The organism is Chromobacterium sp. CCUG 30098 (genome assembly GCF_059916605.1).
This window is the reverse complement of record NZ_JAUCGS010000003.1, coordinates 111,073-167,846: the sequence shown is the minus strand read 5'-3', so window position 1 is coordinate 167,846 and position 56,774 is coordinate 111,073. Positions and strand designations below refer to the sequence as shown.

Annotated in this window: 53 protein-coding genes (2 of these 53 only partly in view); 27 read left to right on the top strand and 26 right to left on the bottom strand. The window is 63.4% G+C overall.

The window, feature by feature from the left end:
• Positions 1-958 carry the 3' portion of an SgrR family transcriptional regulator gene (locus tag QUG03_RS08945; protein ID WP_500819861.1) on the top strand. It extends 713 nt beyond the left edge of the window, so only the last 958 of its 1,671 coding nucleotides appear in the window; its start codon lies beyond the left edge, outside the window; its stop codon occupies positions 956-958.
• A 117-nt stretch (positions 959-1,075) separates the two neighbouring features.
• Positions 1,076-1,507 carry an Hsp20/alpha crystallin family protein gene (locus QUG03_RS08940; protein WP_235084336.1) on the top strand — a complete coding sequence of 144 codons (432 nt, stop codon included), beginning with the start codon at positions 1,076-1,078 and terminating at the stop codon, positions 1,505-1,507.
• 80 nt (positions 1,508-1,587) lie between these two features.
• On the opposite strand, the gene pepN is transcribed toward QUG03_RS08940, so the two are convergent.
• Both pepN and QUG03_RS08930 read right to left on the bottom strand, forming a co-directional pair.
• The gene (pepN, locus tag QUG03_RS08935) at positions 1,588-4,212 is read right to left on the bottom strand and encodes an aminopeptidase N (protein ID WP_500819860.1); all 2,625 of its coding nucleotides are present in this window, start codon (positions 4,210-4,212) and stop codon (positions 1,588-1,590) included.
• An 82-nt stretch (positions 4,213-4,294) separates the two neighbouring features.
• Positions 4,295-6,073, bottom strand: coding sequence for a M61 family metallopeptidase (locus tag QUG03_RS08930; RefSeq protein ID WP_227106996.1), 1,779 nt, complete (start codon positions 6,071-6,073; stop codon positions 4,295-4,297).
• 472 nt (positions 6,074-6,545) lie between these two features.
• Between QUG03_RS08930 and ccoN the strand changes: the two genes are divergently transcribed.
• The 12 genes from ccoN (at position 6,546) to QUG03_RS08870 (ending at position 18,053) form a co-directional block, all read left to right on the top strand.
• Positions 6,546-7,970 (top strand): cytochrome-c oxidase, cbb3-type subunit I, encoded by a 1,425-nt coding sequence (ccoN, locus tag QUG03_RS08925; protein ID WP_107798190.1) that lies wholly within the window; start codon positions 6,546-6,548, stop codon positions 7,968-7,970.
• 16 nt (positions 7,971-7,986) lie between these two features.
• Positions 7,987-8,601, top strand: coding sequence for a cytochrome-c oxidase, cbb3-type subunit II (ccoO, locus tag QUG03_RS08920; protein ID WP_019102681.1), 615 nt, complete (start codon positions 7,987-7,989; stop codon positions 8,599-8,601).
• 3 nt (positions 8,602-8,604) lie between these two features.
• Positions 8,605-8,796: a cbb3-type cytochrome oxidase subunit 3 gene (locus QUG03_RS08915; protein WP_048410958.1), complete on the top strand. Its 192-nt coding sequence runs from the start codon at positions 8,605-8,607 to the stop codon at positions 8,794-8,796.
• A complete protein-coding gene (ccoP, locus tag QUG03_RS08910) occupies positions 8,793-9,710 on the top strand; it encodes a cytochrome-c oxidase, cbb3-type subunit III (protein ID WP_019102683.1) in 918 nt (305 codons plus the stop codon). The genes QUG03_RS08915 and ccoP overlap by 4 nt, the downstream gene beginning before the upstream one ends.
• A gap of 154 nt (positions 9,711-9,864) precedes the next feature.
• The gene (gene ccoG / locus QUG03_RS08905; RefSeq protein WP_107798189.1) at positions 9,865-11,316 is read left to right on the top strand and encodes a cytochrome c oxidase accessory protein CcoG; all 1,452 of its coding nucleotides are present in this window, start codon (positions 9,865-9,867) and stop codon (positions 11,314-11,316) included.
• Positions 11,317-11,319: 3 nt separating this feature from the next.
• Complete coding sequence (locus QUG03_RS08900; protein ID WP_500819859.1) at positions 11,320-11,847, top strand: FixH family protein; 528 nt, start codon at positions 11,320-11,322, stop codon at positions 11,845-11,847.
• A 2-nt stretch (positions 11,848-11,849) separates the two neighbouring features.
• Positions 11,850-12,266: a YbaY family lipoprotein gene (locus QUG03_RS08895; protein WP_253313818.1), complete on the top strand. Its 417-nt coding sequence runs from the start codon at positions 11,850-11,852 to the stop codon at positions 12,264-12,266.
• A gap of 446 nt (positions 12,267-12,712) precedes the next feature.
• Positions 12,713-14,089, top strand: coding sequence for a peptide MFS transporter (locus QUG03_RS08890; RefSeq protein WP_107798187.1), 1,377 nt, complete (start codon positions 12,713-12,715; stop codon positions 14,087-14,089).
• Positions 14,090-14,268: 179 nt separating this feature from the next.
• Entirely contained in the window at positions 14,269-15,765 is a 1,497-nt protein-coding gene (locus tag QUG03_RS08885) for an ArnT family glycosyltransferase (RefSeq protein ID WP_500819858.1), read from the top strand.
• Positions 15,758-16,771, top strand: a complete 1,014-nt coding sequence (locus tag QUG03_RS08880) for a glycosyltransferase family 2 protein (protein WP_107798185.1) — start codon at positions 15,758-15,760, stop codon at positions 16,769-16,771. The genes QUG03_RS08885 and QUG03_RS08880 overlap by 8 nt, the downstream gene beginning before the upstream one ends.
• Positions 16,768-17,175 carry a GtrA family protein gene (locus tag QUG03_RS08875; RefSeq protein ID WP_107798184.1) on the top strand — a complete coding sequence of 136 codons (408 nt, stop codon included), beginning with the start codon at positions 16,768-16,770 and terminating at the stop codon, positions 17,173-17,175. The genes QUG03_RS08880 and QUG03_RS08875 overlap by 4 nt, the downstream gene beginning before the upstream one ends.
• A 53-nt stretch (positions 17,176-17,228) precedes the next feature.
• Positions 17,229-18,053 carry a ChbG/HpnK family deacetylase gene (locus tag QUG03_RS08870; RefSeq protein WP_500819857.1) on the top strand — a complete coding sequence of 275 codons (825 nt, stop codon included), beginning with the start codon at positions 17,229-17,231 and terminating at the stop codon, positions 18,051-18,053.
• 28 nt (positions 18,054-18,081) lie between these two features.
• Here QUG03_RS08870 and QUG03_RS08865 read toward each other — a convergent pair whose 3' ends face one another.
• Positions 18,082-18,768 carry a TIGR01621 family pseudouridine synthase gene (locus QUG03_RS08865; protein ID WP_253313816.1) on the bottom strand — a complete coding sequence of 229 codons (687 nt, stop codon included), beginning with the start codon at positions 18,766-18,768 and terminating at the stop codon, positions 18,082-18,084.
• Positions 18,761-19,267, bottom strand: coding sequence for an acyl-CoA thioesterase (locus tag QUG03_RS08860; RefSeq protein ID WP_199225795.1), 507 nt, complete (start codon positions 19,265-19,267; stop codon positions 18,761-18,763). Before QUG03_RS08860 ends, QUG03_RS08865 begins: the two co-directional genes overlap by 8 nt.
• Positions 19,268-19,467: 200 nt before the next feature.
• Between QUG03_RS08860 and QUG03_RS08855 the strand changes: the two genes are divergently transcribed.
• On the top strand, positions 19,468-20,133 hold the full coding sequence (locus tag QUG03_RS08855; RefSeq protein ID WP_486636553.1) for a putative metalloprotease CJM1_0395 family protein: 666 nt from the start codon (positions 19,468-19,470) through the stop codon (positions 20,131-20,133).
• Positions 20,134-20,206: 73 nt separating this feature from the next.
• On the opposite strand, the gene QUG03_RS08850 is transcribed toward QUG03_RS08855, so the two are convergent.
• Complete coding sequence (locus tag QUG03_RS08850; RefSeq protein ID WP_227106987.1) at positions 20,207-22,447, bottom strand: heavy metal translocating P-type ATPase; 2,241 nt, start codon at positions 22,445-22,447, stop codon at positions 20,207-20,209.
• Between the two features lie 273 nt (positions 22,448-22,720).
• On the opposite strand from QUG03_RS08850, the gene QUG03_RS08845 reads away from it, so the two are divergent.
• Complete coding sequence (locus QUG03_RS08845) at positions 22,721-23,191, top strand: Cd(II)/Pb(II)-responsive transcriptional regulator (protein WP_107798179.1); 471 nt, start codon at positions 22,721-22,723, stop codon at positions 23,189-23,191.
• Positions 23,188-23,847: a YiaD family glycine zipper/OmpA-like lipoprotein gene (locus QUG03_RS08840; protein ID WP_500819856.1), complete on the top strand. Its 660-nt coding sequence runs from the start codon at positions 23,188-23,190 to the stop codon at positions 23,845-23,847. Before QUG03_RS08845 ends, QUG03_RS08840 begins: the two co-directional genes overlap by 4 nt.
• Positions 23,848-24,028: 181 nt before the next feature.
• On the opposite strand, the gene QUG03_RS08835 is transcribed toward QUG03_RS08840, so the two are convergent.
• Positions 24,029-24,712: an LrgB family protein gene (locus QUG03_RS08835; RefSeq protein ID WP_048415644.1), complete on the bottom strand. Its 684-nt coding sequence runs from the start codon at positions 24,710-24,712 to the stop codon at positions 24,029-24,031.
• Complete coding sequence (locus QUG03_RS08830) at positions 24,702-25,133, bottom strand: CidA/LrgA family protein (RefSeq protein WP_107798177.1); 432 nt, start codon at positions 25,131-25,133, stop codon at positions 24,702-24,704. Before QUG03_RS08830 ends, QUG03_RS08835 begins: the two co-directional genes overlap by 11 nt.
• 121 nt (positions 25,134-25,254) lie before the next feature.
• On the opposite strand from QUG03_RS08830, the gene QUG03_RS08825 reads away from it, so the two are divergent.
• Both QUG03_RS08825 and QUG03_RS08820 read left to right on the top strand, forming a co-directional pair.
• Positions 25,255-26,145 (top strand): LysR family transcriptional regulator, encoded by an 891-nt coding sequence (locus tag QUG03_RS08825; RefSeq protein ID WP_107798176.1) that lies wholly within the window; start codon positions 25,255-25,257, stop codon positions 26,143-26,145.
• 27 nt (positions 26,146-26,172) lie between these two features.
• On the top strand, positions 26,173-26,625 hold the full coding sequence (locus QUG03_RS08820) for an LEA/WHy family protein (RefSeq protein WP_500819855.1): 453 nt from the start codon (positions 26,173-26,175) through the stop codon (positions 26,623-26,625).
• Positions 26,626-26,712: 87 nt separating this feature from the next.
• Here QUG03_RS08820 and QUG03_RS08815 read toward each other — a convergent pair whose 3' ends face one another.
• On the bottom strand, positions 26,713-27,147 hold the full coding sequence (locus QUG03_RS08815; RefSeq protein ID WP_227106984.1) for a hypothetical protein: 435 nt from the start codon (positions 27,145-27,147) through the stop codon (positions 26,713-26,715).
• A gap of 131 nt (positions 27,148-27,278) precedes the next feature.
• Entirely contained in the window at positions 27,279-29,165 is a 1,887-nt protein-coding gene (locus QUG03_RS08810; protein ID WP_107798173.1) for a methyl-accepting chemotaxis protein, read from the bottom strand.
• A 291-nt stretch (positions 29,166-29,456) separates the two neighbouring features.
• Between QUG03_RS08810 and QUG03_RS08805 the strand changes: the two genes are divergently transcribed.
• Positions 29,457-30,101 (top strand): TetR/AcrR family transcriptional regulator, encoded by a 645-nt coding sequence (locus tag QUG03_RS08805; RefSeq protein WP_081544319.1) that lies wholly within the window; start codon positions 29,457-29,459, stop codon positions 30,099-30,101.
• 68 nt (positions 30,102-30,169) lie between these two features.
• Here QUG03_RS08805 and sucD read toward each other — a convergent pair whose 3' ends face one another.
• From sucD to QUG03_RS08740, 13 genes are all read right to left on the bottom strand, one after another.
• A complete protein-coding gene (sucD, locus tag QUG03_RS08800) occupies positions 30,170-31,054 on the bottom strand; it encodes a succinate--CoA ligase subunit alpha (RefSeq protein WP_043592732.1) in 885 nt (294 codons plus the stop codon).
• 27 nt (positions 31,055-31,081) lie between these two features.
• Entirely contained in the window at positions 31,082-32,254 is a 1,173-nt protein-coding gene (sucC, locus tag QUG03_RS08795; RefSeq protein WP_048411387.1) for an ADP-forming succinate--CoA ligase subunit beta, read from the bottom strand.
• 200 nt (positions 32,255-32,454) lie between these two features.
• The gene (lpdA, locus tag QUG03_RS08790) at positions 32,455-33,888 is read right to left on the bottom strand and encodes a dihydrolipoyl dehydrogenase (protein ID WP_500819854.1); all 1,434 of its coding nucleotides are present in this window, start codon (positions 33,886-33,888) and stop codon (positions 32,455-32,457) included.
• A 49-nt stretch (positions 33,889-33,937) separates the two neighbouring features.
• Positions 33,938-34,120 (bottom strand): hypothetical protein, encoded by a 183-nt coding sequence (locus QUG03_RS08785; RefSeq protein WP_048411385.1) that lies wholly within the window; start codon positions 34,118-34,120, stop codon positions 33,938-33,940.
• Between the two features lie 54 nt (positions 34,121-34,174).
• Entirely contained in the window at positions 34,175-35,416 is a 1,242-nt protein-coding gene (odhB, locus tag QUG03_RS08780) for a 2-oxoglutarate dehydrogenase complex dihydrolipoyllysine-residue succinyltransferase (protein WP_081544315.1), read from the bottom strand.
• Between the two features lie 52 nt (positions 35,417-35,468).
• Positions 35,469-38,297, bottom strand: coding sequence for a 2-oxoglutarate dehydrogenase E1 component (locus QUG03_RS08775; protein ID WP_107798171.1), 2,829 nt, complete (start codon positions 38,295-38,297; stop codon positions 35,469-35,471).
• Positions 38,298-38,495: 198 nt separating this feature from the next.
• Positions 38,496-39,788, bottom strand: coding sequence for a citrate synthase (gltA, locus tag QUG03_RS08770; protein WP_107798170.1), 1,293 nt, complete (start codon positions 39,786-39,788; stop codon positions 38,496-38,498).
• A 53-nt stretch (positions 39,789-39,841) separates the two neighbouring features.
• Positions 39,842-40,090: an FAD assembly factor SdhE gene (locus QUG03_RS08765; RefSeq protein WP_107798169.1), complete on the bottom strand. Its 249-nt coding sequence runs from the start codon at positions 40,088-40,090 to the stop codon at positions 39,842-39,844.
• Positions 40,087-40,797 carry a succinate dehydrogenase iron-sulfur subunit gene (locus QUG03_RS08760; protein ID WP_107798168.1) on the bottom strand — a complete coding sequence of 237 codons (711 nt, stop codon included), beginning with the start codon at positions 40,795-40,797 and terminating at the stop codon, positions 40,087-40,089. The genes QUG03_RS08765 and QUG03_RS08760 overlap by 4 nt, the downstream gene beginning before the upstream one ends.
• Positions 40,798-40,810: 13 nt before the next feature.
• Positions 40,811-42,583: a succinate dehydrogenase flavoprotein subunit gene (gene sdhA, locus QUG03_RS08755; RefSeq protein ID WP_107798167.1), complete on the bottom strand. Its 1,773-nt coding sequence runs from the start codon at positions 42,581-42,583 to the stop codon at positions 40,811-40,813.
• Entirely contained in the window at positions 42,583-42,927 is a 345-nt protein-coding gene (gene sdhD / locus QUG03_RS08750) for a succinate dehydrogenase, hydrophobic membrane anchor protein (RefSeq protein WP_043592734.1), read from the bottom strand. Before sdhD ends, sdhA begins: the two co-directional genes overlap by 1 nt.
• Positions 42,921-43,295: a succinate dehydrogenase, cytochrome b556 subunit gene (gene sdhC / locus QUG03_RS08745; protein ID WP_500819853.1), complete on the bottom strand. Its 375-nt coding sequence runs from the start codon at positions 43,293-43,295 to the stop codon at positions 42,921-42,923. Before sdhC ends, sdhD begins: the two co-directional genes overlap by 7 nt.
• A 235-nt stretch (positions 43,296-43,530) precedes the next feature.
• Positions 43,531-44,265, bottom strand: coding sequence for a GntR family transcriptional regulator (locus QUG03_RS08740; RefSeq protein WP_048415654.1), 735 nt, complete (start codon positions 44,263-44,265; stop codon positions 43,531-43,533).
• Positions 44,266-44,475: 210 nt separating this feature from the next.
• Between QUG03_RS08740 and QUG03_RS08735 the strand changes: the two genes are divergently transcribed.
• From QUG03_RS08735 to lysS, 3 genes are all read left to right on the top strand, one after another.
• Entirely contained in the window at positions 44,476-45,456 is a 981-nt protein-coding gene (locus QUG03_RS08735) for a malate dehydrogenase (protein ID WP_227106976.1), read from the top strand.
• A 116-nt stretch (positions 45,457-45,572) separates the two neighbouring features.
• Positions 45,573-46,677 (top strand): peptide chain release factor 2 gene (prfB, locus tag QUG03_RS08730; protein WP_146176780.1). Its coding sequence is split into 2 segments (ribosomal slippage): positions 45,573-45,653 and positions 45,655-46,677, totalling 1,104 coding nucleotides; the frame shifts between segments, so codons are not numbered across the junction.
• A gap of 72 nt (positions 46,678-46,749) precedes the next feature.
• Complete coding sequence (gene lysS, locus QUG03_RS08725; RefSeq protein WP_500819852.1) at positions 46,750-48,255, top strand: lysine--tRNA ligase; 1,506 nt, start codon at positions 46,750-46,752, stop codon at positions 48,253-48,255.
• 142 nt (positions 48,256-48,397) lie between these two features.
• Here the strand turns inward: lysS and QUG03_RS08720 are convergent, their stop codons facing one another.
• Positions 48,398-48,730 (bottom strand): monooxygenase, encoded by a 333-nt coding sequence (locus QUG03_RS08720; RefSeq protein WP_500819851.1) that lies wholly within the window; start codon positions 48,728-48,730, stop codon positions 48,398-48,400.
• A gap of 211 nt (positions 48,731-48,941) precedes the next feature.
• On the opposite strand from QUG03_RS08720, the gene QUG03_RS08715 reads away from it, so the two are divergent.
• Positions 48,942-49,391, top strand: a complete 450-nt coding sequence (locus tag QUG03_RS08715; protein WP_107798162.1) for a hypothetical protein — start codon at positions 48,942-48,944, stop codon at positions 49,389-49,391.
• 8 nt (positions 49,392-49,399) lie between these two features.
• Here QUG03_RS08715 and QUG03_RS08710 read toward each other — a convergent pair whose 3' ends face one another.
• Entirely contained in the window at positions 49,400-50,389 is a 990-nt protein-coding gene (locus tag QUG03_RS08710; RefSeq protein ID WP_107798161.1) for an aldo/keto reductase, read from the bottom strand.
• A gap of 103 nt (positions 50,390-50,492) precedes the next feature.
• On the opposite strand from QUG03_RS08710, the gene QUG03_RS08705 reads away from it, so the two are divergent.
• Positions 50,493-51,395 (top strand): LysR family transcriptional regulator, encoded by a 903-nt coding sequence (locus QUG03_RS08705; protein ID WP_227106932.1) that lies wholly within the window; start codon positions 50,493-50,495, stop codon positions 51,393-51,395.
• Positions 51,396-51,408: 13 nt separating this feature from the next.
• On the opposite strand, the gene QUG03_RS08700 is transcribed toward QUG03_RS08705, so the two are convergent.
• Together QUG03_RS08700 and QUG03_RS08695 are read right to left on the bottom strand one after the other, a co-directional pair.
• Positions 51,409-52,350 carry a GGDEF domain-containing protein gene (locus tag QUG03_RS08700; protein WP_227106930.1) on the bottom strand — a complete coding sequence of 314 codons (942 nt, stop codon included), beginning with the start codon at positions 52,348-52,350 and terminating at the stop codon, positions 51,409-51,411.
• A gap of 32 nt (positions 52,351-52,382) precedes the next feature.
• Entirely contained in the window at positions 52,383-55,193 is a 2,811-nt protein-coding gene (locus QUG03_RS08695; protein WP_107798158.1) for a bifunctional diguanylate cyclase/phosphodiesterase, read from the bottom strand.
• Between the two features lie 254 nt (positions 55,194-55,447).
• Between QUG03_RS08695 and QUG03_RS08690 the strand changes: the two genes are divergently transcribed.
• The gene (locus QUG03_RS08690; protein WP_107798157.1) at positions 55,448-56,767 is read left to right on the top strand and encodes a TRZ/ATZ family hydrolase; all 1,320 of its coding nucleotides are present in this window, start codon (positions 55,448-55,450) and stop codon (positions 56,765-56,767) included.
• 2 nt (positions 56,768-56,769) lie between these two features.
• Positions 56,770-56,774: the 5' portion of a bifunctional 2-polyprenyl-6-hydroxyphenol methylase/3-demethylubiquinol 3-O-methyltransferase UbiG gene (gene ubiG / locus QUG03_RS08685; protein WP_107798156.1), read on the top strand. 694 nt of this gene lie beyond the right edge of the window; only the first 5 of its 699 coding nucleotides appear in the window; the start codon lies at positions 56,770-56,772; its stop codon lies off the right edge, out of view.

The following is a 56,774-nucleotide window of genomic DNA, read 5'->3' as shown; positions in this document are numbered from 1 at the left end:
CGGAGATTTTCTATGGCCGCAGCGGCTGGCCACCGCCAACAGCTCCATCGTCCCCTTGCGGCGCGGCGCCGACTTCGAACGCCTGCCGGTGGGCAGCGGTCCGTTCCGGGCGCTGCGCCACAGCGAGCAGCGGCTGAGCCTGGCCGCCTTCGCCGCCCATTACCGCGAGCGGGCGCTGCTGGACGAGATCGAGCTGTGGTTCATTCCCGCCGGCGACGACGGCCAGGACTTCCACCTGCGCCTGGATTACGCCAACGACGACGCCAACGGCACACTGCAATCGGCCTGCACCTATTTGCTGCTGAACCCGGCCTTGCCGGACAGCGAGCGCGCTCCGCTGATGCGCTGGCTGGCCGAGCCCGCGCTGGTCCAGGCCAACGACGTTCTGCAGACGCCGGCGGCCGGCCTGCTGCCGGGCTGGCGACATCCCTTGCCGCGGGCCGAGCGCCGCCCCCGGCTGGACCGCGCCCGCCTGCGCCTGTTCCATTACGACCTGCCCTGTTTTCCGCCGCTGGCCGCCGCCATCCGCCAGCGCCTGGCCGCCCTGTCCATCGACCTGGAAATCCACGCCCTCAGCCGGCGCGCCTTCTTTCACGATCAGGACTGGTGGCGGCAGGCCGATCTGATGTTGTGCAGCGAGGTCTTGCACGACGATCGCGACTACAGCTGCCACGAATGGCTGGGCACCCGGCAACCGTTGCAGCGCGGCCTGGGCGCGGCGGCGCAGGCGCGGCTGAACGCGCAATTGCGGGACATCCAGCGCCAGCCGGACACCCAACAGCGGATGGCCGGTTACGCCGCCATCGGCGACTGGCTGTGCGCCGAGGGCTGGGTGCTGCCGCTATCGCATGAGCGCCAGGGCCATCAGGCCAGCCCCCAGCTGGCCGGCCTGCAAATGAGCGAAAACGGCTGGACCGATTTCGCCGGCCTATGGCTGAGACCTGTCCAATCGGACTGATGCGCGCGCGTCCCACCCTATTCCGTCCGCGCCGGGGCTTGAGAATCCGCGCGGCGTCCCTATATCGACAACAGGGCCCGTTTTACATCTAATCCATTGATCTAAAAGGAGAGTAAGATGAACATCCTGCCTTCCCGCGGCAATGTTAGCCTGTTTGACGAACTGTTCCGCGACTTCAGCCCCGGCTTTTTCATCAAGCCGCTGCACGGCGACCCCCTGCCCAGCCAGATCAAGATCGACGTGAGGGAATCCGAAACCCAGTTCACCGTTCACGCGGAAATCCCCGGCGTCGGCAAGGAGGATATCCATGTGGAAGTGGACGGCCCGCTGGTCACCATCAAGGCGGAAGTGCGCCAGACGGACAGCGAGCGCAAGGACGAACGCCCGCTGCGCACCGAGCGGTTTTACGGCGCGGTGTCGCGCAGCTTCCAGCTGCCGGCCGAGATCGAACGCAACGCGGCCAGCGCCAAGTATGAAAACGGCGTGCTCAGCCTGACGCTGCCGAAGAAACAAGGCGGACAGGGCGGACAGCGGCTGCGCGTAGAATAAGCCGCGCCGGGCAACCCAAGCCGCCATGAAAAAAGCCCCGGTTTGAAACCGGGGCTTTGTTTTGAGCGGCGCGAGACGGCTCAGGCTTCCAAAATCTTGGACACGATCTCGTACACGTCCTTGGACAGCGTTTGCCCGGCCAGACGCTGCAATTGCTCGCGCATCAGCGCCTGACGCGCCGGCTCCAGCTTCTTCAGCCGGCGGAAGGCGTTGACGATGCGGCTGGCCACCTGCGGATTAATCGCGTCCAGCGCCAGCACCTGATCGGCGAGGAAGCGATAGCCGCTGCCGTCGGCGGCGTGGAACAAGGCCATATTGGCGCCGAAGGTGCCGATCAACGCGCGCGCCTTATTGGGGTTCTTCAAGGTGAAGGCCGGGTGCTGCATCGCCGCCTGCACATGCTCCAGCGTGCCCGGCAGCTGGCTGCTGGCCACCAGCATGAAGAACTTGTCCATCACCAGCGCGTCGCCCTGCCAGCGGGCGGCGAAGGCGGTGAAGCAATCGTCGCGCTCGGCGCCGTCGCGATCGCGCAAGGCCAGCATCGCGCCCATCTGGTCGGTCATATTGTCCGCCTCCTGGCACTGCTTGGAGGCGGCCTCCGCCGGCCAGGCGTCGTCCAGGCGGTTCAGCATGGCCAGCGCGCGGTTCTTCAGATCGCGCTTGCCGGCGTCCTGCGGCTTGTAATCGCGGGTCTGGCTCAGCTCGTACGCCTCGCGCCACTCGCCGCGCAGCGCCTGCGCCAGCTCGTCCAGCACGAAATCGCGCACCTGATGGATGCTCGCCGGGTTGGCCGCCTCCACCATCTCCAGGATTTCCGCCTCGGAAGGCAGAGCCAGCATCAAGGCCTTGAACGCCGGATCGGCGACATGGTCCTTGAGCACCGCGCGGAAGGCGGAGACGAAGGTTTCCGGCAACTTCAGCTCGCCGCCGGCGGCCAGCGTCGTCAACAGCTGCTTGAACAGGCGCTCGGCCAAGGTCTGGCCGGCCTCCCAGCGGCTGAAGCTGTCGCTGTCGTTGGCCATCAGGAAAGCCAGTTGGTCGTCGCGCCAATCGAAATCCAGCTTCACCGGCGCGGAGAAGCCGCGCAGCAGCGAAGGCACCGGTTCGGCCGGCACGTCGACGAAGGTGAAGCTCTGCTCCGCCGCCTTGACGTCCAGCACCCGGGTGCCGCCCTGCGCCTCGGCCTCGCCCTCCAGCCGCAGCGGCAGGTCGGCGCCGTCCGCGCCCACCAGACCCAGGGCCAGCGGGATGTGGAAGGGCTGCTTCTGTTCCTGGCCCGGGGTGGCCGGGCAGGATTGGCGCACGTTCAGGGTGTAGCTGCGCGCCACGCTGTCGTAACGGCCGCTGACGCTGAGCACCGGGGTGCCGGCCTGGCTGTACCACAGGCCGAACTGACCCAGGTCCACGTCGTTGGCGTCGGCCATCGCCGCGCGGAAGTCGTCGCAGGTCACCGCCTGGCCGTCATGGCGTTTGAAATACAGGTCCATGCCCTTGCGGAAGCCGGCTTCGCCCAGCAAGGTGTGATACATGCGCACCACTTCCGCGCCTTTTTCATACACCGTCATGGTGTAGAAATTATTCATCTCGATATAGCTGTCCGGGCGGATGGGATGGGAGGTGGGGCCCGCGTCCTCCGGGAACTGATGAGCGCGCAGGCCCTTGACGTCCTCAATGCGCTTGACCGCGCGGCTGCTCATGTCGGCGCCGAACTCCTGGTCGCGGAACACGGTCAGGCCTTCCTTCAGCGACAGCTGGAACCAGTCGCGGCAGGTGACGCGGTTGCCGGTCCAGTTGTGGAAGTATTCATGGCCGATCACCCGCTCCACGCCCTGGAAGTCGGCGTCGGTGGCGGTGTCCTTGCGCGCCAGCACGTACTTGGTGTTGAAGACGTTGAGGCCCTTGTTCTCCATCGCGCCCATATTGAAGTCGCCGACGGCGACGATCATATAGATGTCCAGATCGTATTCCAGGCCGAAGCGCTGCTCGTCCCACTTCATCGAGTGCTTCAGGGACTCCATCGCGTGCTGGGTCTTGTCCTGATCGGCCGGTTCGGTCCAGATCTCCAGCGCCACTTCGCGGCCGCGCATGGTGACGAACTTGTCCTTCAGCGCCGTCAGCTTGCCGGCCACCAAGGCGAACAGATAAGACGGCTTCTTGTACGGGTCCACCCACTTCACCCAGTGGCGCTTCTTGTCCACCATGCCCTCGCCCACCTTGTTGCCGTTGGAGAGCAGCACCGGGAATTTGTGCTTGTCCGCCATGATGGTGGTGGTGAACTTGGCCATCACGTCGGGACGGTCCAGGTAATAGGTGATTTTGCGGAAGCCTTCCGGCTCGCATTGGGTGAACAGATTGCCGTTGGACGCGTACAAGCCCATCAGACTGGTGTTGGCCGCCGGATCGATCTCGGTTTCCACTTCCAGGATGAAGCTGTCCGGCACGCCGCGCACGGTCAGTTGATCGTCGGCCAGCGCGTAGCCGCCTTCGCCCAGGCGTTCGCCGTCCAGCGTCACCGCCACCAATGCGGCGCTGCCGTCCAGCACCAGATCGTCCTGGCGCGCGGCCTTGTCGTTGCGGGTCACCACCAGGCGCGCGTGCACGCGGGTGGCGTCGTCTTCGATGTCGAAGCTCAGATCGACGCGGTCGATCAGAAAAGCGGGGGCTGCGTAGTCGTTGCGGTACTTGACTTGCGGCTGTTGAGCCATGTCTACGTCTCCTTCGATGCCGGCTGCGCCGGTCTTGGCTGGAGGGGGACGACGCCGGGCAGCGGCGCCGACCCGATGAATATTAGCGGCGCAGCCACTGCGCGCCGCCGTCCTGCAACAGCAGGCGGCAGGCGTCGGCAGGAGCGGCTTGCAGCTCCACTTGCGCGCTGATCAGTTCGTCGCGGCGGAACCAGTGCAGTTTCAGCTTATCGCCGGGCTGGTAGCGCGCCAGCGCCTTGTCCAGGTCCACGGCCTTGAGCTTGTCTATGGCCACGATCACGTCGCCGCCGGACAGGCCGGCGCCTTGCGCCGCGCCGCCGTCGTAGACATTGAGCACGCGCACGCCCTGGGCCTCGGCCACGGCCTTGACCCCCAGGCTGGCCGGCGCAGGCTTGCCGCTCAACGCCAGGCCGCCGCGGTCGCCGGCGTTGGCCGCCGGCTCGAAGCGCAGCTCCACGCCCTGGGCCGCCAACAGTTCGGCCAGCGGCAGGGACTCAACACCGCGCAGCGCGCGATCGAAAAAGGCCTTGAGGTCCAGGCCGGTGACGGCCTGCGCCTGGCTTTCCCACTCGTCCTCGGCCAGGCCCTTGCCGTCGTCCAGCCATTTGCGCCACAGCGCGCGCATCACGTCGTCCAGCGACTGACGGCCCTGGCTGTCGCGGCGTATGGTCAGGTCCAGCGCCAGCGCGGCCAGCGCGCCCTTGGTGTAATAGCTGACGATGCTGTTGGGGCTGTTTTCGTCTTGTCGATAGTACTTGGTCCACGCTTCGAAGCTGGATTGCTCCAGCGTCTGCTTCAAGCGGCCGGCGCCGCGCTCGACGCCGCTGATGGTTTCCGCCAGCAGGCCCAGATAGCGCTTCTCGTCTATCAGGCCGCAACGCACCAGGCTCAGGTCGTCGTAATAGGAGGTGATGCCCTCGAAGGCCCACAGCAGACGGGTATAGCCTTCCTGGTTCAGATCGTAGGGCGTGAACGCCGCCGGCTTCATCCGCTTGACGTTCCAGCTGTGGAAATATTCGTGGCTGATCAGGCCCAGCAGCTTCAGATAGCCGTCACCGATCTCCTCGACGCCCTGCTGCGGCAAGTCGTCGCGATTGGCCACCAGCGCGGTGGAGGCGCGATGCTCCAGGCCGCCGTAGATGTCCTTGCCGACGAAAAGCATGAATACGTAGCGCTCGAAGGGCGCCGGCTCGCCGAACAGCTTGATCTGGTATTCGCAGATTTTCTTGGCGTCGCGCGCCAGGCGCTTGAGGTCGGCGCGGAAGCGGCCGGAGACGACGAATTCGTGCGGCACGCCGCAGGCTTTGAAGCTGACGCGTTCGAAAGCGCCCAGTTCCACCGGGTGGTCGATCAACTCGTCGTAAGAGGCGGCCTGATAGCCGCCGAAGCCGGTTTTCTTGTCCGCGCCGCGCGCCGGCAAGCTGGTCGCCACCTTCCAATCGGCGTAGGCCTTGCCTTCCGGCGGCAGGATCTCCACCTCGCAAGCCTCGTTCTCGTAGCCGTCCGCCGCCAGGAAAACGCTGCTGCCGTTATAGAAGCCGCGCTGCGCGTCCAGATAAGCGCCGCGCACCGACAGATCAAACGCATAAACTTTATAGCGTAGAACCAACGAGCCCTTGACTGGCGCGGCTTGCCAACTGTTTTTTGTCAGCTGGACCAGCCGCACCGCTTTTCCCGCGGATTCCGCGCGAATTTCCACAATATGTTTGGAGAACTCCCGGATCATGTAACTGCCGGGAATCCACGCCGGCAATGAGAAAATCTGGCCATTCTTGGCGGGCCGGGAAACGGTCAGGACGACCTCGAAAAGATGCGCCTCCGGGGCGCTCGGACATAGGGTGTAGCGGACGGAAACGGTCATGATCTGCCTGCAATCGTTGCAAAACCTTCTGATTTTAGCACTTGCCGCGGGTAAACGCTGCGTTTTATGACATCTTGATCCAGGTCAAGAAGGCTGGGCCGCCAGACAATACAATCTCGGTCAGTAGCAACAGTATTTGCAAGAACTGTCACGCTCGCTTGAGACATAAATAAAGACAAATGGGAAAGCGACATCCCCCGGCCGTCCAAACTGGCCCGATATGGGTAATTGATTTAGAATGCCGGGTTAACTAAATGGGGAAATTGCGCTGTCGCAATACGGGATGAACTGCTAATACAGACATCAGTACCGCTGCGATCTGGGTCAAGCGCTTGATTTTAATAAAAGTCGTTTTCCCTGCGGCATCGTCTGGATACAGTCACATCGGTACAGATGGGGACAGTTTCCCGGACTTCAAGCCGCCGATTAGATATGTCACGTTCTGAGTTAGCAACCTTGGAGAAAACCCTAAATGGAAACGCAATCCACTTATAACTATAAGGTGGTGCGCCAATTTGCCATCATGACCGTCGTGTGGGGCATTGTCGGCATGTTGGTGGGCGTCATCATTGCGGCCCAACTGGTCTGGCCCGAATTGAACTTCGGCCCCTGGTTCCACTTTGGCCGCCTGCGTCCTCTGCACACCAATGCGGTCATCTTCGCCTTTGGCGGTTGCGGCCTGTTCGCCACCTCCTATTACGTGGTGCAGCGTACCTGTAACGTCCGGCTGATCTCCGACAAGCTCGCCGCCTTCACCTTCTGGGGCTGGCAGCTGGTGATCGTGCTGGCCGCCATCACCTTGCCGCTGGGCCTGACCACCAGCAAGGAATACGCCGAGCTGGAATGGCCGATCAAACTGCTGATCGCGGTGATCTGGGTTGTTTACGCCATCGTTTTCTTCGGCACCATCGCCATCCGCAAGGTCAAGCACATCTACGTGGCCAACTGGTTCTACGGCGCCTTCATCCTGGCCGTGGCCCTGCTGCACATCGTCAACTCCGCCTTCGTGCCGGTGTCGCTGTGGAAATCCTACTCCGCCTACTCCGGCGCCGTGGACGCCATGGTGCAATGGTGGTACGGCCACAACGCCGTGGGCTTCTTCCTGACCGCCGCCTTCCTGGGCATGATGTACTACTTCATCCCGAAACAGGCCGGCCGTCCGGTTTACTCCTACCGCCTGTCCGTGGTGCACTTCTGGGCGCTGATCTTCACCTATATGTGGGCCGGTCCTCACCACCTGCATTACACCAGCCTGCCTGACTGGACCCAGTCCGTAGGCATGGTGTTCTCCCTGGTGCTGCTGGCTCCGAGCTGGGGCGGCATGATCAACGGCATCATGACGCTGTCCGGCGCCTGGCATAAGCTGCGCACCGATCCGGTGTTGAAATTCCTGGTGGTTTCGCTGTCCTTCTACGGCATGTCCACCTTCGAAGGCCCGATGATGTCGATCAAGACCGTCAACGCCTTGTCCCACTATACCGACTGGACCATCGGCCACGTGCACTCCGGCGCGCTGGGCTGGGTGGGCTTCATCACCATCGGTTCCATGTACTACCTGATTCCGCGCCTGTTCGGCCGCGAATCCATGTTCAGCCTGAAGCTGGTTGAAGCCCATTTCTGGCTCGCCACCGTCGGCGTGGTGCTGTACATCGCCGCGCTGTGGATCTCCGGCGTGACCCAGGGCCTGATGTGGCGCGCGCTGAACCCGGACGGCACCCTGACCTACGCCTTCGTAGAGGCGGTCAAGGCCACCTATCCGTACCACTTCGTGCGTCTGCTCGGCGGCTTCCTGTACCTGCTCGGCATGTTCCTGATGGCCTACAACACCTTCCGCACCGTAACCGCGGGCCGTGCCGTAGACGCCAAGATCCCGGCCATCACCGCCCACGCTCATTGAGGCGCAAGGAAACATCATGGATAAGATACAAAAACTGATCGAAGAACACGTCGGCTATCTGATCGTGTTTACCCTGCTGGTCGTCAGCGTGGCCGGTCTGGTGGAAATTCTGCCGCTGGCCTTCCAGAAATCGACCACTCAGCCGGTGGCCGGCGTCAAGCCCTACACCGCCGTGCAGCTGGCCGGCCGCGACATCTACATCCGCGAAGGCTGCCATACCTGCCACACGCAGATGATCCGTCCGTTCCGCGCTGAAACCGAGCGCTACGGCCACTACTCCGTGGCCGGCGAATCGGTGTACGACCACCCCTTCCTGTGGGGCTCCAAGCGCACCGGTCCGGACCTGGCCCGCGTGGGCGCCCGTTACTCCGACGAATGGCACCGCGTGCACCTGATCAACCCGCGCGACGTGGTTCCCGAGTCCAATATGCCGGCCTTCCCGTGGCTGGCCAAGAATCTGGCCGACGCCGACATTGTGCCGACCAAGATGAAGGCGCTGCGCCTGGTGGGCGTTCCCTATACCGACAAGGACATCGCCGAGGCCAAGGCCCAGGTGGAGGGCAAGTCGGAAATGGACGTGCTGGTCGCTTACCTGCAAGGCCTGGGCCTTGCCTTGAAGAACGTTCGTTAAGCCATGGACTGGGTAACCATCGGACGCTCGCTGTTCACGGTAGTGTGCTTTGCATTCTTCATCGTGGTGCTGGGCATCGCCTACAGCAAGCGCTCCAAGAACCGGTATGAGGACGCGGCCAACCTGCCCTTCCTCGACGACGACAAGGTGCAGGAAGCGGAACAAGACCAAGCTTCCAACGGAGCAAGAAAATGAGTGATTTCGTGAGCGAATTCTGGAACATCTGGATCACCGCGATCGTGCTGGGCGGCCTCGTCTGGCTGACCTATCTGGTGTTTTCGCAATCCAAGATCAAGGTGCAAAAGGGCGAACAGGTGGAGATCACCGGCCACGTGTGGGACGGCGACCTCTCCGAGTACAACCACCCGCTGCCGCGCTGGTGGATGCTGATGTTCTACGTGACCCTGGCCTTCGCCGTGGTCTATCTGATCCTGTATCCCGGCCTCGGCACCTGGAAAGGCGTGTTCGGCTGGACCTCGGTAGACCAGTACAAGAAGGAACGCGCGCAGGCGGAAGCCAAGTATCAGCCGCTGTACGACCAGTTTCTGAAGCAGGACGTCAAGGCCGTGGCCGCTGATCCCAAGGCTCAGGAAATGGGCAAGCGCCTGTTCCAGACCTACTGCGTGCAATGCCACGGTTCCGACGCCCGCGGCGCCAAGGGCTTCCCCAACCTGACCGACAACAAGTGGCTGTGGGGCGGCGACATCAAGACCATCCACACCACCATCTCCGAAGGCCGTCACGGCCAGATGCCGGCCTGGGGCGCGGCGTTCGGCGAGGAAAAGGTCAAGGACGTGGCCAACTACGTGCTCTCCCTGTCCAAGCGCAAGCATGACGCGGAGCGCGCGGTGCGCGGCAAGGAAACCTTCGCCACGGTCTGTATCGCCTGCCACGGCGCGGACGGCAAGGGCAACCCGCAGCTGGGCGCGCCCAATCTGACCGACAACAACTGGCTGTACGGCGGCAGCGAGAAAACCATCATCGAAACCATCACCAACGGTCGCAACAACCAGATGCCGGCCTGGAAAGACTTCCTGGGTGAAGGCAAGGTGCATCTGTTGACCGCTTACGTCTGGGGCTTGTCCAACAACCCCAAAGCGCCGCAATAACCGGTGCCGACCTACTGCCCGCTCACGCGGGCAGTATTCTTTCGCGAGGATGTTATATGATTTCATATAACATCTCCGCTCCGACGCAGCTGCGCATTTCGCCAAGTCCATGCCGCGCATGGCTTTGGCCAAATCCGCAGAGAAGGAAACGCCCATGTCCGATTCGCTCAAGGAAATTCCGATCAAGGTCGAACCGCCGCGCCAGGCCGGCCAGCAGCCCGACGCCACCGAGACCGTTTCTCTGTACGAGTCGCATACCAAGATTTATCCGCGCGCCGTCAAAGGCCTGTTCAACAATCTGCGCGTGCTCTTCGTCATAGGCACCCAGCTGGTCTTCCTCGGCCTGCCCTGGCTGAGCTGGAACGGACGCCAGGCGCTGCATTTCGACCTGATCGAACGCAAATTCCACCTGTTCGGCCTCACCATCTGGCCGCAGGACTTCGTCTATCTGGCCGCGCTGCTGATGTGCTGCGCCTTCGCCCTGTTCACCTGGACCACCATCGCCGGCCGGCTGTGGTGCGGTTATTCCTGTCCGCAGACGGTCTACACCGAAATCATGCTGTGGATAGAGCAATGGGTGGAAGGCGACCGCAACAAGCGCATCAAGCTGGACAAGTCGCCGATGAGCTTGCGCAAATTCCGCCTCAAATTCACCAAGCACGCCTTGATGATCCTGTTCTCGCTGTGGACCGGCTTCACCCTGGTGGGCTACTTCACGCCGATCCGCGATCTGGTGGCCGCCGCGCCGCGCTTCGACTACGGGCCCTGGGAAGCGTTCTGGATGTTCTTCTACGCCGGCTTCACCTATCTGCTGGCCAACTTCATGCGCGAGCAGGTCTGCAAATACATGTGCCCGTACGCGCGCTTCCAGAGCGTGATGTTCGACGCCGACACTCTGATCATTTCCTATGACGAAAAGCGCGGCGAGCCGCGCGGCGCGCGCAAGAAAGGCAGCGACCCGAAGGAACAGGGTCTGGGCGCCTGCATCAACTGCAGCATCTGCGTTCAAGTCTGCCCGGTGGGCATAGACATCCGCAACGGCCTGCAATACGAGTGCATAGGCTGCGCGGCCTGCATCGACGCCTGCGACGAGGTGATGGATAAAATGGCCTATCCGCGCGGTCTGATCCGTTACACCACGGAAAACGCGCTGGAAGGCAAATACCCGGAAAAGGCCATCGCCTCCCGGCTCAAGCGCCCGCGCGTGATACTGTATACGCTGGTGCTCAGCGTCGTCATCGCCACCTCCATCGGCTCCATGCTGATGCGCAAGCCCTTCAAGGTGGACGTGCTGCGCGACCGCGCCTCGCTGGTGCGCGAAACCGATGCCGGCTGGCTGGAAAACACCTATATCATTAAAATTATCAATACTACGGAACAGAATCAGCATTTCAGGATCACAGCATCGGGCTTGCCCGGCCTGAAAGTGCAGGCCGACCGCAAGGACATCGCCGTCGCGGCCACCGGCAATACCGACGTCACCGTCCACGTCCAGGCCGATCCGCAGTACGCGACCAAGGGCAGCCACGAGATCCGCTTCCTGATCGAGTCCATCAACAACCCTTCCCTGCAAGTGGAAGAGAAGTCCAGCTTCATCGGAGAGTAATACATGCAGCACACCCACCCTGCTCCGCGCCCCTGGTACCGCGAGCCCTGGCCCTGGATTCTGTTCGGCCTGCCGCTGATTTCCGTCATCGTCGGCGTGATGTTCCTCGCCACCGCGATCCGCACCGACGACGGCCTGGTCACCGACGACTATTACAAAAAGGGCAAGGCCATCAATATGGAGCTGCGCCGCGACAAGCAAGCCTTCAATATGGGCCTGAGCGCGCAGCTGATGGTGGGCTCGGATCAGCGCACGCTGCGGCTGATCACCACCAGCAAGGTGGCGCTGCCCGCCATCATCACCATGCGCATGGTGCATCCGGCTCAGGACGACTTCGACCAACAAGTGGATATGCGCCAAGCCGGCCCCAATCTCTACCAGGCCACGCTGCCGACGGTTCCGGTCAAGGCCAACCACTGGTACATCCTGCTGGAAGACCAGGCCAAGCAATGGCGGCTGCAGGGCGAGTGGAAGCCGGCTGAAGGCCAGACCGTCTCGCTGGGCCACCCCAACCTGGAGCCGGCGGACTGATGATGACGAGATGGTTCCGCGCCCTGTGCGCGCTGACTCTGGGCCTGGCCATGAGCGCCGCCCACGCCGGCGGCTTCGTGCCCGCCTACCTGACCGGCAATATCGCGCCGCAGCAGAGCGCGACGCTGTCCCAGGCCAAGGACGTGCTGGTCAAGGTTCGCCTGCTGGATCAAAGCCGCCAGGACGCGCCGCCCCAGCTGCTGGCCGAGCAAATCCTGGAAAAGCCGCGCAGCATCCCGGCGGACTTCTCCCTGTGCTACGACAAGCAGGCGATCAAACCCGACGGCCGCTACGTGGTGGAAGGCCAGATCTTCGTTGACGGCGAACTGCGCTACAACAGCAGCCGCCAGACCGAGGTGCTGCGCGCCGGCGCCGACGAACACCCGCAGCTGAGGCTGGACACCGTCGGCGGCAACTAAACGCCGAAGCGCTCCGCCTCCCGGCCCTGCTTCCCGCAGGGCTTTTTCTTTGTCCGCCGCCGCCGGCGCCCGATCAAGTGTTGCTGTTTTGCCTCAGCGCCGGCGAGCCCGGCCCTCAGCCTCCCCTCCAAGGCCGGCAACGCCGCAAACACGCTTAAGCCCTTCTCCCGCCGGGATTTTCGACAATAACCCGAATGTGAAGCCTCACAGCACCCATGTCATTTTGCTTACAAATAAATATGACAAATAAAGACAGTTAGTGACGCATTTACTCTATAAACACTGATTGTATGGCAACAAATATTAAAAAATTTTCACATCCAAACATTTCCTAGTTATTATCAAAAATTGCCTACAAAATCCAAGGCAAGTAAAAACTACAACAACACCTCACTCGATCTTGCTCGTTCAAGTGGTGTCACTCAAGTCACACAAGGAAATAATCTATGTCGACCACTTCGCATCCCAAAGGGCTCTATCTGCTTTTTGTGACCGAAATGTGGGAGCGCTTCAGCTATTACGGCATGCGCGCCATTTTCGTGCTGTTCATGATCAAGGCTCTGATGTTCGACAAGGCTCACGCCGCCGACATCTACGGCACTTATACCGGCCTGGTCTACCTGACTCCGCTGATCGGCGGCTATATCGCCGACCGATACTGGGGCAACCGCCGTTCCATCCTGGTGGGCGGCGTGCTGATGGCCATTGGCCAGTTCATGCTGTTCTTCTCCGGATCGCTGCACGACAGCAATGTGCAAAGCGCCTCCTGGCTGCTGTACGGCGGCCTGGGCATGCTGATTGCCGGCAACGGCCTGTTCAAGCCGAACATTTCCTCGATGGTGGGCCAGCTCTACCCTGAGGGCGACAAGCGCGTCGACTCCGCCTTCACCATCTTCTACATGGGCATCAACGCCGGCTCGCTGATCGCGCCGCTGGTCTGCGGCACCCTGGGCGACACCGGCCACCCGGCCGATTTCAAATGGGGCTTCATGGCCGCCGGCTTCGGCATGCTGCTGAGCCTGGTCGTGTTCTCGCTGTTCAAGAACAAATACCTGGTGACCCCGGAAGGCAAGCCCATCGGCATGGCGCCCAAGCGCCACCACGACAGCGGCGAAAAAGTGGTTCACGCCCCGCTGACCCGCATAGAGAAAGAGCGCCTGGCGGTGATCCTGATCGTGTCCGCCTTCGTGATCTTCTTCTGGTCCGCCTTTGAGCAAGCCGGCGCCTCGCTGACCTTCTTCGCCGAAGAGCAGACCAACCGCAACCTGCTCGGCTTCACCGTGCCGGCCTCCTACTTCCAGTCCATCAACCCGATTTCGGTGGTAATCTTCGCGCCCATCTTCGCCCTCATCTGGACCAAGCTGGGCCACAACAACCGCGAACCTAACTCCCCGGTGAAAATGGCGCTGGGTCTGTTCTTCCTGGCGCTGGGCTATCTGGTGATCGCCTTCGGCGTGGAAGGCCTGGAACCGGGCGTCAAGGTCAGCATGCTGTGGCTGGTCAGCCTGTACGTGCTGCACACCTTCGGCGAACTGTGCCTGTCCCCGATCGGCCTGTCCCTGGTGGTGAAACTGTCCCCGGCCCGCTTCACCGGTCTGATGATGGGCATCTGGTTCCTGTCCAACGCCGCCGCCAACAAGTTCGCCGGCACCCTGTCTGAACTGTACCCGGACCCGAGCAAGCCGGTGCCGCACTTCCTCGGCTACGCCATCAGCAATCTGCACGACTTCTTCATGTTGTTCGTGGCCATGGCCGGCGTCAGCTCGCTGGTGCTGTTCGCGCTGTCCTACAAACTGAAGAAAATGATGCACGGCCTGCAATAAGGCCAAGCGTCGCCGGCCGGGCGCCCAGCCCGGCCCCGCAAGCAGCCGGCGGACGCCGGCTTTTTTTGCGCCGTCCCCGGCCAACACAGACCGGAGAAAAGGCTTTATCATACGGGGCTTCCAGATTCCGGCCCTTATTCGCCGCCGCGCCCGCGCGCGCCGACGGCCCTCCACCCCGAATGAAAAGATCAAGTCTCTCCTGGCAGCAAGGCGCCGTCGCCGTCCTGCTGCTGCTATTGCTGCTCCGCCTCGCCGGCATGTGGGCGATTCCGCTCACCGACACCACCGAGGCGCGCTACGGCGAAATCGCCCGCAAGATGCTGGAAACCGGCAACTGGGTGACCCTGTGGCACGATTACGGCATTCCGTTCTGGGCCAAACCGCCGCTGTCCAGCTGGCTGTCCGCCGCCGGCATGGGCCTGTTCGGCGTCAATGAAATCGCCGCGCGCCTGCCCTCGCTGCTCCTGGCCGTCGCCACCCTGGGCCTCAGCGCCCACCTGATGCGCAGCCGCAGCGGCGGAGACGCCGCCATGGCTGCCGCGCTGATCCTGGCCAGCGGCCTGCTCTTCCTCGGCGCCGCCGGCACGGTGATGACCGATCCGGCGCTGCTCTTCTGCGTGACCCTGAGCCAGGTCGCCTTCTGGCACGCTCTGGCGCGCGACAGCCGCCGCTGGGGCTATGTCTTCTTTGTCGGCCTGGGACTCGGCCTGTTGGCCAAGGGCCCGCTGGCCGTGGTGCTGGTGGGCATGCCCATCTTCTTCTGGGTCTTGCTGCGCAATCAATGGCTGGCGCTGTGGCGCAAGCTGCCGTGGATCGGCGGCGTCTTGCTGATGTTCGCCGTCGCCGCGCCCTGGTACGCGCTGGCCGAACAACGCACCCCGGGCTTCCTCGATTACTTCATCATGGGCGAACATGTCAGCCGCTTCCTGGATTCCGGCTGGAAAGGCGACAAATACGGCTTCGCCCACGCCACGCCGCGCGGCATGATCTGGCTGTACGCGCTGGGCGCCATCTTTCCCTGGTCCGTCGCCATGCTGGCCTGGCTGCTCCGCCACGGCGCCAAGCTGCCGCGACTCTGCCGCGACGACGACGGCTGGCTGCTTTATCTCTCGCTGTGGACGCTGATGACGCTGCTGTTCTTCACGATGTCCGGCAACATCATCTTCCCCTACTCCCTGCCCATGCTGCCGGGCTGCGCGCTGCTGTTCGCCGAACTGTGGCGTCGCGCGCGCGCCGACGACGCGAAGCGCAGCGCGCTGCCCTGGATCGCCGCGATCGGCGGCGTGGTGCTGTTGGCGCTGCTGGCCTTCAACCACTACGACGGCAATCGCTACCTGCGCACCCAGAAACAGGTGATCGCCGCTTGGCGCGCGCAAAACCCGAGCGCGGACAGCGCCTTGGTCTATTGGGCCGGCCGCCGCGAATTCTCCGCCGAGTTCTACTCCCACGGCCGCGCGCGCACCACGCAGGACCCGCAGCAACTGCGCGCCTGGCTGGCGGGCAAACCCGGCAGCTTCATCGTGGCCGACGAAAACGAGCTGGCGCGGCTGCCGGCCGACATCCGCGCCCGCTTCGCGCCGCTGGGCCGCTTCCAGGTCATGAACGACACCATGCTGCTGCTCGGCGACGCCCCGGGCGCGCGGCAAGCTCACCACGAGGACGCCCAGCATGACTGAGGCTTTTGTGCCGCCCTATCTATTGGCCCAACGCGCCAAGGAGCGCCCGGCCGATCCGCTGGTCAGCTGCGTGGTGCCGGCCTACAACGAATCCGCCAACATCGTGCCGATGCTGCAAACCCTGCATCAGTTGCTCGCCGACGCCGGCTACCGACACGAGCTGGTGGTGGTGGACGACGGCAGCCGCGACGACACCGTGGAACAGGTGCTGACCCACGCCGCCGGTCTGCCGGTGACGCTGATCCAGCTGTCCCGCAACTTCGGCAAGGAGATCGCGCTCACCGCCGGCGTCGACCACGTCCAGGGCGACGTGGCCGTGCTGATAGACAGCGATTTCCAGCATCCGCCGGAAATGGTGCCGGTGTTCCTGCAGGAATGGCGCCAAGGCTACGACATGGTCTACAGCGTGCGCAGCAGCCGCGAGGACGAGCCGCTGGCCAAGCGCCTGTTCACCCGAGCCTTCTACCAGCTGGCCAATAGCGGCAGCCGCCACAAGATGCCAGCCGACACCCAGGACTTCCGCGTGCTGGACCGCTGCGTAGTGGAAGCGCTGCGCCAGATGCCGGAGCGCAACCGCTTCATGAAGGGCTTGTACCACTGGGTGGGCTTCACCCAGCGCCCGATGCCGACCCAGACCCGCGAGCGCCGCGCCGGCCAGAGCAGCTTCAACTACCGCCGGCTGCTGGACCTGGGCATCACCGGCCTGACCGCCTTCTCCAATATGCCGCTGCGCATCTGGACCGTGGTCGGCTGCCTGATTTCGCTGTGCTCCATCGGCTACGCCGCCTGGGAGCTGACCCACACCCTGCTGTTCGGCAACCCGGTCAGCGGCTGGCCCACGCTGGCGGTGGCGATCAGCTTCCTCGGCGGCGTGCAGCTGCTGTCCATCGGCATACTGGGCGAATACGTGGGCCGTATTTTCGACGAGGTCAAACAGCGCCCCACCTATCTGGTCAGCCGCATCAGCGGCCGCGGGCGGCCGGACGCCGGAGACGCAGGAGAATGAGCCGCGAGCTGTTCTGGTTCGGCGTGGTCGGCGTGTCCGCCATGCTGGTGCATTTCGGCGTGGTGGCCTGGCTGCTGGTGCCGCTGGGCATGGCGCCGCTGCAGGCCAATGTGCTGGGTTTTCTGATCGCTTTCCAGGTCAGCTACTGGGGCCACCGGCTGCAGACCTTCCAAGCCGCCCACATCCCCCACCGCCAGGCCTTGCCGCGCTTCTTCGGCGTCGCCTGCCTGAGTTTTCTCGTCAACGAGGCGATGTACGCGCTCTTGCTGCGCTTCACCCCGCTGAATTATCGCGCCGCCCTGTTGCTGGTGCTCGTCGTCGTCGCGGCGCTGACCTTCGCGCTCAGCAAGCTATGGGCCTTCCGTGAGCCGCCGTCGACACAGAAACTACACAGAAGCCCTTAATTTTCAGCACAAAGGGATATAAAACTTTACCCGCTTGTCGCGGTCACACTCCCATGACAAAACGACTGACACTCTGCGCCGACGACTTCGCCCAGTCCGACGCCATCAGCGCCGGCATTCTGGAACTGCTGGCCGCCGGCCACCTGTCCGCCACCAGCGTGATGAGCCAGGCGCCCAGCTGGGCCAGCCGCGCTGCCGAGCTAAAAACCTTCGACGGCAAAGCCGACATCGGCCTGCATTTCAATTTGACTCACCCCTTTGGCGAGCAGGCGCGTCCCTTATCGCATTGGCTGATGAAGAGTCAATTGCGCCAGCTGTCGCGCCCGACGCTGCGCGATGCCGCGGTTCTGCAAATCGATCTGTTCTGCCAGCATTTCGGCCGGCTGCCGGATTTCATCGACGGCCATCAGCATGTGCATGCGCTGCCGGTGGTCCGCGACGCCTTGTTCGAAGCCGTTGCCCAGCGCTGGCAGGGCCAGACGCTGCCCTATTTGCGCTCCCCGGACCGCCTGGGCCACCCCGGCGACAACCGGCTCAAGGCGCTGGTGCTGCGCAGCGTCAGCACCGGTTTCGACGACGGCGCTCGCGAACTGGGCTTCAGCACCACGCCCTGGTTCGGCGGCATGTACTCGCTGACGCCGCAAGCCGACTTCGCCGGCCTGATGCAGCAATGGCTGGCCCGCACGCCAGACCGCGGGCTCATCATGTGCCACCCCGGCCACCCGGCTCAAGACAAGGAAGACCCGATCGCCGCGACGCGGGACAAGGAATTCCGCTTCCTCTCCAGCCAGGCCTTCGTCGAACTCTGCGGACAATACGGCGTGGAATTGGCTCGCTTCGACCAGGCCGCGCCCGCTCCCGCGCCGATGGCGGCCTGAAAGCCGGACCCCGGCCAAGCCTAGCCGCTTACGCCGCCGGCCAGCCCAAATCCCAGGGTTGGCCCAAGTCCCGCAACGCCGCGAGGCAGGTTTCGGACAAGAAGGCCTCGCCTCGGCTCGGCGGGCAGACAAAGCTGAAACTTTCGCCTTCCAGTTCGAAGCGCAGCGCGTAGGCGTGGAGATAGCCGCGATCCGCCGGCGTTCCGCCGTATAGCAGATCCCCCAGTATCGGCGCGGACTGCGACTTCAAGGCCACCCTCAGCTGATGGGTCTTGCCGCTGCGCGGCCGCAGCAGGAACAAGCGCAGACCCGGCTGCAGCGAATAGCTGAAGAACTGCGTCACCGCCGGGTTCTGCTGGCTGTTCAGCAAGCGCCAGGCGCCGCCTCGGCCCTTGGCCATATCGCCGGCCACCTTGCCCTGTTTCTTGCCCGGCTTGCGGTCCGACAAGGCCAGATAATATTTCTCTATCTCTCGCCCGGCGAAGGCTTCGCCCAGCCGCGCCGCCGTCTCGGCCGAGCGCGCCACCAGGATCAGGCCGGAGGTGATGCGGTCCAGCCGGTGCACCGGCCACAGCGCCTCGTCGCTCAAGCCGGCGCGCAAGGCCTCCATCAGGCCGGCCTCCTCGCCCTCGCGGTGGAAGCTGACGCCGGGCGCCTTGTCCACCAGATAAAAGCGGGGATCGCTATGCAATAGAGTGAAAGCCGCCTCAGGCATCGGCGCCGTCCTGCTTGGAGGCCTGGCGCATGCGCTGTTCGGTTTCCATCCTCATCTTCTTGCGGATTTCCGCGTCGCGGAAACGGTGTTGCTGCTCCGTCGTTTCCAGCGTCAGCGGCGGCACCGGCACCGCCTTGCCGTTTTCGAACGCCACCATGGTGAAATAGCAGCTATTGGTGTGGCGCACCGTGCGCTTCTGAATATCCTCGGCCACCACCTTGATGCCCACCTCCATCGAGGTGCGGCCCACATGATTGACGCAGGCGAGAAAAGTCACCAGTTCGCCCACGTGGATGGCCTGCTTGAACAGCACCTGATCCACCGACAAGGTCACCACGTAACAGCCGGCGTAACGGCTGGCGCAGGCGTAAGCCACCTGGTCCAGCAGCTTCAACAGCACCCCGCCGTGGACATTGCCGGAAAAATTGGCCATGTCCGGCGTCATCAACACCGACATCACCAGTTCGCGCTGGCTCGCCTGATCCACCTGTTGCCCCATGCCATACTCCCAAAAGCGGACCTCCCCCGACGCCGGCCGGCGTGGTCCCGCAAAGATTCGAAACCGCGTATTCTGCGCCCTTAAGCTTGTTTTAAACAGTTTTTAGCGGAATTTCCGCCCCTGTCGCCGCCGCAACAGCTTTTGGACAAAAACCCCACATAGCGGCTAAACTGGAAATATCAAGCTAAGACGATGAATTCATGAGCATTTCCGGGATATCCAGCTACGGCGGCTATGGCGGCTATGCCTTGCAAGCCAGCCATGGCGCCAACTGCCAGTGCCCGGCCTGCCAGCAAAACCTGGCCAGCGCCGCGGCGCCGGCGGCGCTTGCCTCTGCGCCCGGAAACAGCGCGGCCGATCCTAGCGCCGCCGATCAAAAAGAGCCAGCCCGGCCCAATGCCACGCTAGGCGCCGACGGCAAGCCCCTGGACGAGCCGCAGCAAAAACAAGTAGAAGCGCTCAAGGCGAGAGACAGCGAAGTGCGCCAGCATGAGCAAGCCCATCTGACCAGCGGCGGCGCGCTGGCCGGCGGCGGCGCCACCTACACTTATCAGCAAGGCCCGGACGGCAAGCAATACGCGATAGGCGGCGAGGTGGGCATCCGCCTGGCTCGGGGCAGCACGCCGCAGGAAACCATCTCCAACGCCCAAACCGTGCAAAGGGCCGCGCTGGCGCCGGCCGACCCCTCCGGCCAGGATCGCGCGGTGGCCGCGGCGGCCGCGCAGATGGAACAGCAGGCCCGCATCGAGCTGATGCAGCAACAGGCCGGCAAGCAAGGGATGAGTCCGCTGCAGGCGCGCCAACACGTCAACAGCCCCGAGCGGCAAGGCCCGGGGCTGGGGTCCAACATCGATACCTACGCCTGAGAACCTGTTCAAAATCCGCTGCGCTTCGGCGATACGGCGTTGAACAGGCCCTGAGAACCAGGCGCCGTTTCTATCACTCCGCCTTGCGCACGCCGCGCGCCAGCCTCAGGCCGTTGGCGATCACCACCAGACTGGTGCCCACGTCGGCGAACACCGCCATCCACAAGCTGGCCATGCCCAGCATCGCCAACACGAAGAACACCAGCTTGGTGAGCAGGGCCACCGCGATATTCACCTTCAACACCCGCGAGGTGCGCCGCGCGTGGCTGAGCATATCGGCCAGCTTGGCCAGCTTGTCGTCCATCAGCGCCACGCCGGCGGTTTCCAGCGCGCTGTCGGAGCCTGCCGCGCCCATGGCGATGCCCAGATCGGCGCGGGCCAGCGCCGGCGCGTCGTTGACGCCGTCGCCCACCATCGCCACCGTCTTGCCGGAGGCCTGCAAGCGAACGATGCGTTCCAGCTTGTCTTCCGGCAGCAAGCCGCCGTGCGCCTCGACGATGCCGGTCTGCGCCGCCACCGCCTGCGCCACCTGCTGGTTGTCGCCGCTCAACATCACGGTCGCCACGCCCAGCTTGGCCAATTGCCTCAAGGCCGCCGGCGCTTCCGGACGAATCCGGTCGGCCACCGCGATCACGCCCAGCGCGCGCTCGCCCTCCAGCAACACCAGCGCGCCCTGGCCGGCCAGCTCCAGCCGCGACAGCTCGGCTTGCAAGGCCTCGTTCAAAGCGCCCTGCTCCCGCGCCAGCCGGCTGCTGCCCAAGGCCAGCTTCCTGCCGTCCGCCAGGCCGCTGACGCCGCGCCCGGCCTGTTCGCTGACTTGCTCCGCCTCCGGCCAGGACAGGCCGCGGGCGCTAGCCGCCGCCAGCACCGCCTTGGCCAGCGGGTGGGTGGAATGCGCGTCCAGGGCCGCGGCCCAGCGCAACAGCTGGTCCTGATCCGCGTCGGCCAGCGCCACCACCTCGGTCACCTGCGGTTCGCCCTCGGTCAAGGTGCCGGTCTTGTCGAAACACACCGCGTCTATCCTGGCCGCCGTTTCCAGCGGCGCGCCGCCCTTGATCAGCAAACCGTGCTTGGCGGCGGAGGCCAGCGCACTGACCACGGTCACCGGCGTGGCGATCACCAGCGCGCACGGGCAGGCGATCACCAGCATCACCAGCGCGTTGTAAACCGCCTCGCCCCAGCTCAGCCAGCCCAGCAAGGGCGTGGCCACGGCGAATAGCAGCGCGGCGACCAGCACCACCGGGGTGTAGATCTCGGCGAAGCGGTCGATGAAGCGCTGCGTCGGCGCCTTGCTGGCCTGGGCGTTGCGCACGGTGTCGATGATGCGCGCCAGCACGCTGCCGTTGGCCGCCGCCGTGGTCAGCACTTCCACCACGCCGCTGCCGTTGATGCTGCCGGCGAACACCGCGTCGCCCGGCGATTTGTCCACCGGCAGGCTCTCGCCGGTGATCGGCGCCTCGTTGAAGGCGCTATGGCCCTGGTCGATGCGGCCGTCCAGCGGCACACGCTCGCCCGGACGCACCCTCACTCGGCTGCCCGGCGCCACTTCGGCGGCCGGACGCTCCACCCATTCCCCGCCGCTTTGCAACCAGGCGGTTTCCGGCGCCAGCGACATCAAGGCCTTCACCGCCTCGCCGGCGCGCGCCAGCGACATCGCCTCCAGGCGCTCGGCGATGGCGAACAGGAACAGCACCATCGCCGCCTCCGGCCATTGGCCGATCAGCATCGCGCCTATCACCGCCACCGACATCAGGAAATGGATGTTGAGCGTGCGCGTGGACAAGGCGATCCAGCCCTTTTTCAAGGTGGGAATGCCGCCCAACAGGATGGAGGCCAGGGCCAGCGCCGCGCTGCCCCAGCCCTGATCCGCGCCGCTGAGCCAGGCCACGCCTTCCGAACCCGCCGCCGCCAAACCGGACAAGGCCAGCAGCCAATTGCCGCGGCGCGAGGATTTGGGCTGCTCCACCGGCGCCGAGGCGTCCGTCAGCTCCACCGCCTTCATGCCCACCTTGGCGATGGCCTGTTTGACTCCGTCCAGATTGGGCAGATCGTGGCGCACCAGCAACACGCGTTCGATGAAGTTGAACTCCAGCGCGGCCACCCCCGTCATACCGCCCAGGGCTTTTTCAATCAGCTTGGCCTCGGTCGGGCAGTCCATCGCCTGGATGTGCAAGCGCGCCTGCTGCCGGCCGCCTTCGCCCAAGGACACCGCGCGCGGCGCTTCCGCGCCGTGGTCGTGACCCGAGCAGGCCTTGCCCGCAGCGTCGTGACTGTGATCGTGGTCATGCGCGGCGGCGGGCCGTTGGGCCGGCATCGCCGCCTCCAGTTTATGGCCGCAGCAATCGTCCGCCGGGCGCGGATCGGGCTTGCCCTCTCCGCCGCGGCAAGAAGCATGGCCGGCATGCGGAGCAAGCTTGTTTCGCCTTCTTTGCGCTGGATGGAACATGGTGGCCTCCCTTGATCGGATTGATATAGCTTCATTGCAAACCCTATAGTCGCTACAAGGTCAAGCTTTTTTGCTAAAATATCCTCACCCGGCGGCACATCGCCGCCATCGCCCAACGGGGCGTCTTGCGGGAGAACTGAGATGCTGATTGGAGAACTGGCGCGCCAGACCGGCTGCGAAGTGGAAACCATCCGTTATTACGAGCGCGAAGGCCTGCTGTCCGCGCCGCTGCGCAGCGCCTCTGGCTACCGACGCTACAACGCCGAGCAATTGGGCGAACTGAATTTCATCCTGCACTGCCGCTCGCTGGGCATGTCGCTGGCCGACATCCGCCAGCTGGCCGCCTTCAAGGCCGACTCCTCGCTGGCCTGCGACGACATCAATCAATTGATAGACCGCCAAGTGAGCAAGGTCCATCAGCAAGTGGAAAGCCTGCGCCTGCTGGAACAACAGCTGCTGGCGCTGCGCGACCGCTGCCACGACCATCACACCGTGGCGGAATGCGGCATTCTGCAAACCCTGGTGGAGGCGTCTGAAGGCGAACCCTGCGTCTGCCACACGCCCTTCGGCCAGGACCCGCACCCCCATCACCCTTCAGTGGAGAAGCAATGACCCGTTTGTTCAAGCCCGCCACCGCCGCCGCGCCCCTGATCGCGCTGGCTCTGTCCGCCTGCACCACCAACCCGCAAACCGGCCAGACCGAGATCAGCAAGACCGCTCTCTACGGCCTGGGCGGCGCGGCGGCCTGCGGCCTGGTGGGCGCGCTGACCCATGGCGGCAAAGGCGCCCGCAATTCGGCGCTGGCCTGCGGCGCGATCGGCGCCGGCATCGGCGGCTATATGGATTACCAGGAAAAACAATTGCGCGAGAAGCTGAAGAACAGCCAGATCGCCGTCGAGCGCATCGGCGACCAGCTCAAGTTGTCCCTGCCCAACAACATCACCTTCCCCACCAATGGCTACCAGTTGAACGCCAGGGCGCAAAAACCGCTGGGCGACATCGCCGGCGTGTTGGTGCAGTTCCCGGACACCTCGATCACCGTGGCCGGCCACACCGACAGCAGCGGCGCCGCCGCCTACAATCAGACCTTGTCGGAAAAGCGCGCCCAATCGGTGACCGAATACCTGCAAGGCCAGGGCGTCAACTCGGTGCGGGTGCGCACCATGGGTTACGGCGCGGCCCAGCCGGTAGCCAGCAACGCCAGCGACAGCGGCAAGGCGCGCAACCGCCGCGTGGAGATCATGATCACCCCGCAGCAAATGGGCTGAACGATCTTGATGCCCAACCCGGCTCCGGCCGGGTTTTTTATCGCCCGCGCGCCGTGGCGAATAGGCAAAAAAAGGGGCCGACCCACTGGGTCGGCCCTAACAACGCTCGTTTGGGGAGATGAGGAGAAACCACCGCACGCCACCCCACGGGAATGCGGGTCACAACAAGTACACACACAAACTACAACAACAAACCTATCAGCGGCGCGGCGAACACCGTCGCCAAACCGCCCAGCATCATGGTCAGGCTGGCCACCACGCCTTCTTCGGCGCCCAGCTCGCTGGCCTTGGCGGTGCCGGCCGCGTGGGCGGCGGCGCCGAACAGAGCCCCGCGCGCCAGGCTGGAGCGCAGCGGCATCCAGGCCAGCATCACTTCGCCCAGCAACATGCCGCACACCCCGGTCATCACCACGAACACCGCGGTCAGATCCGGCGAGGCGCCGATGCCCGAGGCCGTGGCCAGGGCGAACGGGGTGCTGATCGAACGCGGCGCCAGGCTGCGCTGCAAGAGCTCGGACAAACCCAGCAGGCGCGCCAGCCAGATCGAGCTGAACACCGCCACCGGCATGCCCACCAGCACGCCGCAGCTCAGCGACAGCCAGTGACGGCGTATCATCGCCCGGTGCTCGTAGATCGGCACCGCGAAAGCCACCGTGGCCGGGCCCAGCATCCAGGTCAGCCAGCGGGTGTCTTCGAAATACACCCGGTACGGCACCTTGGCCAGGACCACCAGCGCAATCACCAACAGCGGCACCGCCAGAATCGGGGCGCTCCACCAATTGCGCTTTTTCAGATAAAACTTTTTGACCAGTCCGTACAAGACAACGGTAATCAGCAGACTGGCCAGTGCGATTTCATGCTCCATGCGTCTTCACCTGTTTCTGGCGGCCATGCCAGCGCAGGGCCACTTCCAAGCGGTAACATTTGTCCACCACCCAGGAGGTCGCCGCCATCACCAGCAAGGTGGACAGCACGATCACCGCCACGATCCGCAGCCCGGCGGCCATGATCACGTCCGGGTACTGGATCACCGCCACCACGGCGGGGATGAAGAACAACAACATTTCGGCCAGCAACCAGCGGGCGCCGCTGCGGCACCAATCCAGCGGCAACCAGCCCAGCCAGAGCGCCGCCAGCACCAGGAACATCCCCAGCACGCCGGCAGGCACCACAGGCAGGAAATGGCTGCTCAACTGGCTGGCCGCTATCCACACCACGCTCAGCAAGGCCACCTGACCAACGGTCAGCGCCACTTGCTTGAATGCGGGAAGGTTCGGGTTTGCCATGATTGAGCCACTACACAACACAGGGAGTGTTTCGAGTATAGAGCGCCGGCATGCATTCAAAAAATGAATTAAAATTATTTCACGCATTCCAATCTGGAATACATGATCCGGACAAGCACACATGGACATCCGCGCGCTGCGCTATTTCATCGAGGTGGTCAAACGCCAAAGCTTCACCAAGGCGGCCGAAGCCCTCTATGTGACCCAGCCCACCATCAGCAAGATGGTGCGCCAGCTGGAGGAGGAGCTGGGCTGCCCGCTGATCTTGCGCGAAGGCCGCAGCTTCCGCCTCACCGACGCCGGGCGGGCCACTTACGAGCGCGGCCTGGACGTGCTGTCGGCGATGAACCAGTTGAAAACCGAGCTGTCCGACTTGTCTGCGCTCAAGCGCGGCGAACTGGTGGTCGGCCTGCCGCCGATGGTGGGCGTGGCCTTCTTCGCGCCGGTGGTCAGCAGCTTCCGTCAACGCTATCCGCAGATCGAACTGAAAATGGTGGAGGACGGCGCGCTGGCCATCGAGAGCAGCGTGCGCAGCGGCGAACTGGAAATCGGCGTGGCGGTGCTGCCGGTGGACAATCAGGCTTTCGATCAGTTCGCCGTGGTGCGCGACCCGCTATGCCTGGTGGCGCCGGCCGGCTCGGAGTGGCGGGGCCAGAGCGTGGTGAGGCTGGAACAGATCGCCGGCCAGCCCTTCGTGCTCTACCCGCAGGATTTCACGCTGGCGCGCCGGGTCAGCGACGCCTTCCGCGAGCTGGGCCGCCCGCTGCACGTGGTGGGACGCAGCGCGCACTGGGACTTCATCGTGGAACTGGTCTCCGCCCATATGGGCGTCACCCTGCTGCCGCGCTCCATCGTGGAGCGGCTGGACCGCGCCGCCTACGACGTGATTCCGCTGGCCGAACCCAAGCTGGTCTGGCATCTGGCGCTGATCTGGCAAAAGAACGGATACTTGTCGCACGCCGCGCGCGCCTGGCTGGCGGTGACGCGCGATGTGCTGGGCGGTTTGGAATAAAGCCAGTCAACCCTAGGAAAACCGAATATGAAACGATATCTGAGCATCGCCCTGTTCGCCCTGCTGCTAAGCGGCTGCGCAGCGCTGAACTATCAGAAACCGCAGATCAGCATCGCCGACGTCAAACCCGGCAAGACCACGCTGTTCGAGCAAAGTTTCGAAGTCAGCCTGCGGGTCAGCAATCCCAATAATCTGGCCTTGAACGCCAAGGGCATGACGCTGGAGCTGAACGTGGCCGGAGAAAAGCTGGCCACCGGGCTCAGCAATCAAGCCATCGCGGTGCAGGCGCTGGGCGAAGGCATGGTCACCCTGCAATTGCACACCTCGCTGGCCGGCTGGCTGAAACAGATTGGCAAGGCGATGGAGGCCGGCAACGGCGGCAAGCTGGAATACCAGCTGAACGGCACGCTGGAGGACCTGAACGGCATGGGCCGGGTGCCTTTCCGCAGCAAGGGGGAATGGAAGCTGCCCGGCCAATAAGAGCCGGTTACGATCCGCGGCGCGAGCCGGCGAGATCGTGAACATGCTCTACATGTCCGCAGCCCCGCCGTCCGGCGGGGCCGGAACTCACTGCCGCGGCACCGCCACGCAGTTGTTGCCGTCGAAGCTGACAGTCTCCACCAGCTGGCTCTTGGGATTGACCACGAAATTGGTGGTGCAGCTGTAATGGGTGGAACCGCCGCCTATCATGCCGGTGTTGACCCAGCGTCCCGGCGTTTCTATGGTCTTGGTCTGGCCGTTCTCGTTGTAAGTCACCTTGGCGCCCGGCTCGTACACGCGGTTCTCGCGCAGCGGCTCGCGCTGGGTGAATTCCTTGCTGTAGGTGTAGAGCATGTTGCCGTTCGGCATCTTCAGGGTTTTCTGCGGCGCGCCCCACTCCGCCAGCAATTGATTCACATCGCGCCCCTGCCAGTAATACGCCTTCTGCGCATAGCCTTCCTGGGTCGGAAAGGTGCCGCAGGCGGTCAGCAGCAGCGCCGACATCATCATCAGTCTTTTCATCCGAAATCCTTCAATCCCCGTTTCACTATCCATAGCATAACAAAACGCCGGCCCCTGAACGGAGCCGGCGTTGTATGACTGACCATGCGAAAGCGCGAGAGTTTCCTTACGCGGACAATCGCTGAGTCGGTTTAGAGCCGGAAGCGGTTGAAGGTGCTCTGCATGCCGCGGGCCAGGTCGTTCAAGGAGCCCAGGGTCTGCATCGCCGATTGCAGCGCGGAGTCGGAGTCGATGATCTGGTTGTTGATCGACTCGGTGCTCTGCGCCATCGCCGTGGTGGCGTTGTGCTGCTCGCTGGTGGACAGGGCCACGTCGCCGATCTTGTCCACCACCTGCTGCATCGCCTCGCTGATGGCGGTCAGGCGCGCGCGCGCCTGAGCGGTCAGGTCCACGCTGTTGTCCACCGCGCCGACGGTGCTGTTCATGTTCTGCACCGCCTTGCCGGTTTCGCCCAGAATGTTTTCCACCATCTGGCTGATTTCCACCGTGGCCTGGCCGGTGCGCTCGGCCAGCTTGCGCACTTCGTCGGCCACCACGGCGAAGCCGCGGCCCTGCTCGCCGGCGCGCGCGGCTTCGATCGCCGCGTTCAAGGCCAGCAGATTGGTCTGGTCGGCGATGTCGCGGATCACATTGGTGATCTTGGAGATTTCCTGCGAACGCTGTTCCAAGGAGGCCAGCAGGCCGGACAGTTCGCCCACCGATTCGCTGGTGCGCGACATCTCGCTGCTGATGCGCTGCATATCGTTGGCGCTCTCGCGCGAATGCTCGCCGGTATTGCGCGCCAGGCTGTCGGTCTCGCGGGTGGCGTCGGCGATGTGGGAGATGCTCACCGTCACTTCTTCGATCGCCGCGGCGTTGGAGCTGGAGATGTCCGCCAACACGTGGGAATCGTCGGCCAGACGCTTCACCGCGCCGCTGACTTCGATCACGCCCTGGGTCAGTTGCCCGGCTTCGTCGCGCAGTTCGCGGAACATGCCGTTCAGCCGCTGCACGAACTGGTTGAAGGCCTGCGCGGTCTGCGCCACCTCGTCCTCGCCAGCCACTTCGATGCGACGGGTCAGATCGCCTTCGCCCTGAGAGATTTCGCGCATCGCGTCGCGCACCTGGAACAGGCCCTTGAGCAGGCGGCCCAGATAGGCGGAGCTGAAGGTCAGCATCACCGCCAGCACGATGGCGACGGCGCCGGCGATCAGCCAGATGATGCCGTTGACCTGGGAGGAGATCACGTCTTCGTCCGCGGCCACGCCCATCACCCAGTCGGAGCCGGCGATCGGACGCAAGGCCACCATATAGGCGCCGCCGTCAATGTCCACGCTCTTGGCCTGGTCGCTTTGCAACAGGCTGGCGAAGGCGGCTTCGTCCAAGGCCGGAATCACGCTGCCGATGGGCTTGAGCTCATTGCCCGGCTTGGGATAGGCGATGATCTTGCCCTGCTTGGTCAGCAGGAAGGCATGGCCCTTGCCGGCCAGCTTGATGTCCAGCACCGACTTGACCAGCTTGTCGATCAGGATGTCGCCGCCCACCACGATCTCCTGGCCCTTGACCTTGTCGGCGATGGTGATCACCAGCTTGTCCTTGGTTTCCGGCTCGGAATCCTTGTAGGGATCGGTGACGATCAGGCCGTCCTGGGCCTTGGACTGCTGGAACCAGGGACGCTGGGCCGGCTGGTAGTCGGCGCTGGGCTTGGGACGCCCCGGCACCGAGTACTTCATGTCGCCGGTGACGCCGTTGCCGGCGTAGATCACATTGAAGCCGCCGCCCTTGGCCAGCTGCTGCAGATAGTAGCTGACCTGAGCGTCGTCGGCGTGGCTGAGGCTGGCGCTGATCAGATTCTTGCGGACCGACAGCCATTCGGACACGAAGCCGCCCTGTAGCTGGGCGACCTGATTGATCTCGCGCTCCGCTTCTTGATAAGCGTGGGAGCGGATATTCAGGCAGGCGGTGATGGTGATGCTGAGCGTGGCGACCAGAATGGACACCGCTGTCAGCAGCGTGAGCTTGTGACGGATGGAGCGCATGATAAGCCGTTGCTGATAAAAGCGTTATTATCCGTCATACGAGATGTCATGCATTGTTAAAAATAACAATGTCTTTAAATATTTGCGCATGTTTTAAATCAAATTACCAGCTCAATCATGCATTTCAAATACTCGTAACGCCTGCGAAGCTTATCTTGCCGACGCTTGCGTCACAAAATGTCGACAATTTGCCCTAACCACGACAATTTCACCCCAATTTGAGCGATACTTGCGCCTGGGCGCGGCCACGGCAATGGGCGGCGCCCGGTTATTAGACAGAAAGGGGCCAAGATGAGTAAAAGCGGCGAACGGTCGCAAACCTTTCAGAACATCGTTGACGCCAGCTTGCAGCTGTTCAATCAGGAGGGCGAGCGCGTCATCACCACCAACCATATCGCCGAGCGGATGAATATCAGCACCGGCAAGCTCTACTATCACTTCCGCAACAAGGAAGAGATCATCAGCGAGCTCTACCAGCGCTACGTCAAGGGCATGGCCGAGCAGTTGTCCGCCGCGCTCCGGCACAGCAACTCGATAGAGGCGATGGTGGGGGCGATGGAAAAAACGCTGCGGCACATCTGGAGCTTCCGCTTCCTGCCCAAGAGCATGCCCAGCCTGTACTACCTGCACCCGGAACTGGCGGAAAACCACCAGCAGCTGTCGCGCGGCCAATTGGCCGGCAAGCTGGCCCAGCTGTTCTCACGGCTGCGCGAAGAGGGCGTGCTGCTGGGCGACGACAAGCAGTTGGCGCACCTGGTCCAGCACTTTCAGATGGTGCAGACCGGCTGGGTGACCACGCTCAAGCACTCCGCCACGCCCAGCGAGCTGGAGCGCATGGTGAAAGACGGCTGTCGCAGCCTGCTCTATCTGCTGACGCCTTACGTCGATCCGCGCTACCGGCCGCCGTTCGACCGCGTCTGCGCGCGCTACGCCTGAACGGCGAGGCATAAAAAAACACCCCTGGCTGGCCAGGGGTGTTTTGTTTGCGGCTTGCTTGTAAGCGCTTAGATCATGCCCTTGCTTTTCAGCAGTTCAAACATGGTCTTGCCGATTTCCGCCGGGCTGCGGGTGTAGGCGATGCCGGCCTTCTCGAAGGCCTTGAACTTCTCTTCCGCCGTGCCCTTGCCGCCGGAGATGATGGCGCCCGCGTGGCCCATGCGCTTGCCCTTGGGAGCGGTCACGCCGGCGATGTAGCCGACCACCGGCTTGGTCACGTAGGACTTGGCGAACTCTGCCGCCTCTTCCTCGGCGGAACCGCCGATTTCGCCGATCATCACGATGGCGTCGGTGTCCGGATCATCCTGGAACAGCTTCAGCGCGTCGATGTGGCTGGTGCCCGGGATCGGGTCGCCGCCGATGCCGATGCAAGTGGACTGGCCCAGGCCCAGAGCGGTGGTTTGCGCCACGGCTTCATAGGTCAGGGTGCCGGAACGGGACACGATGCCGATGCGGCCCGGGTTGTGGATGTGCCACGGCATGATGCCGATCTTGCACTCGCCCGGGGTGATGATGCCGGGGCAGTTCGGGCCGATCAGGCGGATGCCGGCTTCGTCCACGGCCTTCTTCACGTAGAGCATGTCCAGGGTGGGCACGCCTTCGGTGATGCAGACGATCAGCTTCACGCCGCTGTCAATGGCTTCCAGGATGGAGTCCTTGGCGAAGGCTGCGGGCACGTAGATCACCGAGGCGTCGGCCTGGGTCTGACGCACGGCGTCCTTCATGGTGTTGAACACCGGCAGGCCCAGATGCTCGGAACCGCCTTTGCCCGGGGTTACGCCGCCTACGACCTTGGTGCCCACTTTCAGCGCCTGCTCGGCGTGGAAAGTGCCGTTCTTGCCAGTGAAGCCTTGCACCAGCACTTTGGTGTCTTTGTTTACCAATACGCTCATTTTGTATTCCTCAGCTCAGTGCGGGTCTCAGGCAGCGGCCTTGACGGCGGCGACGATCTTCTCGGCAGCGTCGTTCAGACCCTGGGCGGAAGTCAGTTTCAGACCGGAATCGTCCAGGATCTTGGCGCCCAGCTCGGCGTTGTTGCCTTCCAGACGCACCACGACCGGCACGGTCACGTTCACTTCCTTCACCGCGGCGATGATGGCTTCGGCGATCATGTCGCAACGCACGATGCCGCCGAAGATGTTGATCAGCACGCCCTGCACCGAGGTATCGGCCAGGATCAGCTTGAACGCTTCGATCACGCGCTCCTTGGTGGCGCCGCCGCCCACGTCCAGGAAGTTGGCCGGCTGGCCGCCCTTCAGCTTGATGATGTCCATGGTGGCCATCGCCAGGCCGGCGCCGTTCACCATGCAGCCGATATTGCCTTCCAGCGCCACATAGTTCAGATCGAACTCGGAAGCCTTCACTTCGCGTTCGTTTTCCTGGCTCTTGTCGCGTTGCGCCAGCAGTTCCGGGTGACGGTACAGGGCGTTGGAGTCCAGGTTGATCTTGCCGTCCACGCAGGCCAGCTGGCCGTTTTCGCGCAGCGCCAGCGGGTTCACTTCGAACAGGGCGAAGTCGTTTTCAACGAAGGCCTTGTAAGAACCCAGCATCAGCTTGGTGAAGGCGGCGACTTGCTCGCCCTTCAGTTCCAGCGCGAAAGCGGCGTCGCGGGCCTGGAACGGCTGCATGCCCACCAGCGGATCAACCTCGATCTTGATGATCTTTTCCGGGGTTTCCTCGGCGACCTTCTCGATTTCCACGCCGCCTTCGGTGGACACCATGAACACCACGCGCTGGCTGCCGCGGTCAACCACGGCGCCTAGGTAGAGCTCGCGCTGCACCGGGTACATGTCTTCGCACACCAGCACGCTGTTCACCGGCTGGCCGGCGGCGTCGGTCTGGTAGGTCACCAGGTTCTTGCCGATCAGGCCCTTGGCCACTTCGGCGGCTTCTTCGCGGCTTTTCACCACTTTCACGCCACCGGCCTTGCCGCGGCCGCCGGCATGCACCTGGGCCTTGACGACGGCGAATTTGCCGCCCAGTTTGTCATAAGCGGCAGCGGCTTCTTCCGGCGTGGCGGCCAGAATGCCCTGTTGCACCGGCAGGCCGTACTTGGCCAGCAGCTCTTTCGCTTGGTATTCGTGCAGGTTCATCTATGGTTTCCTTTCGGAGAAATGGATGGCGGGCTGAAACCGACGCCCCTATTTCTTTGAGTCGCTTGTAAACCTTGAATGTATCTGGCGCGCGGCGCTTACCCCCCAGGCTAAACGCCGCCGCCGCATACTCCGTCAACCGGCCCCCTAGGAGGCCGTTTTGCCGGGCCGTGCGCGATTGTACACGACCCGGCCAACGCTTAGCCGTGCAAAGCGCGCTTGTCGGCGGCCAGAGCGGCTTCGTGTATCACTTCCGACAAGGACGGGTGGGCATGGACAATGCGCGCCAGGTCTTCGCTGGCGGCCTTGAACTCCATCGACACCACGCCTTCGCTGACCAGCTCGGACACCATTGGGCCTATCATGTGCAGGCCCAGGATGCGGTCGGTCTTGGCGCAGGCCAGGATCTTGACCGTGCCTTGCGCCTGGCCCAGACCCAGCGCGCGGCCGTTGGCGCCGAAGCCCGAACTGCCTTTTTTGTACTCGATGCCCTCGGCTTTGAGCTGCTCCTCGGTCTTGCCGACCCAGGCGATCTCCGGAGAAGTGTAGATCACCCACGGAATCACGCCGAAGTCCACGTGCGGCTTCTGGCCGGCGATGCGCTCGGCCACGGCCACGCCCTCTTCCGACGCCTTGTGCGCCAGCATCGGGCCGCGCACCACGTCGCCGATCGCCCAGACATTGGGCAGATTGGTGTGGCAATGGTCGTCCACCGCCACAAAGCCGCGCTCGTCCAGCTGCAGGCCCACCGCATCGGCGCCCAGGCCCTGTGTGTTGGGCACGCGGCCGATGGACACGATCAGCTTGTCGAACTCGGCCTTGACCGCTTCGCCGTTCAGTTCGTAATTGACGGTGACGCTCTTCTTGCCGGCCTTCACTTCGCCGATCTTGACGCCCAGCTTGATGTCGAGGCCGGTGTCCTTGGTCAGGGTCTTGAAGGCTTCCTTGGCGATCTGCTGGTCGGCCGCGGCGAGGAAGGTCGGCATCGCTTCCAGGATGGTGACCTCCGCGCCCAGACGCTTCCAGACCGAGCCCATTTCCAGGCCGATCACGCCGGCGCCGATCACGCCCAGGCGCTTGGGCACATCCGTCAGCGCCAACGCGCCTTCATTGTCCAGCACCAGCTTGTTGTCGGTGGCCAGGCCCGGCAGCGCGCGCGGGCTGGAGCCGGTGGCCACGATCACGTGGCCGGCTTCCAGGGTGTCCACCACCTTGCCGCCGTCGCTGACCTCGATCACCCATTTCTCGCCCTGGCGGCCCTTGAAGGCGGCCAGACCGTGGATGTTAGCGACCTTGTTCTTCTTGAACAGGAAGCTGATGCCGGCGGCGTTCTTGCTGATGATGTCGGTCTTGCGCGAAATCATCTGCGCCACGTCCATCTTGGCGCCGGAGACGCTGATGCCGTGCTTGGCGAAATCGTGCTGTACCGCGTGGAAGTTTTCAGACGACTGCAACAGCGCCTTGGACGGGATGCAACCGACGTTCAGGCAGGTGCCGCCCAGCGACGCCTTGCCTTCCGGGTTCTTGAACGCGTCCACGCAGGCGGTGTTGAAGCCCAGCTGGGCGGCGCGGATGGCGGCCACATAGCCGCCGGGGCCGCCGCCGATCACCACTACATCAAACGATTGGCTCATCTTGTTTTCCTTTGTCGGTGGCGGGCGCGCGGCCCGCCGGCTGCCGGGTCTACTTGCCGACCTTCAGCAGCAGAATGCCGAATGCGATCATGAACAGACAGAGAATGCTTTTGCCGATCAGGCTGTACAGGTCTTCGCGCACGCCGTTTCGGCGTTTTTTCCAGGTCAGCCAGCCTATGGCCACGCCGGCCAGGATGGCGGCGATTCCGTAAAACCAGTCGGGCAACTGCATTCAAGCTCCATTCATCGCAAGACAGGCCGGGAGCGCGCTCCCGGCCGCGGGTGATTACAAGTCGAGGATCAGGCGGGCCGGATCTTCAATCGCGTCCTTGATCGCCACCAGGCTCAGCACGGCTTCGCGGCCGTCGATGATGCGGTGGTCGTAGGACTGGGCAAGATACATCATCGGGCGCACCACCACTTGACCGTTCTCAACCACGGCGCGCTCCTTGGTGGCGTGCATGCCCAGGATCGCGGACTGCGGCGGGTTGATGATGGGGGTGGACATCATCGAACCGAAGGTGCCGCCGTTGGAGATGGTGTAGGTGCCGCCGGTCAGTTCTTCCACGGTCAGCTTGCCTTCCTGGGCGCGCTTGCCGAATTCGGAGATCTGCTTCTCGATGTCGGCCAGGCTCAGTTGGTCGGCGTTGCGGATCACCGGCACCACCAGGCCGCGCGGGCTGCCCACGGCCACGCCGATATCGAAGTAGCCGTGATAGATGATGTTGTTGCCATCCACCGAGGCGTTGACGATGGGGTATTTCTTCAGCGCGGCGACCACGGCCTTGACGAAGAAGCCCATGAAACCCAGCTTGATGCCGTGTTCCTTCTCGAAGCGGTCCTTGTACTTGGCGCGCAGGTCCATCACCGGCTTCATGTTCACTTCATTGAAGGTGGTGAGGATGGCGTTGGTCTGCTGCGACAGGATCAGACGCTCGGCCACGCGCTGACGCAGACGGGACATCGGCACGCTCTGTTCCGGACGGTCGGACAGAATGGCGGCGACATTGACCGCGGCCGGGGTGGCGGACAGCGCGGCGCCGGCGGCGGCCGGAGCCAGCACCGGGCCGGCCTGGGCAGGAGCAGCTTGCTTGGCGGCCTGCACGTCTTCCTTCAGCACGCGGCCATCGCGGCCGGAACCGGCCACCTTGGACAGGTCCACGCCGGTTTCGGCGGCCAGCTTGGCGGCGGACGGCATGGCGGCTCCGCCTGCCGGAGCGGCGGCGGGCGCCGGGGCGGCTGCCGGAGCCGGCGCGGCGGCTGCGGCCGGAGCCACGTCGCCGGCCTTGGCGGCGGTGTCGATCTTGGCGATCAGCTGGCCGGACACCACGGTGGCGCCGTCTTCCACGATGATTTCAACGATCACGCCTGCCTGGGGCGCCGGCAGTTCCAGCACCACCTTGTCGGTTTCCAGGTCGATCAGGTTCTCGTCGCGGCTGACGGCTTGGCCAACCTTCTTGTGCCAGCTCATCAGCGTGGCTTCGGATACGGACTCGGGCAGTTGCGGGACGGTGACTTCAATCAGCATGTTCTTCTCCATGTAGAGGCAGCCCTCCGGCTGCCTCGAACTCATTCAGTGGTTATTTGGCGACCGACATGGCTTCTTCAACGAAAGCCTTGAGTTGGGCGACGTGTTTGCTCATATAGCCTACGGCCGGGGAAGCGGACGACGGACGGCCGGCGAAGGACAGCGACTGCTTGGCGCCCAGCAGGCCTTCCAGGCGGTGGCGGATCTGATACCAGGCGCCCTGGTTGCGCGGCTCTTCCTGCACCCACATCACTTCGCGCGCCTGCGGGAAGCGCGCCAGTTCGGCGGCCACCTGCTCGGTCGGGAACGGATACAGCTGCTCGATGCGGACGATGGCGATATCGTCGTCCAGGCCGCGCTCCTTGCGGGCGGCGGCGAGGTCGTAATACACCTGACCGGCGCACAGCAGCACGCGCTTGACCTTCTTGGCGTCCTGCACCACCGCGTCGCCGATCACCGGGCGGAAACCGCCGCTGGTGAACGCTTCGATCGGGCTCATCGAATCCTTGAAGCGCAGCAGGCGCTTGGACAGGAAGATGACCAGCGGCTTGCGATACGGGCGCAGCACCTGGCGACGCAGCATGTGGAACATCTGCGAGGCTTCGGACGGCATCACCACCTGCATATTGTGCTCGGCGCACAGTTGCAGCCAACGCTCCAGGCGCGCGGACGAGTGTTCCGGGCCCTGGCCGTCGTAGCCGTGCGGCAGGATGGTGGTCAGGCCGCACAGACGGCCCCACTTGGTCTCGCCGGAGGAAATGAACTGGTCGATGGCCACCTGGGCGCCGTTGGCGAAGTCGCCGAACTGGGCTTCCCAGATCACCAGCTGATCCGGAGCGGAACAGGCATAGCCGTATTCATAGGCCAGCACCGCTTCTTCGTTCAGGATGGAGTCGATCACCAGGAAATCGGCCTGGTTGTCGGACATATTGCGCAGCGGCACATAGCTGCCCTGGTCCCAGCTCTCGCGGTTTTGGTCGTGCAAGACCGAATGACGATGGGAGAAGGTGCCGCGGCCGGAGTCTTCGCCGGACAGGCGCACGCCGAAGCCGTTGGTCACCAGGCTGGCGTAGGCCAGGGTCTCGGCCATGCCCCAGTCCGCGTTCTGCTCGCCGGCGGCCATCGCCTTGCGCGCGGCCAGCACCTTCTGCACCGTCGGATGCAGCTTGAAGCCGTCCGGCAGCGAGGTGAACTTCTCGGTCAGGCGCTGGATGTCGGCCTGCGGCAAGGAGGTGTCGGTCGGATGCGCCCAGTGGGTGCCCAAGTACTGGCTGAAGTCCAGCGCGTGTTCGCGCTTGTAATTGGTCAGCGCGGTCTGCTCTACGTGCTCGCCCTTATCCAGCGCGTCGCGGTAGGCCTGGATCTGAGCGTCGGCCTCTTCCGCCTTCAGCACGCCTTCCTGCACCAGACGTTCGGCGTACATCGCGCGCACGCCTTGGTGCTTGGCGATCTTCTTGTACATCATCGGCTGGGTCAGGAACGGGTCGTCGCCCTCGTTATGGCCCAGTTTGCGATAGCACACCAGATCGATGACCACGTCCTTCTTGAAGGTCATACGGTAGTCCAGCGCGGCCTGCATCACATAGCAGACGGCTTCCGGATCATCGCCGTTGACGTGGAAGATCGGCGCTTCGATCATTTTGGCCACGTCGGTGCAATACATCGTCGAGCGGATGTCGCGGGTGTCCGAGGTGGTGAAGCCCACCTGGTTGTTGATCACGATGTGTATCGTGCCGCCGGTGCCGTAGCCGCGGGTCTGCGACAGATTGAAGGTGCCCTGGTTGACGCCCAGGCCGCCAAAGGCGGAGTCGCCGTGGATCAATACCGGCACCGCGGTCTTGCGTTCCGCGTCCTTGCGGCGTTCCTGGCGCGCGCGCACCGAGCCCTCCACCACCGGGTTGACGATTTCCAGGTGCGAGGGGTTGAAGGCCAGCGACACATGCATCGGGCCGTCGGCGGTCGGGATGTCGGAGGAGAAGCCCATGTGGTACTTCACGTCGCCGGAGGCCATTTGCTGGGCGGCCTTGCCTTCGAATTCGGCGAACAGGTCGCGCGGCAGCTTGCCCAGGGTGTTGACCAGCACGTTCAGACGGCCGCGGTGGGCCATGCCGATGATCAGTTCCTGCACGCCCTGGCCGGTGGCGTTCTGGATCAGGTGATCCAGCGCGGCAATGGCGGACTCGCCGCCTTCCAGCGAGAAGCGCTTCTGGCCGACGTATTTGGTGTGCAGATAGCGTTCCAGCGTCTCGGACGCGGTGATCTGCTTCAGGATGCGCTGCTTCTTGGCCGCGTCGTAATGCGGCGTGGACAGGTCGCCCTCGAAGCGCTTTTGCACCCAATGCTTTTCATCCGACTTGGTGATGTGCATGTACTCGACGCCGATATTACCGCAGTAGGTCTGCTTCAGGCGCGCCAGGATGTCGGACAGCGGCATCTTCTGCGGGCCCACCAGCGAGCCGGCGTTGAATTGCACCGCCATGTCGGCGCCGGTCAAACCGTGGGTAGCCGGGTCCAGTTCGCGCACCAGTTCCTGGTCCATGCGCTTGAGCGGGTCCAGATTGGCCTGGCGGCTGCCCAGCACGCGGTAGGCGGAAATCAGTTTCAGCACCCCCACCTGCTTTTGCATGGTGTCCCATTCCGCCCCGCTGCTGGCGCGCTGGCCGGCGGCCGGCTTCTTGGCCAGCTGAATGAAGGATTCCTGGATCGGCATGTGCGGCACATCGCGTTCGGCAGCGCCCGGCGCTTGCGCCAGCTTGTCGAAATAGTCGCGCCACTCGTTCGGAACGGAGTTGGCGTCAGCGAGGTACTGTTCGTACAGCTCCTCGATGAACGGTGCATTCCCACCGAACAGGTAAGAATGGCTGTACATGGATTGCATCATGGGGCTACCCTTTGTCGTTTCTGTTCGGAATCCGGCCAGCTACGCCCTGGCGCGAACTCCCTGTTGCTGCATGGGGAAAACGCTATCGGAAAAACTTTTTGTTGTGCTTCCCATAACATTCTGACCCTGCCCCGGCCCGCCGTCGGGCCGGAAAAAAAGGCTGGCTGAAGCCCTGCTCCAGCCAACCCTCGTTCCTGCTTACTTGCGCTTCTCCACCGGAATGAAATCGCGGCGGGGGGCGCCGGTGTACAACTGACGCGGACGGCCGATCTTCATCGCCGGGTCGGAGATCATTTCGCTCCAGTGGGCGATCCAGCCCACGGTGCGGGCCAGCGCGAAGATCGGGGTGAACATCGACACCGGGATGCCGATGGCCGACAAGACGATGCCGGAGTAGAAGTCCACGTTCGGGTACAGCTTGCGCTCGATGAAGTACGGGTCGGACAGCGCGATCTTTTCCAGTTCCATCGCCAGCTTGAACTTGGGATCGTTGTGCAGGCCCAGTTCGTTCAGCACTTCGTCGCAGGTCTGCTTCATGATGGAAGCGCGCGGGTCCATGTTCTTGTACACGCGGTGGCCGAAGCCCATCAGCTTGTAGCGCTTGTCCTTCACGCCTTGCATGAAGTCGGCCACGTTTTCCACGCTGCCGATTTCATCCAGCATCTTCAGCACGGCTTCGTTGGCGCCGCCATGGGACGGGCCCCACAGGCAGGCGATGCCGGCGGCGATACACGCGAAGGGGTTGGCGCCGGAGGAGCCCGCCAGACGCACAGTGGAGGTGGAGGCGTTCTGCTCGTGATCGGCGTGCAGGGTGAAGATGCGGTCCAGCGCGCGCGCCAGCACCGGGTTCACCTTGTACTCTTCGCACGGGGTGGAGAACATCATGTGCAGGAAGTTTTCCGCGTAGGTCAGGCCGTTTTTCGGGTAGGAGAACGGCAGGCCCTTGTTGTAGCGGTAAGCTTGCGCGGCGATGGTCGGCAGCTTGGCCACCAGGCGATGCGCGGAAATGCGGCGATGCTCAGGATTGGAGATGTCCAGCGAGTCATGGTAGAAGGCGGACAGCGCGCCCACCACGCCCACCATCACCGCCATCGGGTGCGCGTCGCGACGGAAGCCCTTGAACAGGCTCATCAGCTGATCGTGCAGCATATTGTGGCGCATGATGCCGCGCTCGAAGTCCTTGCGCTGCGCCGCGGTCGGCAGCTCGCCGTTCAGCAGCAGGTAGCAGACTTCCAGGTAATCGCTCTTCTCGGCGAGTTGCTCGATCGGGTAGCCGCGATAGTAGAGCTGGCCCAGATCGCCGTCGATGAAGGTGATGCCGGACTCGCAGCTGGCGGTGGCCAGGAAGCCCGGGTCGAACGTGAACATGCCGGTTTTGGAGAAGGTGCGGATGTCGACGACATCCGGCCCCAAAGTGCCGCTCTGGACCGGCAAATCCAGAGTTTCCTTACCCTCGTTGTATGTGAGCGTTACTTTGCGATCAGTTTCCACAGCAATACTCCCAGTCGGTTTATGGTCGTTGTAATTGGGGTGATGCACAGCCGTCAGAGCGAACGGAGAATCGCCACGATGCCCATCTCTTCCGGGTCGTCCAGATCGGCCTTGCCGCTGACGACGTCCAGAAAATCGGTATCGGGCAAATCCAGCAACCGCCGATAAGCCTCAATCTCGGCGGGGGCGAGCTGGTCGAAGGGGCCGGCGAAGAATTTCTCCAGCACCAGATCCAGCTCCAGCAGCCCCCGCCGGGACCGCCAACGGATCCGCTTGAGTTCAATCGGATCGTAGGCGGTCATACTGCACGCTTGACCATCAGGTCCTTGATCTTGCCAATCGCCTTGGTCGGATTCAGGCCCTTAGGACACACGTCCACGCAGTTCATGATGGTGTGGCAACGGAACAGGCGGTACGGGTCTTCCAGGTTGTCCAGGCGCTCCTTGGTCGCTTCGTCGCGGGTGTCCGCGATAAAGCGATAGGCGGCCAACAGGCCGGCCGGACCGACGAACTTGTCCGGGTTCCACCAGAAGGACGGGCAGGACGTCGAGCAGCACGCGCACAGAATGCACTCGTACAGGCCGTCCAGTTCCTTGCGGTCTTCCGGCGACTGCTTGCGCTCGCGTTCCGGCGGCGGCGTGTCGTTGATCACATAAGGCTTGATCGAGTGGTACTGCTTGAAGAACTGGGTCATGTCCACGATCAGATCGCGGATCACCGGCAGACCCGGCAGCGGACGCAGCTCGATCGGCTGTTTCAGGTCGCGGAAGTCGGTCAGGCAGGCCAGGCCGTTCTTACCGTTGATGTTCATCGCGTCGGAACCGCACACGCCTTCGCGACAGGAGCGGCGGAAGCTCAGCGTGTCGTCCTTCACCTTCAGCTTGACCAGCGCGTCCAAGAGCTTGTGCTCGGTGGAGTCCATCTCCACGCTGATGTCCTGCATATACGGCTTGGCATCGGTTTCCGGATTGTAGCGGTAGATGCGGAATTTGACGGTTTCGGTAGTCATCTTGATGGAACCCTTAGTAGGAGCGGGTCTTCAGCGCGATCGTATCGACCGACAGCGGCTTCAGATTGACCGGCTTGTAATCCAGACGGTTGGCTTCGCGATACCACAAGGTATGCTTCAGCCAGTTCTTGTCGTCGCGGCCGTTCGGGGTTTCCTCGGTGTCCTTGGCGTCGTCGCGCACATGGGCGCCGCGGCTCTCGGTGCGGGCGTTGGCCGAGATCATGGTGGCCTTGGCCACTTCGATCAGGTTCTCCAGCTCCAGCGCCTCGATGCGGGCGGTGTTGAAGACATTGGACTTGTCGGAGATCTCGGTGCGCTGCACCATCTTCTCCACTTCCAGAATCTTCTCCACGCCTTCGGCCAGCATGTCCTTGAAGCGGAACACGCCGCAGTGCGCCTGCATGGTGCGCTGCATGGCTTCGCGCGCGTCGTTGACTTGCACGCCGCCGGTCTGCTGATTCAGGCGCTCGACGCGGGCGACGGAGCGCTCGACATCGGCCAGCGCCAGTTCCGGCAGGTCTTCCGGATGCTGCTTGATGAACTCGATCATGGAGTTGGCCGAGCTCTTGCCGAACACCAGCAAGTCCAGCAGCGAGTTGGTGCCCAGGCGGTTGGCGCCGTGCACCGACGCGCAGGCGCATTCGCCGGCCGCGTAGAAGCCCTGCACTTTTTCGCCCTGCACCACCACTTCGCCGTGGTAGTTGGTGGGAATGCCGCCCATCTGGTAATGGCAAGTCGGCACCACCGGAATCGGGGCCTTGATCGGGTCCACGCCGGCGAACTTGATCGAAATCTCGCGGATGCCCGGCAGCTTGGACATGATCACTTCCGGATCCAGGTGAGTGATGTCCAGCAGCACGTGATCCTTGTTCGGACCGCAGCCGCGGCCTTCGTTGATCTCGGTCACCATCGCGCGCGACACCACGTCGCGGGACGCCAGGTCCTTGGCGTTGGGCGCGTAGCGCTCCATGAAGCGTTCGCCCTGCGCATTGCGCAGAATGCCGCCTTCGCCGCGCACGCCTTCGGTGATCAACACACCGGCGCCGGCCACGCCGGTCGGGTGGAACTGCCAGAACTCCATGTCTTCCAGCGGGATGCCCGCGCGGGAAGCCATGCCCAGGCCGTCGCCGGTATTGATGAAGGCGTTGGTGGACGAGGAGAAGATGCGGCCGGCGCCGCCGGTGGCGAACAAGGTGGCCTTGGCCTGGAACACGACGATTTCCGAGGTTTCCATTTCCATGGCGATCACGCCCTGGACATTGCCGTCGGCGTCGCGGATCAGGTCCAGCGCCATCCATTCAACGAAGAAATGGGTATTGGCGCGCACATTGCGCTGGTATAGCGCGTGCAGCATGGCGTGGCCGGTGCGGTCGGCTGCGGCGCAGGCGCGGCGCACCGGCTTTTCGCCGAAATTCGACATATGGCCGCCGAACGGGCGCTGGTAGATGGAGCCGTCGGCGTTGCGGTCGAACGGCATGCCGAAGTGCTCCAGCTCCACCACCACCTTGGGCGCTTCGCGGCACATGAATTCGATGGCGTCCTGATCGCCCAGCCAGTCCGACCCCTTGACGGTGTCGTACATATGCCAGTGCCAATGATCTTCCTCGGAGTTGCCGAGAGAAGCGGACACGCCGCCTTGGGCGGCCACGGTGTGGGAGCGGGTCGGGAATACCTTGGACAGCACCGCTGTCTTCAGGCCGGCCTCGGACAATTGCAAGGCCGCGCGCATGCCTGCTCCGCCTGCCCCAACGATAACGGCGTCGAAATGACGAACAGGAATACCCATTACAGCCCCCAGACCACTTTAACGGAATAGATAAAACAGGAAACCAGCCAGACGATGGTGAACACGTGCAGCGCCAGGCGAACGCCCACCGGCTTCACATAGTCCATCCACAGATCGCGGATGCCCACCCATACGTGCAGGAACAGAGCGATCAGGCTCACCTGGGTCAGCAACTGCACCCAGAACTGGCCGAAGAACGCCTTCCAGCCTTCGTAGCCGGACGGCATGGTCAACAGGAACAAAGCCAAAGCCACGGTGTAGATCAACATGATCACCGCGGTGACGCGCTGCATGATCCAATCGCGCAGGCCATAGCCGGCGCCGACGACATTGCGATTTACCATAGAGCAACTCCCAGAACCACGGTCAGCGCCAGGCTGACGGCCACGACGGTCTTGGCGGTGGCGCGGGCGGTCTGCAGTTCGAGACCTTTATGAATATCGAGGAAGAGGAAACGGATACCGGCACAGAAGTGGTGCATATACGCCCACAACAGGCCGAACAACACCAGCTTCATCAGCGGGTTGCCCACCACGGCGCGGTAGGTTTCGAACGATTCGGCCGAACTCAGCGAACCGTGCAACAGGTAAATCAACAGTGGGAGAGAAAAGAACAGCGCAACACCGCTGATCCGGTGCAAGATCGAGACGATGCCGGGAATCGGCAATCTGATCTTGGCCAGATCCAGGTGCTTTGGTCGTTGCTTCTGCATATGGCTTCCTTGGATGTTTTTAGAACCAAGAGGTTACACAACAGACGGTCCGCTACGAGACCGCCCGCCTGAAGGGCTCCGTTGTTGTTATGGCTGGATGCCCGTCATTACCGCTCATGCCGCACCAGGAATATCGCGGTGCAATATGACCCGGGGATTCTAGCAAAACTGGCTGGCCGCGGCCCGTTTTTCGCCGCCGGCCCAGCCGTCCACGTCACGTCAAAAGCCCGCCGCGTCAAGCCCGGCGGGCGGTGTAAGCCCAGTTGTGCGTCAGACAGTAACGCTGCCGCCACTCCAGCGGCACGCCCTCCATCGAGCCGGAAATCCGGATCAGACTCAAGGCCGGCGCCTCGGCCACCATGCCGGTGACGCCGAGCAGCGCACTCTCCTCGCGCGGCAGCATCAACGCGCGAAACTGCTCGCACAATACTTTCAAACGGATGCCGAAACGCTGCTGCAGCGCCTGGTACACCCCGGACGAGCCGCGCAGCCATCGCGCGTCCAGCCCCTCGAACTCGTCGGCCGGCAAGAAGGCCTCGTCCACCGCGACCGGGATGCCGTGCCAACGCCACAGCTGCCGAACTCTCAATAAAGGCGCAGCGCGCCGCAATTGCAATGCCGCGGCCATGTCGTCGCTGGCGTTGCCCCGCGAAATGCCGAGGAACTCCCGCGCCAGATCGTCCGGCTGCTCGTTGAACAGGCCCGGCGTCAGCAGCAGGCCTTCACCCCACTCGCTGGGCGCCGGCGCCACGAAAGTGCCCCTGCCCTGCGCGCGATACAGCAGGCCGTCGGCCACCAGTTCGCCCAAGGCCTTGCGCACCGTGCCCTGACTTGCGCCCAGCTCGTCCGCCAAGTCCCATTCGCTGGGCAAGGCATCGTTCTCCTGCCATTCGCCATCGCCGATCCGGCGCAGCAATTGCTGCTTGATCTGGCTGTACAGCGGCTGTCTACGCAGCGGTCGATCTGTCATGTTCTCTGTTGTATCACCAAACAAATCAAGCGTAAATACAAGTCTTATATAAGATACAAGACTTTACCGGACCCATCAGCTTTTCTGATGAGGATTACACCCCCACTTTGGCTATACTCCGTGTTACACTCAGCCGCACAAAAGCATTCAATGCTGCAGAGCAACATCTGCATATCGTCATTATCGGATACATCAAAGGAGAGTCCGCCAATGAAAGCTCCCGTTCGCGTCGCCGTCACCGGCGCAGCCGGCCAAATCGGCTATAGTCTGCTGTTCCGCATTGCCAGCGGCGAAATGCTCGGCAAGGATCAACCGGTCATCCTGCAACTGCTGGACCTGCCGCAAGCCCAAACCGCCCTCAAGGGCGTGATGATGGAACTGGAAGACTGCGCCTTCCCGCTGTTGGCCGGCATGGTCGCCACCGACGACCCGAACGTGGCCTTCAAGGACGTCAAGGTCGCGCTGCTGGTGGGCGCCCGCCCGCGCAGCAAGGGCATGGAGCGCAAGGATCTGCTGGAAGCCAACGGCGCCATCTTCACCGTTCAAGGCAAGGCGCTGAACGACCACGCCGCCCGCGACGTGAAAGTGCTGGTAGTGGGCAACCCGGCCAACACCAACGCCTGGATCGCGATGAAGTCCGCTCCGGACCTGAATCCGAAAAACTTCACCGCCATGTTGCGTCTTGACCACAACCGCGCGCTGTCCCAGATCGCCGCCAAGACCGGCAAGCCGGTGGCCGCCATCGAGAAGCTGGCGGTATGGGGCAACCACTCGCCGACCATGTACGCCGACTACCGCTTCGCCAGCATCGCCGGCCAGCCGGTCAAGGCCATGATCAATGACGAAGCCTGGAACCGCGACGTATTCCTGCCCACCGTGGGCAAGCGCGGCGCCGCCATCATCGAAGCGCGCGGCCTGTCTTCCGCCGCCTCCGCCGCCAACGCCGCCATCGACCACGTCCACGACTGGGTGCTGGGCAGCCAAGGCAAATGGGTGACCATGGGCATTCCGTCCGACGGCTCCTACGGCATCCCGGAAGGCGTGATGTACGGCTTCCCGGTTGTATGCGAAAATGGCGAATACAAGATTGTGCAAGGTCTGGAAATCGACGAGTTCAGCCGCGAGCGGATGAACTTCACCCTGGCCGAACTGGAAGAAGAGCGCGCCGCCATCGCTCACCTGTTTGGCTGATCCATCCCAAGTCTTTTCAGCAAAAGCGCACCTTACGGTGCGCTTTTTTGTCTTTGATCAAGACCCGATTTCCCGACTGCCTATATTTAACAGACTGCCATTTGGAGTTGAGCATGATTGAAGTCGAAGTACTGAACCAAATCGCGGCCAAGATAGACGACCTGGCCACCCGTGGCGCCGACATCCGGGGGTATCTTTGACTACGACGGTAAAAAAGACCGTCTGGAAGAAGTTTCCCGCCTGACCGAAGACCCGGACATCTGGAATGATCCCAAGCGCGCCCAGGAACTGGGCCGCGAGCGCAAACAGCTGGAAGACGTGGTGCTTGTGATCGACGAGATCAGCGCCATGGTCGGCGACAGCGCCGAATTGTTCGAGATGGGCCGCGCCGAAAACGACGACGACACCATCCTGGCCGTGCAGGCCGATCTGGACACCGCCGAAGCCAAGCTCGCGCAGCTGGAATTCCGCCGGATGTTCCACGATCCGATGGACCCGAACAACTGCTTCCTGGACATCCAGGCCGGCGCCGGCGGCACCGAGGCCCAGGACTGGGCCGGCATGCTGCTGCGCATGTATATCCGCTACGCCGAACGCAAGGGTTTCAGCGTGGAAGTGCTGGAAGAATCCGAAGGCGAAGTGGCCGGCATCACCAGCGCCACGCTGAAGATCAGCGGCGAATACGCCTACGGCCTGCTGCGCTCTGAAGTGGGCGTGCACCGCCTGGTGCGCGTGTCGCCGTTCGACTCCAACGCGCGCCGCCACACCTCCTTCTCCTCGGTCTTCGTCTATCCGGAAGTGGACGACAGCTTCGTGATCGACATCAATCCGGCCGATCTGCGCGTCGACACCTACCGCGCCTCCGGCGCCGGCGGTCAGCACATCAACAAGACCGACTCCGCCGTGCGCATCACCCACAATCCCACCGGGATCGTGGTGCAGTGCCAGAACGACCGCTCCCAGCACCGCAACCGCGACGAAGCGATGCAGATGCTGCGCGCCAAGCTGTACGAACTGGAACTGAAAAAGCGCAACGAGGCCAAGCAGGCGCTGGAAGACACCAAGACCGATGTGGGCTGGGGCCACCAGATCCGCTCCTACGTCTTCGACCAGTCCCGCATCAAGGATCTGCGCACCAGCTACGAAGTGGGCAATATCAAGGGCGTGATGGACGGCGACCTGGACGGCTTCATCGAGGCCAGCCTGAAACAGGGCGTCTGAACCTAAACCCGCTTAACCCGGCCGCCGCCCCTGCGGCGGCCAACAGCCATTGCATTGAATTACGGAGTGAACATGTCTGAACACGAGCAAGCATCGCCCAGCCAGGACGAAAACCAGATCATGGCGGAGCGCCGCCAAAAGCTGAAGAGCATCCGCGAACAGCGCATCGCCTTCCCCAACGACTTCAAGCGCAGCCACTTCGCGCAAGTCCTGCAGGACGCTCACGCCGGCAAGGAAAAGGAAGCGCTGGAAGCCGAAAAGATCGAGGTTGCCGTCGCCGGCCGCATGATGTTGAAACGTGTGATGGGCAAGGCCAGCTTCGCCACGCTGCAAGACGGCAGCGGTCGCATCCAGGCCTATATCTCCAATGACGGCGTGGGCGAAGAGCTGCACGCCGAGTTCAAGCACTGGGATCTGGGCGACATCGTCGCCGTCAAGGGCGTGCTGTTCAAGACCAAGACCGGCGAACTGACGGTGCAGGCCAGCGAAGTGCGCCTGCTGTCCAAGAACATCCGTCCGCTGCCGGAGAAATTCCACGGCATCACCGATCAGGAAACCAAGTACCGCCAGCGCTACGCCGACCTGATCATGAACGAGGACAGCCGCCAGACCTTCATCAAGCGCTCCAAGATCATCCAGAAGGTGCGCGACGTGATGGTGGGCGAAGGCTATCTGGAAGTGGAAACCCCGATGATGCACCCGATTCCGGGCGGCGCCGCGGCCAAGCCTTTCGTCACCCACCACAATGCGCTGGACATGCCCTTATACCTGCGCATCGCGCCTGAGCTGTATCTGAAGCGCCTGGTGGTGGGCGGTCTGGAGCGCGTGTTCGAGATCAACCGCAACTTCCGCAACGAGGGGATGAGCACGCGCCACAACCCCGAGTTCACCATGATCGAGTTCTACGAGGCTTACAGCGACTACCAGCGCATGATGGAAATGACCGAAGCCATCATCCGCGAATGCGCGCTGGTATCCTGCGGCTCCACCACCGTCAGCTACCAGGGCAAGGAAGTGGATCTGGGCAAACCGTTCGACCGCTTCACCATCGTCGGCGCGATCAAGCACTACAACCCGCAATACACAGATGCTCAACTGGACGACGCGGCCTGGGTGGCCGGCGAGATCAAGCGCCTGGGCGGCAAGCTGCCGCCGGCGCCGGGCCTGGGCAGCCTGCAACTGGCGCTGTTTGAAGAGTGCGCCGAAAGCCTGCTGTGGAACCCGACCTTCATCATCGACTACCCGGTGGAAGTGTCCCCGCTGGCGCGCGGTTCCGACAGCAAGCCGGGCCTGACCGAACGCTTCGAGCTGTTCATCGTCGGCCGCGAGCACGCCAACGGCTACTCCGAGTTGAACGATCCGGAAGACCAGGCCGCGCGCTTCCTGTCCCAGGTGGCGCAGAAGGACGCCGGCGACGACGAGGCGATGCACTACGACGCCGACTACATCCGCGCGATGGAATACGGCCTGCCGCCGACCGGCGGCTGCGGCATCGGCATCGACCGCCTGGTGATGCTGCTGACCGACGCGCCGTCCATCCGCGACGTCATTCTGTTCCCGCAGATGCGTCCGGAATAAGCGCTTCAAGCCTACGGCTCGACCCAGCCGCCCGCCTTCCGGCGAGCGGCTTTTTCTTTTCCCGCGCCCCCTCCCCCCGCATCGCGCTTTTCACGCGTGGACAAAGCCGTCGGCGCGGAGTCCCGCTGACCAGGGCTGCCGGCTACTCGGCCCCAAGCGGCTCCGGCCCGCGCGCAAAGCCCGCATGATTGAGCTCGCTGAGCGCCAGGTTCACGTCGAAAATCCTGCCGCTGACCTCGGTCACCCCCAAGGCTTTCAGTCTTGTGCTGTGCATGCGCAGATAAGCTTGCGCCGTTTCTTCGCTGGCAAACAGATAAATGCCGCCGGCCTCTTGCCGGTCCGGGCTCTCCGTCCATATTTTCCAGAGGAAGCCGGGCTCCTGATTGATGGACGCCGCCAGCTCTTGCAAGCGGCTTGCCATCTCGTCGCCGAAAGGACCGGAAAAATCAAAGTGGACTTGCAGAAGTTTTTGCATGAAAGCGTTTCCTATAGAAGACAAGACTCGCGGCAACGCAGGGCGCCTTGCCAGGCTGCCCATCGCGGCCGGGAAGTTTTGCTTTTGTTTGCTAAACCTCCTTTCCGCCAACAATAGACATCATTCCGTCCTTCAGCTTCGCGCATGCGCAATAGTGCCGGACGATATTGGCAGTACAACACTCGCTTGTACGACTAAAAGGACATTCGCCATGAAACGTCTATTCGCATTCGCCGCGCTGAGCGCCTCGGCATGGCTCTGCGCCATGCCGGCCCAGGCCGGCGTCTCCATCACCATCGGCCAGCCCGGTTTCTACGGACAACTCAGCCTGGGCGGTTTCCCGACGCCGCAGCTGATCTATCCGCAACCGGTGGTCATCCAGCCCGCCCCGGTGGCGGTGGCGCCGATGTATCTGCGGGTGCCGCCCGGCCACATGAAGGATTGGCGTCGCTACTGCGGCCGCTACGGCGCCTGCGGCCGCCCGGTCTACTTCGTTCGCGACGAGTGGTACCGCCAAGTCTATGTGCCGCGTTATCAGCAGGTTCAACGCGGCCATGAGTACAGGCGCGAACACGAACGCCACGGCTGGCATGGCGACGACGATCACGACCATGGCCGCGGCCATGAGCGCGACCGCCGCGACTGGCGGCGAGACCGCTAAAACCGCACTCAGCGCTGCACCGTCGCCATCACCTCGGACGCGTAACGCAGGCCGCTGACGGCCTCCGGCGGAAAGACCGCGTCGATTTCCGCCCGCTCCGCCGGACTCAGTGCCAGCGTCAGCGCGCCCAGATTGTCGTCCAGATTGCGGATGCGGCGCGCGCCGGGAATGGCGACGATGTGATCGCCGTGCGCCAGCACCCAGGCCAGCGCCAATTGCGCCGGCGTGCAGCCCTTGGCTTCGGCTAAGGCCTTCACCCGGTCCACCAGCGCCAGATTGCGGCGGAAATTCTCGCCGAGAAAGCGCGGATTGCCGCGCCGGTAGTCGTCGGCGTCGAAGTCGTCCGGGCTTCGGATCGCCCCGGTCAAAAAACCGCGCCCCAGCGGGCTGTAGGCGACGAAGCCGACGCCCAGCTCCCGGCACAAGGCCAGCGTTTGCTGCTCCGGGTCCCGCGTCCACAGCGAGTATTCGCTTTGCAGCGCGTGGATGGGATGGACGGCGTGCGCGCGGCGCAAGGTGTCGGGCGCGGCCTCGGACAGGCCCAGGTAACGGACTTTGCCGGCGCGCACCAGCTCCGCCATCGCGCCCACCGTTTCTTCGATAGGCACTTGCGGGTCCACGCGGTGCAGATAGTAAAGATCGATGACGTCGACGCCCAGCCGCTTGAGACTGCCTTCGCAACTGCTGCGCACGTATTCCGGCCGTCCGTTGACGCCGCGCGCGGCCGGATTGGCCGGGTCCATCACGATGCCGAACTTGGTGGCCAGCACCACCTCGCTACGGCGCGACTTCAGCAGCTGCGCCAGCAATTCCTCGTTGCGGTAAGGTCCGTACATATCCGCGGTGTCCAGCAGATTGACGCCGCGATCCAGCGCGTGATTCAGCGTGCGCAGCGATTCCGCGTCGTCATGCGCGCCGTAGAAAGCGCTCATGCCCATGCAGCCCAAGCCCAAAGCGGAAACGGAGGGGCCGTTACGGCCCAGGATACGTTGTTTCATGCCAGCCATCCTTCGTGGTCGGTTAAGATGCCTAAAGCATATGCACTTGCCTTCATCGGAAAAACCGGCTTAATCTACATGCATTACGTAGAAAATCTTCACAATGCCGCAAAACTCCCTGCATGCCTTGCAAGCCTTCCGCCTCATCGCCCAGCACGGCAGCTTCACCCGCGCCGCCGCCCAGCAAGAGGTCACGCCCTCGGCGCTGAGCCAGACGCTGCGTCAATTGGAGGCGCAACTGGGCGTGCGCCTGCTGAACCGCACCACCCGCAAGGTTGGGCTGACCGAAGCCGGCCAGGCGCTGCTGGCGCGGATAAGGCCGCTGCTGGAACAGCTGGACGGCGCGCTGGAAGACACTCGCCAATGGCAAGGTCAGCTCAGCGGCACCCTGAAGCTGACCTTGCCGCATACCGCCGCCGCCCTGCTGCTGTATCCCTTGTTGGCCGGCTTCATGCGCGCGCATCCGCAGCTAAAGCTGGAACTGGACGTCAACAATCAATTGGTGGATATCGTGGAGCGCGGTCTGGACGCCGGCCTGCGCTTCGGCGAGAGCCTGCAACAGGATATGCAGGCGGTGGCGGTCAGCGCCCCGCTCCGCTTTTGCGTGGCGGCCAGCCCGGCTTATTTGCAAACGCGCGGCGTACCCGCGCATCCGGCCATGTTGCGACAACATGATTGCCTGCGCTATCGCTTCGCCAGCAGCGGCCAGATCTACCGCTGGCAATTCGTCGACGCCGGCCGGCCGTTCGAAGTCGCGGTGCAAGGGCCGCTAACCGCCAACGACACCGCCGCGGCGCTGCACGTCGCGCTGGGCGGACTCGGCCTCGCCTATCTGCCGCAGGCGATGGCCGAACCCCATCTGGCGGACGGCGGCCTGATCGCCGTATTGGAAGAATGGATGCCGCCGGCGGAGGCCTTCTACCTGTATTACCCGCACCACCTGCATCAGCCGGCGAAACTGCGGGCGTTCATCGACTACCTGAGACAGGCGATGACCGCCCGTTGACGGCCCCCCGGCCTCACCCCGCCCGACAGCAATTGCGCCCCGCCGCCTTGGCCTGGTACAAGGCGGCGTCCGCGCGCTGCAGCAAGACCTCCACTTCCAGGCCCGGCTGCGCGCAGACATGGCCTATGCTCAGGGTCAAGGGCACCGGATGCTGCTGCCATTGCAAATTGGCGGCGGCGAGCCGCTGCCGGGCCTGTTCCGCCAAGGCCGCGGCCTTGGCCTGATCGGCGTCCGGGGCCAGCAGCAGAAACTCTTCCCCGCCCCAGCGCGAACAGAGCAAGTCCGGAAACGCCTCGCTCAGCAAGCGCGCCGCTTCCACCAGCACATAGTCGCCGCCGTCATGGCCGAAATGGTCGTTCACCAGTTTGAAATGGTCGATATCGCACAACAAGACCGCGAACGGCCGGCGCGTCTGCAGCCATTGCAGCCAGGCGGCCTCCATCTGACGCACCGCCTCGCGGCGGTTGATCAAACCGGTGAGAAAATCCGTGCGCGACAACCTGACGTTCTCGTCCATCGCGCACTTGAGGTCGTCCACGTCGCGGAAGGTGACGATGTGCCAGTTGGGCAGCAGATCGGCATGCAGTTGCGCGGTGACGATGAACCAGCGCAGGCGGCCGTCCGCGCAGCACACCCTCACCGTCATCTCCGCCAGGTTGCGGCCCAGCGCCAGGCTGTCCTTCACCGCCTGCAGCCAGCTTTGCTCCACCTCCAAGCGGTAGGCCGGATCGGGATAAGCCAGACGGAACCAGGCCTCCATGTCCGGCATCTGCTCCAGCGTGTAGCCTATCTGCTGCAGGAAAGCGCGGTTCAGATAGCGATGCACGCGCCGGCCGGGCTGATCCAGCTTGGCGTCGGACTCTGAAATCAGGATGGGAATGGGCACGAAGTCCAGGCTGCGCGACAGCACTTCCTTGCCGACATCCACCGCCTCGTCGCCAATCTTGAAAGTCATCCGCGCGCTCCCGTCCCTGCCCTTGGGTCAGCTCACTCCTGCGGCAACAGGCAATCCTGGGCCAGCAGTTTGACGAACTCGTCCGCCGGCAGCGGCCGGGCGATCAAGTAGCCTTGCACGTATTCGCAGCCTTCGCGTTGCAGGAAGTGCCATTGCTCTATCGTTTCCACCCCTTCCGCCACCACCTTCATATTCAGGTTCTTGGCCATATTGATGATGGCGCGGGCAATGGCGGTGTCGTCGGCGTCGTGCGGGATGTCGCGCACGAAGGAACGGTCGATCTTCAGCTTGTCCGCCTTGAAGCGCTTCAGATAGGACAGGCTGGAATAGCCGGTGCCGAAGTCGTCGATGGACAGCTTCAGCCCCATATTCTTCATATTGTCGATGGCCTGTATGGTGGCCATCGCGTCTTCCATCACCACGCTCTCGGTCACCTCGATGTCCAGCGCGTGACCGGGCAGGCCGTTGGTGGCCAGCGCCGAGGTGATCTGATCCGCCAGATCGGACTGGCGGAACTGCAAGGCGGACAGATTGATGGCCAGGGTCAGTTCCGGCAGCCCCTGGCTGCGCCAGGCGGCCAGCTGGCGCGTGGCCTCACCTATCACCCAGTTGCCGATCTGCACGATGAAGCCGCGCTCCTCCGCCACCTCGATGAAACGCACCGGCCCCAGCACGCCCAGCGACGGATGGTTCCAGCGGATCAGCGCCTCGGCGCCTATGATGCGGCCGCTGGCCATTTCCACTTGCGGCTGATAATGCAGCACGAACTCCTCGCGCTCCAGCGCGAAACGCAGCTGGCTTTCAATCGCCAGGATTTCGCGGGCGCGGGCGTTGAGGTCGGCGGTGTAGAACTTGTAGCTGTTGCGGCCCGAGGATTTGGCGTGATACATCGCCGCGTCGGCGTTGCGCACCAGGGTCTCGTAGTCGCGGCCGTCGTCCGGGTAGACGCTGATGCCGATGGACGGCGTAATGGTGATCACATGATTGTGCAACTCTATCGACGCGGTGAAGGCGTCGCGGATGCGCTCCGCCGCCATCGCCGCCTCGCCCGGATCGGAAATCACCGGCAGCAGCACGATGAATTCGTCGCCGCCCTGGCGCGCCAGCATCTCTCCCGGCCCCAGCACCCCCTTGATCCGGTCCGCCGCCACCTGCAGCAGGGTGTCGCCGGCGGTGTGGCCCAGCGATTCGTTGACAGTCTTGAAGCGGTCCAGGTCCAGCAGCAACAAGGCCAGCCGCTCGTTGTCGCGGCCGGCGTTGTGGATAGCCAGCTCCACCCGGTCCTGCATGTGCACGCGGTTGGGCAAGCTGGTCAGCACGTCGAAATGGGCGAGGAACTGGATGCGCTCGTCGGCCGCCTTGCGTTCGGTCAGATCGCTGAAGATGGCCACGTAATGGGTAATTTCGCCCAGGCTGTTGCGCACCGCGTTGATCGCCAGCCATTCCGGGAACACCTCGCCGTTCTTGCGGCGGTTCCACAACTCGCCCTGCCAGGAGCCGTGGTCGGCGATGGACTGCCACATCTGTTCGTAGAAGGGCTGGTCGTGGCGGCCGGAGGACAGCACGCTGGTCTTCTGGCCCAGCACCTCGTGCTGGGTGTAGCCGGTGATCTCGGTGAAAGCGCGGTTGACGCTGCGGATGCGTTTGTCCGCGTCGGTGATCATGATGCCTTCCACGGTGTTCTCGAACACCTTGGCGGCCAGTTGCACCCTCTCCTCCGCCGCGCGTTTCTCGGAGATGTCGCGCACCATGCGCCATACCGCGTTGATGCGTCCGAAGGCGTCGCGCATCGCCACGGTCTTGACGCTGACCGGCACCGGATTGCCGAAACGGTTGATATAGGTGGCCTCGAACTCGTCGCAGTAGCCGAAGCGCAATACCTTGTTGTCCAGATTGAAGCGCTCCAGCGCCTCGCTCTCCGGCCCCACCAGCGTCCAGAAATTCTGTAGCTTGAGCTGATCCAGGCTGTAGCACATCAGGTTGAGGAAGGCGGGGTTGGCGTCTATCACCTGGCCATCCAGCGAGCTGATCACAATGCCGTCGAGGTTGGACCAGAACAGTTCGCGGTATTTGTTCTCGGAGCGGCGCAGCGCGTCCTCCACCTCGCGGCGGCGGGAAATGTCCGCCTCCAGCGCCAGCGTCTTGGCGCGCAACTCGTCCAGCAAGCGCTTGAGTTCCGCGCGGGTCCATTCCAAGTGTTTGCCCAGGTGGCCGATCTCGTCGCGGCGCTGCCATTCGAACGGCCGGTCCAGCTTGAGTTCGGCCAGCAAGCGCGCCTGTTCGGTCAGGGCCTTCATCGGGCTGAGGAAACGCGAGTGCAGAATGCTCATGATCAGCAGAATGGACAACACCAGCTGCGCCGCCAGAATCATCAGAATATTCTTGATCTGGTTGTTGAGCGCGATGGCGAGGTGTTCATTGTCGAATTCCAGCGTCACCTGGCCGATTTCCTCGCCGCGGTAGATCACCGGTTTTTCCACGAAGGAGACGCTGCCGATGCGGCGCTCCGCGCGCACCGAAGACAGAAAGATCTGATTGGACTGGGTGTCGGTGACGCGGATGGAAACCACCCTCGCGTCTTCCATCACCGAAGCGATCAACGGGTTGCCGGCCTGGCGGCTCAGGTTCCACAAGGGCTCCTGCATGCCCAGAGCGACGATGTCCAGCAGGCGTTTTTGATCGGTTTCCAACTGGGCGGTCAACGCGTCCCGTTGAATATTGAAACTCAGATAACTGATGATGGACGCGGGAATCAGCAAGCCCAGCACCACGGCGATGAGAAAGACAGCCCTGAGGGAAAGGCCGGTACTGGCTGTGGATTTATCGTCAGCGTGGTGTGCCATGTTTGCGTTTATTATCGCTCGCCATTAGCCGCAGGCAATTGAGCCCATGCGTCAGTTGTTCATATTTTCAAAAGTATACACCGGATAATCGCGGCAAAATGCTGGAATATTCACTAGTCATCGCCTTGTCAAGCCCGGATCCGGCAAGCCTTGCGCCGGCCTGCTTCGCCGCCGCTTCCCGCGCTCCGTCATTGCCTTGCATTTGGCCTCGGCCTACAATCCACGTCACTTCAAAATCGCGCCAGGATTGCCCCATGTCCCAGTCCCGTTATGACAAAATTATCACCGCCCGCTGGATCATTACCGTCGAGGAAGACGGCGAAATCCTGGAAAACCACGCCATTGCTCTGAAGGATGGCAGGATTGCCGCGATTATTCCAGCCGACCAAGCCGGCGCGCTGGAAGCGGATCAACGCGTGGAATTGCCCAACCACGTGCTGATGCCGGGCCTGATCAATCTGCACGGCCACTCCGCGATGACGCTCTTGCGCGGCCTCGCCGACGACAAGGCGCTGATGGACTGGCTGACCAATCATATCTGGCCGGCCGAGGGCAAACACGTGCGCGACGATTTCGTGTTCGACGGCGCGCTGCTGGCGATGGGGGAGATGATCCGCGGCGGCACCACCACCATCAACGACATGTATTTCTATCACGGCGCGATGGCCCGCGCCGGCCTGGCCTCCGGCATGCGCACTTTTGTCGGCTGTTCCATCCTGGAGTTCCCCACCAATTACGCCAGCAACGCCGACGACTACATCAGCAAGTCCCTGGCCGAGCGCCGCCAGTTCCTGGGCGAAGAGCTGATCACCTTCACCCTGGCGCCGCACGCGCCCTACACGGTGTCGGACGACACCTTCGCCAAGGTTGTGACGCTGGCGGAACAGGAAGACATGCTGATCCACTGCCATATCCACGAAACCGCGGACGAGGTCAGCAACAGCGTCAAGGAGCGGCACCAGCGCCCGCTGGCCCGCCTGCAACAGCTGGGCCTGCTGTCGCCGCGCCTGATCGCCGCCCACATGGTGCATCTGAACGACGAGGAAATCGAACTGGCGGCCAAGCACGGCGTGTCGGTGGCGCACAATCCCTCGTCCAATATGAAGCTGGCTTCCGGCATCGCCCCCATTCCCAAGATGCTGCAGGCCGGCATCGCGGTGGGCATAGGCACCGACGGCGCCGCCTCCAACAACAAACTGGACATGCTGGCGGAAACCCGGCTGGCGGCGCTGCTGGCCAAAGTGGGCACGCTGGACCCCACCTCGGTGCCCGCCGCCGCCGCCATCCGCATGGCTACGCTCAACGGCGCGCGCGCGCTGGGCATCGCCGACAAAGTCGGCTCGATCAAGACCGGCAAGCAGGCCGACCTGATCGCCATCGATCTGTCCGCCATCGAAACCGCGCCGGCCTTCGACCCGATCTCCCACGTGGTCTACGCGGCCGGCCGCGAACAAGTCAGCCATGTCTGGGTCAAAGGTCAGGCCCTATTGGAACAACGCCAACTCAAAACTCTGGACGAAGCCGCGCTCAAGGCGCGCGCGGAAGATTGGCGTCATCGCATTCTGGCGAAATAATCATGAT

Coding starts and splice junctions, on each gene's coding strand:
- QUG03_RS08810 (WP_107798173.1), bottom strand. CDS start 29,165: ATGCGCTCCATCCGTCACAAGCTCACGCTGCTGACAGCGGTGTCCATT.
- QUG03_RS08775 (WP_107798171.1), bottom strand. CDS start 38,297: ATGATGCAATCCATGTACAGCCATTCTTACCTGTTCGGTGGGAATGCA.
- QUG03_RS08705 (WP_227106932.1), top strand. CDS start 50,493: ATGCCGCAAAACTCCCTGCATGCCTTGCAAGCCTTCCGCCTCATCGCC.
- QUG03_RS08715 (WP_107798162.1), top strand. CDS start 48,942: ATGAAACGTCTATTCGCATTCGCCGCGCTGAGCGCCTCGGCATGGCTC.
- odhB (WP_081544315.1), bottom strand. CDS start 35,416: ATGCTGATTGAAGTCACCGTCCCGCAACTGCCCGAGTCCGTATCCGAA.
- QUG03_RS08940 (WP_235084336.1), top strand. CDS start 1,076: ATGAACATCCTGCCTTCCCGCGGCAATGTTAGCCTGTTTGACGAACTG.
- sdhA (WP_107798167.1), bottom strand. CDS start 42,583: ATGGGTATTCCTGTTCGTCATTTCGACGCCGTTATCGTTGGGGCAGGC.
- QUG03_RS08690 (WP_107798157.1), top strand. CDS start 55,448: ATGTCCCAGTCCCGTTATGACAAAATTATCACCGCCCGCTGGATCATT.
- QUG03_RS08850 (WP_227106987.1), bottom strand. CDS start 22,447: ATGCCGGCCCAACGGCCCGCCGCCGCGCATGACCACGATCACAGTCAC.
- lysS (WP_500819852.1), top strand. CDS start 46,750: ATGTCTGAACACGAGCAAGCATCGCCCAGCCAGGACGAAAACCAGATC.
- ccoN (WP_107798190.1), top strand. CDS start 6,546: ATGGAAACGCAATCCACTTATAACTATAAGGTGGTGCGCCAATTTGCC.
- QUG03_RS08700 (WP_227106930.1), bottom strand. CDS start 52,350: ATGACTTTCAAGATTGGCGACGAGGCGGTGGATGTCGGCAAGGAAGTG.
- QUG03_RS08870 (WP_500819857.1), top strand. CDS start 17,229: ATGACAAAACGACTGACACTCTGCGCCGACGACTTCGCCCAGTCCGAC.
- QUG03_RS08875 (WP_107798184.1), top strand. CDS start 16,768: ATGAGCCGCGAGCTGTTCTGGTTCGGCGTGGTCGGCGTGTCCGCCATG.
- QUG03_RS08735 (WP_227106976.1), top strand. CDS start 44,476: ATGAAAGCTCCCGTTCGCGTCGCCGTCACCGGCGCAGCCGGCCAAATC.
- QUG03_RS08885 (WP_500819858.1), top strand. CDS start 14,269: ATGAAAAGATCAAGTCTCTCCTGGCAGCAAGGCGCCGTCGCCGTCCTG.
- QUG03_RS08860 (WP_199225795.1), bottom strand. CDS start 19,267: ATGGGGCAACAGGTGGATCAGGCGAGCCAGCGCGAACTGGTGATGTCG.
- QUG03_RS08760 (WP_107798168.1), bottom strand. CDS start 40,797: ATGACTACCGAAACCGTCAAATTCCGCATCTACCGCTACAATCCGGAA.
- pepN (WP_500819860.1), bottom strand. CDS start 4,212: ATGGCTCAACAGCCGCAAGTCAAGTACCGCAACGACTACGCAGCCCCC.
- QUG03_RS08880 (WP_107798185.1), top strand. CDS start 15,758: ATGACTGAGGCTTTTGTGCCGCCCTATCTATTGGCCCAACGCGCCAAG.
- QUG03_RS08855 (WP_486636553.1), top strand. CDS start 19,468: ATGAGCATTTCCGGGATATCCAGCTACGGCGGCTATGGCGGCTATGCC.
- QUG03_RS08695 (WP_107798158.1), bottom strand. CDS start 55,193: ATGGCACACCACGCTGACGATAAATCCACAGCCAGTACCGGCCTTTCC.
- sdhC (WP_500819853.1), bottom strand. CDS start 43,295: ATGCAGAAGCAACGACCAAAGCACCTGGATCTGGCCAAGATCAGATTG.
- QUG03_RS08895 (WP_253313818.1), top strand. CDS start 11,850: ATGACGAGATGGTTCCGCGCCCTGTGCGCGCTGACTCTGGGCCTGGCC.
- ccoO (WP_019102681.1), top strand. CDS start 7,987: ATGGATAAGATACAAAAACTGATCGAAGAACACGTCGGCTATCTGATC.
- sucC (WP_048411387.1), bottom strand. CDS start 32,254: ATGAACCTGCACGAATACCAAGCGAAAGAGCTGCTGGCCAAGTACGGC.
- sdhD (WP_043592734.1), bottom strand. CDS start 42,927: ATGGTAAATCGCAATGTCGTCGGCGCCGGCTATGGCCTGCGCGATTGG.
- QUG03_RS08845 (WP_107798179.1), top strand. CDS start 22,721: ATGCTGATTGGAGAACTGGCGCGCCAGACCGGCTGCGAAGTGGAAACC.
- QUG03_RS08740 (WP_048415654.1), bottom strand. CDS start 44,265: ATGACAGATCGACCGCTGCGTAGACAGCCGCTGTACAGCCAGATCAAG.
- QUG03_RS08915 (WP_048410958.1), top strand. CDS start 8,605: ATGGACTGGGTAACCATCGGACGCTCGCTGTTCACGGTAGTGTGCTTT.
- sucD (WP_043592732.1), bottom strand. CDS start 31,054: ATGAGCGTATTGGTAAACAAAGACACCAAAGTGCTGGTGCAAGGCTTC.
- QUG03_RS08710 (WP_107798161.1), bottom strand. CDS start 50,389: ATGAAACAACGTATCCTGGGCCGTAACGGCCCCTCCGTTTCCGCTTTG.
- QUG03_RS08890 (WP_107798187.1), top strand. CDS start 12,713: ATGTCGACCACTTCGCATCCCAAAGGGCTCTATCTGCTTTTTGTGACC.
- QUG03_RS08835 (WP_048415644.1), bottom strand. CDS start 24,712: ATGGAGCATGAAATCGCACTGGCCAGTCTGCTGATTACCGTTGTCTTG.
- QUG03_RS08785 (WP_048411385.1), bottom strand. CDS start 34,120: ATGCAGTTGCCCGACTGGTTTTACGGAATCGCCGCCATCCTGGCCGGC.
- QUG03_RS08830 (WP_107798177.1), bottom strand. CDS start 25,133: ATGGCAAACCCGAACCTTCCCGCATTCAAGCAAGTGGCGCTGACCGTT.
- QUG03_RS08900 (WP_500819859.1), top strand. CDS start 11,320: ATGCAGCACACCCACCCTGCTCCGCGCCCCTGGTACCGCGAGCCCTGG.
- QUG03_RS08840 (WP_500819856.1), top strand. CDS start 23,188: ATGACCCGTTTGTTCAAGCCCGCCACCGCCGCCGCGCCCCTGATCGCG.
- QUG03_RS08765 (WP_107798169.1), bottom strand. CDS start 40,090: ATGACCGCCTACGATCCGATTGAACTCAAGCGGATCCGTTGGCGGTCC.
- ccoG (WP_107798189.1), top strand. CDS start 9,865: ATGTCCGATTCGCTCAAGGAAATTCCGATCAAGGTCGAACCGCCGCGC.
- QUG03_RS08805 (WP_081544319.1), top strand. CDS start 29,457: ATGAGTAAAAGCGGCGAACGGTCGCAAACCTTTCAGAACATCGTTGAC.
- QUG03_RS08815 (WP_227106984.1), bottom strand. CDS start 27,147: ATGAAAAGACTGATGATGATGTCGGCGCTGCTGCTGACCGCCTGCGGC.
- QUG03_RS08820 (WP_500819855.1), top strand. CDS start 26,173: ATGAAACGATATCTGAGCATCGCCCTGTTCGCCCTGCTGCTAAGCGGC.
- QUG03_RS08930 (WP_227106996.1), bottom strand. CDS start 6,073: ATGACCGTTTCCGTCCGCTACACCCTATGTCCGAGCGCCCCGGAGGCG.
- QUG03_RS08865 (WP_253313816.1), bottom strand. CDS start 18,768: ATGCCTGAGGCGGCTTTCACTCTATTGCATAGCGATCCCCGCTTTTAT.
- ccoP (WP_019102683.1), top strand. CDS start 8,793: ATGAGTGATTTCGTGAGCGAATTCTGGAACATCTGGATCACCGCGATC.
- QUG03_RS08825 (WP_107798176.1), top strand. CDS start 25,255: ATGGACATCCGCGCGCTGCGCTATTTCATCGAGGTGGTCAAACGCCAA.
- lpdA (WP_500819854.1), bottom strand. CDS start 33,888: ATGAGCCAATCGTTTGATGTAGTGGTGATCGGCGGCGGCCCCGGCGGC.
- QUG03_RS08720 (WP_500819851.1), bottom strand. CDS start 48,730: ATGCAAAAACTTCTGCAAGTCCACTTTGATTTTTCCGGTCCTTTCGGC.